Origin of the sequence: Actinomadura macrotermitis (genome assembly GCF_009604375.1) — a bacterium.
Classification (GTDB): domain Bacteria; phylum Actinomycetota; class Actinomycetes; order Streptosporangiales; family Streptosporangiaceae; genus Spirillospora; species Spirillospora macrotermitis.
Window position 1 is genome coordinate 168,867 of record NZ_WEGH01000001.1, and the last position, 57,671, is coordinate 226,537.

General features: G+C 73.7%; 38 protein-coding genes (2 of these 38 cut by a window edge). 11 read left to right on the top strand and 27 right to left on the bottom strand.

Annotated elements, in window-relative coordinates:
• Positions 1 to 515 carry the 5' portion of an MFS transporter gene (locus ACRB68_RS00745; protein WP_194293167.1) on the bottom strand. 769 nt of this gene lie to the left of the window's left edge, so the window shows 515 of its 1,284 coding nt (coding positions 1-515); its start codon is at positions 513 to 515; the stop codon falls past the left edge of the window.
• Positions 516 to 795: 280 nt separating this feature from the next.
• Between ACRB68_RS00745 and ACRB68_RS00750 the strand changes: the two genes are divergently transcribed.
• From ACRB68_RS00750 to ACRB68_RS00770, 5 genes are all read left to right on the top strand, one after another.
• Positions 796 to 1,296, top strand: coding sequence for a TspO/MBR family protein (locus tag ACRB68_RS00750; RefSeq protein ID WP_207709544.1), 501 nt, complete (start codon positions 796 to 798; stop codon positions 1,294 to 1,296).
• Positions 1,297 to 1,456: 160 nt separating this feature from the next.
• Complete coding sequence (locus tag ACRB68_RS00755; protein WP_153530404.1) at positions 1,457 to 2,155, top strand: type 1 glutamine amidotransferase domain-containing protein; 699 nt, start codon at positions 1,457 to 1,459, stop codon at positions 2,153 to 2,155.
• A gap of 82 nt (positions 2,156 to 2,237) precedes the next feature.
• A complete protein-coding gene (locus ACRB68_RS00760; RefSeq protein ID WP_153530405.1) occupies positions 2,238 to 3,194 on the top strand; it encodes an NAD(P)H-quinone oxidoreductase in 957 nt (318 codons plus the stop codon).
• 84 nt (positions 3,195 to 3,278) lie between these two features.
• Positions 3,279 to 3,860, top strand: coding sequence for a TetR/AcrR family transcriptional regulator (locus ACRB68_RS00765; protein WP_153530406.1), 582 nt, complete (start codon positions 3,279 to 3,281; stop codon positions 3,858 to 3,860).
• Positions 3,861 to 3,976: 116 nt separating this feature from the next.
• Positions 3,977 to 5,224, top strand: a complete 1,248-nt coding sequence (locus tag ACRB68_RS00770; protein WP_153530407.1) for an NADH:flavin oxidoreductase/NADH oxidase family protein — start codon at positions 3,977 to 3,979, stop codon at positions 5,222 to 5,224.
• Positions 5,225 to 5,276: 52 nt separating this feature from the next.
• Here ACRB68_RS00770 and ACRB68_RS00775 read toward each other — a convergent pair whose 3' ends face one another.
• The 4 genes from ACRB68_RS00775 to ACRB68_RS00790 all read right to left on the bottom strand — a co-directional run bounded on the left by ACRB68_RS00775 (position 5,277) and on the right by ACRB68_RS00790 (position 10,361).
• Positions 5,277 to 6,851 carry a succinic semialdehyde dehydrogenase gene (locus ACRB68_RS00775; RefSeq protein ID WP_153530408.1) on the bottom strand — a complete coding sequence of 525 codons (1,575 nt, stop codon included), beginning with the start codon at positions 6,849 to 6,851 and terminating at the stop codon, positions 5,277 to 5,279.
• 22 nt (positions 6,852 to 6,873) lie between these two features.
• The gene (locus ACRB68_RS00780; RefSeq protein WP_153530409.1) at positions 6,874 to 7,791 is read right to left on the bottom strand and encodes an acetoacetate decarboxylase family protein; all 918 of its coding nucleotides are present in this window, start codon (positions 7,789 to 7,791) and stop codon (positions 6,874 to 6,876) included.
• Between the two features lie 91 nt (positions 7,792 to 7,882).
• Entirely contained in the window at positions 7,883 to 8,857 is a 975-nt protein-coding gene (locus ACRB68_RS00785; RefSeq protein WP_153530410.1) for an alpha/beta hydrolase, read from the bottom strand.
• Positions 8,858 to 8,924: 67 nt separating this feature from the next.
• Positions 8,925 to 10,361, bottom strand: coding sequence for a hypothetical protein (locus tag ACRB68_RS00790; RefSeq protein ID WP_194293168.1), 1,437 nt, complete (start codon positions 10,359 to 10,361; stop codon positions 8,925 to 8,927).
• A gap of 149 nt (positions 10,362 to 10,510) precedes the next feature.
• On the opposite strand from ACRB68_RS00790, the gene ACRB68_RS00795 reads away from it, so the two are divergent.
• Positions 10,511 to 11,167, top strand: coding sequence for a response regulator transcription factor (locus ACRB68_RS00795; protein WP_328593565.1), 657 nt, complete (start codon positions 10,511 to 10,513; stop codon positions 11,165 to 11,167).
• A complete protein-coding gene (locus ACRB68_RS00800) occupies positions 11,164 to 12,312 on the top strand; it encodes a sensor histidine kinase (protein ID WP_153530412.1) in 1,149 nt (382 codons plus the stop codon). Before ACRB68_RS00795 ends, ACRB68_RS00800 begins: the two co-directional genes overlap by 4 nt.
• Positions 12,313 to 12,343: 31 nt before the next feature.
• Here ACRB68_RS00800 and ACRB68_RS00805 read toward each other — a convergent pair whose 3' ends face one another.
• The gene (locus ACRB68_RS00805; RefSeq protein ID WP_153530413.1) at positions 12,344 to 13,927 is read right to left on the bottom strand and encodes an MBL fold metallo-hydrolase; all 1,584 of its coding nucleotides are present in this window, start codon (positions 13,925 to 13,927) and stop codon (positions 12,344 to 12,346) included.
• Between the two features lie 118 nt (positions 13,928 to 14,045).
• Between ACRB68_RS00805 and ACRB68_RS00810 the strand changes: the two genes are divergently transcribed.
• From ACRB68_RS00810 to ACRB68_RS00820, 3 genes are all read left to right on the top strand, one after another.
• A complete protein-coding gene (locus ACRB68_RS00810; RefSeq protein WP_153530414.1) occupies positions 14,046 to 18,776 on the top strand; it encodes a non-ribosomal peptide synthetase in 4,731 nt (1,576 codons plus the stop codon).
• Positions 18,773 to 26,851 carry a non-ribosomal peptide synthetase/MFS transporter gene (locus tag ACRB68_RS00815; RefSeq protein ID WP_328593566.1) on the top strand — a complete coding sequence of 2,693 codons (8,079 nt, stop codon included), beginning with the start codon at positions 18,773 to 18,775 and terminating at the stop codon, positions 26,849 to 26,851. The genes ACRB68_RS00810 and ACRB68_RS00815 overlap by 4 nt, the downstream gene beginning before the upstream one ends.
• 67 nt (positions 26,852 to 26,918) lie before the next feature.
• On the top strand, positions 26,919 to 28,643 hold the full coding sequence (locus tag ACRB68_RS00820; protein WP_153530415.1) for an AfsR/SARP family transcriptional regulator: 1,725 nt from the start codon (positions 26,919 to 26,921) through the stop codon (positions 28,641 to 28,643).
• Between the two features lie 9 nt (positions 28,644 to 28,652).
• On the opposite strand, the gene ACRB68_RS00825 is transcribed toward ACRB68_RS00820, so the two are convergent.
• From ACRB68_RS00825 to ACRB68_RS00835, 3 genes are all read right to left on the bottom strand, one after another.
• A complete protein-coding gene (locus ACRB68_RS00825; RefSeq protein WP_328593567.1) occupies positions 28,653 to 30,533 on the bottom strand; it encodes a CASTOR/POLLUX-related putative ion channel in 1,881 nt (626 codons plus the stop codon).
• A 177-nt stretch (positions 30,534 to 30,710) separates the two neighbouring features.
• A complete protein-coding gene (locus ACRB68_RS00830; protein ID WP_153530416.1) occupies positions 30,711 to 30,902 on the bottom strand; it encodes a DUF397 domain-containing protein in 192 nt (63 codons plus the stop codon).
• Complete coding sequence (locus ACRB68_RS00835) at positions 30,899 to 31,714, bottom strand: helix-turn-helix domain-containing protein (protein WP_153530417.1); 816 nt, start codon at positions 31,712 to 31,714, stop codon at positions 30,899 to 30,901. The genes ACRB68_RS00830 and ACRB68_RS00835 overlap by 4 nt, the downstream gene beginning before the upstream one ends.
• 112 nt (positions 31,715 to 31,826) lie before the next feature.
• On the opposite strand from ACRB68_RS00835, the gene ACRB68_RS00840 reads away from it, so the two are divergent.
• Positions 31,827 to 32,258, top strand: a complete 432-nt coding sequence (locus ACRB68_RS00840; RefSeq protein WP_153530418.1) for an ATP-binding protein — start codon at positions 31,827 to 31,829, stop codon at positions 32,256 to 32,258.
• A gap of 40 nt (positions 32,259 to 32,298) precedes the next feature.
• Here the strand turns inward: ACRB68_RS00840 and ACRB68_RS00845 are convergent, their stop codons facing one another.
• The 18 genes from ACRB68_RS00845 to ACRB68_RS00930 all read right to left on the bottom strand — a co-directional run.
• Complete coding sequence (locus ACRB68_RS00845; protein WP_153530419.1) at positions 32,299 to 33,294, bottom strand: hypothetical protein; 996 nt, start codon at positions 33,292 to 33,294, stop codon at positions 32,299 to 32,301.
• A 67-nt stretch (positions 33,295 to 33,361) separates the two neighbouring features.
• A complete protein-coding gene (locus ACRB68_RS00850; RefSeq protein WP_153530420.1) occupies positions 33,362 to 34,027 on the bottom strand; it encodes a response regulator in 666 nt (221 codons plus the stop codon).
• Positions 34,024 to 35,130, bottom strand: coding sequence for a sensor histidine kinase (locus tag ACRB68_RS42325; RefSeq protein WP_207709545.1), 1,107 nt, complete (start codon positions 35,128 to 35,130; stop codon positions 34,024 to 34,026). Before ACRB68_RS42325 ends, ACRB68_RS00850 begins: the two co-directional genes overlap by 4 nt.
• A 312-nt stretch (positions 35,131 to 35,442) precedes the next feature.
• On the bottom strand, positions 35,443 to 38,787 hold the full coding sequence (locus ACRB68_RS00860; protein WP_153530421.1) for an ATP-binding protein: 3,345 nt from the start codon (positions 38,785 to 38,787) through the stop codon (positions 35,443 to 35,445).
• Complete coding sequence (locus ACRB68_RS00865; RefSeq protein WP_153530422.1) at positions 38,784 to 39,446, bottom strand: DUF4194 domain-containing protein; 663 nt, start codon at positions 39,444 to 39,446, stop codon at positions 38,784 to 38,786. Before ACRB68_RS00865 ends, ACRB68_RS00860 begins: the two co-directional genes overlap by 4 nt.
• Entirely contained in the window at positions 39,439 to 40,953 is a 1,515-nt protein-coding gene (locus ACRB68_RS00870; RefSeq protein ID WP_153530423.1) for a DUF3375 domain-containing protein, read from the bottom strand. The genes ACRB68_RS00865 and ACRB68_RS00870 overlap by 8 nt, the downstream gene beginning before the upstream one ends.
• A gap of 63 nt (positions 40,954 to 41,016) precedes the next feature.
• Positions 41,017 to 43,092 carry a right-handed parallel beta-helix repeat-containing protein gene (locus tag ACRB68_RS00875; protein ID WP_153530424.1) on the bottom strand — a complete coding sequence of 692 codons (2,076 nt, stop codon included), beginning with the start codon at positions 43,090 to 43,092 and terminating at the stop codon, positions 41,017 to 41,019.
• Positions 43,093 to 43,393: 301 nt separating this feature from the next.
• On the bottom strand, positions 43,394 to 44,914 hold the full coding sequence (locus ACRB68_RS00880) for a protein NO VEIN domain-containing protein (protein ID WP_207709547.1): 1,521 nt from the start codon (positions 44,912 to 44,914) through the stop codon (positions 43,394 to 43,396).
• Positions 44,915 to 45,093: 179 nt separating this feature from the next.
• Positions 45,094 to 46,446, bottom strand: coding sequence for a glutamine synthetase family protein (locus tag ACRB68_RS00885; RefSeq protein WP_153530426.1), 1,353 nt, complete (start codon positions 46,444 to 46,446; stop codon positions 45,094 to 45,096).
• On the bottom strand, positions 46,446 to 48,239 hold the full coding sequence (locus tag ACRB68_RS00890; protein WP_153530427.1) for an IucA/IucC family protein: 1,794 nt from the start codon (positions 48,237 to 48,239) through the stop codon (positions 46,446 to 46,448). Before ACRB68_RS00890 ends, ACRB68_RS00885 begins: the two co-directional genes overlap by 1 nt.
• Positions 48,236 to 49,495: a hypothetical protein gene (locus ACRB68_RS00895; protein ID WP_153530428.1), complete on the bottom strand. Its 1,260-nt coding sequence runs from the start codon at positions 49,493 to 49,495 to the stop codon at positions 48,236 to 48,238. The genes ACRB68_RS00890 and ACRB68_RS00895 overlap by 4 nt, the downstream gene beginning before the upstream one ends.
• Positions 49,492 to 50,868 carry a lysine N(6)-hydroxylase/L-ornithine N(5)-oxygenase family protein gene (locus ACRB68_RS00900; RefSeq protein WP_153530429.1) on the bottom strand — a complete coding sequence of 459 codons (1,377 nt, stop codon included), beginning with the start codon at positions 50,866 to 50,868 and terminating at the stop codon, positions 49,492 to 49,494. Before ACRB68_RS00900 ends, ACRB68_RS00895 begins: the two co-directional genes overlap by 4 nt.
• Positions 50,865 to 52,607 carry an IucA/IucC family protein gene (locus tag ACRB68_RS00905; RefSeq protein ID WP_153530430.1) on the bottom strand — a complete coding sequence of 581 codons (1,743 nt, stop codon included), beginning with the start codon at positions 52,605 to 52,607 and terminating at the stop codon, positions 50,865 to 50,867. The genes ACRB68_RS00900 and ACRB68_RS00905 overlap by 4 nt, the downstream gene beginning before the upstream one ends.
• A gap of 15 nt (positions 52,608 to 52,622) precedes the next feature.
• Positions 52,623 to 53,867 (bottom strand): alanine racemase, encoded by a 1,245-nt coding sequence (locus ACRB68_RS00910; RefSeq protein ID WP_328593568.1) that lies wholly within the window; start codon positions 53,865 to 53,867, stop codon positions 52,623 to 52,625.
• A 14-nt stretch (positions 53,868 to 53,881) separates the two neighbouring features.
• Positions 53,882 to 54,433, bottom strand: a complete 552-nt coding sequence (locus ACRB68_RS00915) for a GNAT family N-acetyltransferase (RefSeq protein WP_153530431.1) — start codon at positions 54,431 to 54,433, stop codon at positions 53,882 to 53,884.
• Positions 54,430 to 55,887 carry a pyridoxal phosphate-dependent decarboxylase family protein gene (locus ACRB68_RS00920; protein ID WP_207709548.1) on the bottom strand — a complete coding sequence of 486 codons (1,458 nt, stop codon included), beginning with the start codon at positions 55,885 to 55,887 and terminating at the stop codon, positions 54,430 to 54,432. The genes ACRB68_RS00915 and ACRB68_RS00920 overlap by 4 nt, the downstream gene beginning before the upstream one ends.
• Complete coding sequence (locus ACRB68_RS00925; protein WP_153530432.1) at positions 55,884 to 57,236, bottom strand: diaminobutyrate--2-oxoglutarate transaminase family protein; 1,353 nt, start codon at positions 57,234 to 57,236, stop codon at positions 55,884 to 55,886. Before ACRB68_RS00925 ends, ACRB68_RS00920 begins: the two co-directional genes overlap by 4 nt.
• Before the next feature lie 130 nt (positions 57,237 to 57,366).
• Positions 57,367 to 57,671, bottom strand: partial view of an ABC transporter ATP-binding protein gene (locus ACRB68_RS00930; RefSeq protein ID WP_153530433.1) — the 3' portion only. The gene runs 538 nt beyond the window's last position; only the last 305 of its 843 coding nucleotides appear in the window; its start codon lies off the right edge, out of view; the stop codon is at positions 57,367 to 57,369.

The window sequence follows — 57,671 nt, forward strand, 5'->3', positions numbered from 1 at the left end:
ACGACGCCGCCGAGGCCGGGCCCGACGGCCTCCGCGCCCGCCCGGCTCATCTCCAGCCTGCTGTTGCCGTCGACCAGCCGCTCCGGCGCGACGAGGCTCGGCAGGAGCGACGGCGCCGCGACCTCGAACAGTACGGTCATCGTCCCCGCGACGAGCGCGACGGCGTAGACCTGGCCGAGGGTGAGCACGCCGAGCACCGACGCCGCCGGGATCCAGGCCAGGGCCGCCGCGCGGACCAGGTCCGCCCCGATCAGCAGCGGCCGGCGCCGGGACCGGTCGGCCCAGGCGCCGGCCGGGAGGCCGAACAGCAGCCACGGCAGCCGGCCGAGGGCGGCGAGCACCCCCACCTGGAACGGCCCGGCGCCGAGCGTCATGACGGCCAGCAGCGGCAGCGCGATGAGGCTGACCTGGCTTCCGATCAGGGACACGGTCTGCCCCGCCCAGAGGAACCGGAAATCGGCGTTCCGCAGGACGCCGGGGGCCGGTTCGCCGGCCCTGGCGATCACGGCCCGCATCACGCGGACCGGACGATCGGCGGGACCGGTACCCGGCCTACCGCCCTGATCGGGTGCCGTGCCCCGGTGCCGTCGCCCGGGTGGCTCGCTTCCGCCGTCTCCATCGACCCGCCTTCCGTTCGCATCGCCGGCCGCCTTGTCCGGGCGGCTCACTGAAGAAGGCGGTCCACGCCGTTCCATCCCGCGCCGCGCCGTTCCATCCCGTGCCACTCGCCGCGTCGTGCCTGCCCGTCACGGCGATGGCGGCGTGTGCGGGGGGCGCTCGGGGAAGGGGTAGGCCATGAAGCCGATGGAGAAATCAGAGCGGCGTCCTGCGGACGGCGGATGGCGGACCTACGCGGCGACGGCCACGGCCGTGACGGCGACCGCGGCCATCGGGTCCAAGGCCGTCAAGACCAACACGGCCTGGTACCAGTCGCTGTCCAAACCGCCGTGGCAGCCACCGTCCTGGGCTTTCGGGCTGGTGTGGACGCCTTTGTACGCCTCGCTCGCGTGGGCGGGCGGACGGGCCCTGCTGCGGGCCGGGGGTCACCGCCGGGCGCTGGCCACCAGCCTGGGGATCAACCTGCTGGCGAACGCCGCCTGGAACCAGTTGTTCTTCGGCCGGCGCAGCACGAAGGCCGGCCTGGTGGGGACGTTACTGCTCGACCTGAGCAACGCCGACCTGATCCGCCGCACGGCCGCCGTCGACGCCACGGCGGCAGGCGCGCTCGTCCCGTACGCGGCATGGTGCGGGTTCGCGACCGCCCTGAACGCCAGCATCGCCCAGCGCAACCGTTAGAGCGCCGTCGCCGTCCTGTTCCTTCCAGATCGGCGCCTTGGGCAGGCACTCGTCCAGGAAGTGGGTAGGGAGGGATTGCCGGACCGGAAACGCCGATCCGCCGACGATCCGGGGCAGCCCTGAAGGGGACCGTGCCGCCATCAAGGAGGAGCGCGAGAAGATGACCCGAGTCCTGTTCGTCGTGACGGCGGCCGAGCACTGGACGCTCAACGACGGGTCCAAGCACCCGACGGGTTATTGGGGTGAGGAACTGGCCATGCCCCACAAGGCGTTCACCGAGGCCGGGTGGGAGATCGCGATCGCCACCCCGGGCGGGAGGCGGCCGCGGCTGGACGAGATCAGCATGGGCCGCACCGCGGGGCTTCCGGGAACCATCCGCGAGGTCGCCGACTACCTCTCCTCGATCCAGGACGCGCTGGACAGTCCGGCCCCACTGAGCGAGATGGATCCGGACGACTTCGACCTGGTCTTCTATCCGGGCGGGCACGGCCCCATGGAGGATCTGGCCTACGACGAGGTCTCAGGCGCGCTCCTCACCAAGCGGCTCGCCTCCGGCAGGCCGCTGGCGCTGCTGTGCCACGGACCGGCCGCACTGCTGGCGGCCAAGGGCAAGGACGGTTCGTGGCCGTTCGCCGGGTACCGGGTGACCGCGCTGTCCAACATCGAGGAGAAGCTCAACAGCTTCGGCCGCAAGGCGCCCTGGTTCCTGGAGGACCGGCTGCGCGAGTACGGCGCGGACTACGCCAAGGGCAAGATCCCGCTCCTGCCGCACATCGAGGTCGACCGCAGCCTGTACACCGGCCAGAACCCCGGCTCGGCCAAGCAGCTCGCCAAGCGCCTGGTGGCCGACCTGGCTTGAGATACCCCTCATGTTGACGCCGTATACTTCATGCGTAATATATGCAGTGTAAACATTGAGTCCGTCCACGGGGGGCAGAGACATGCGCGCGATCACGATCAAGGAGCCGGGCGGCCCGGAGGTGCTGGAGTGGACCGAGGTCGAGGACCCCGCGCCCCAGGCCGGCGAGGTGATCGTCGACGTGGCGGCCAGCGCGCTGAACGGCGCGGACGTCGCGCAGCGCCTCGGCTTCTACCCGGTGCCCGAGGGGGCATCGCCGTATCCGGGCCTGGAGGCATCGGGCCGGATCAGCGCGGTCGGCGAGGGGGTGACCGGCTGGCAGGTCGGCGACGAGGTGTGCGCGCTGCTGTCCGGCGGCGGGTACGCGCAGAAGGTCGCCGTCCCAGCGGGGCAGCTGCTCACCGTCCCGCGCGGGGTGAGCCTGGTGGAGGCGGCGGCGCTGCCCGAGGCGGCGGCGACGGTCTGGTCGAACGTCGTCATGACCGGGCATCTGGCCGAGGGCGAGACGTTCCTGATGCACGGCGGCGCCGGGGGCGTGGGCACGATGGCGATCCAGGTCGCCAAGGCGCTGGGCGCCCGGGTCGTCACCACGGTCAGCGGCGCCAAGACCGCCGACGCCCGGGAGCTGGGCGCCGATGTCACGATCGACTACAAGACCGAGGACTTCGCCGAGCACGGCCCCTATGACGTGATCCTGGACGTCATCGGCGGCGACTACCTCGAACGCAACGTCCGCTCCCTCGCCCTGGAGGGGCGCCTGGTCGTCATCGGCATGCAAAAGGGCTTCGAGGGCAAGCTCAACCTCGCCGAGCTGGTGTTCCAGCGCAAGTCGGTGTTCGGCACCACCCTGCGCTCGCGGCCCGCGGACCAGAAGGCCGCCATCGTCGCCGCCGTCCAGCGCCACGTCTGGCCCATGATCGAGTCCGGCGCGGTCCGCCCGGTGATCGACCGGACGGTGCCGATGTCCCAGGCCGCCGAGGCCCACCGGCTCATGGCCGCCGGCGGGCACATCGGCAAGATCCTGCTGGTCGACGACTGACCTGCGGTCACCGCTCCCGCTCCGCCTATCATGTGTGCGGCGCCCACTTCGTTCGGTTCGAACGGGCAGGATGCGGAGCGTGACATGGCCACACCGACCTCTACCTACCATCACGGCGATCTGCGTGCCGCGTGCCTCAGCGCTGCGCTGGAGCTGCTGGAGGAGGACGGCACCACCGGCCTGTCGCTGCGGGCGGTGGCGCGGCGGGCCGGCGTGTCGGCGATGGCCCCCTACCGCCACTACCCCAACCGCGACGCGCTCGTCTCCGCCGTGGCCGCCGAGGGGTACCGGCGGCTCGCCCAGGCCCTGGCCGCCGCGCATCCGGCGCCCGCGTCCCCCGATGACCTCGCCGAGGTCGCCATCGCCTACGTCCGGTTCGCCATCGAGCACCCGGCGCTGTTCCGGGTGATGTTCGCCGAGCCCTGCGACCCGGACGACGAGGGGCGCGTCGCCGCGATCGCCGTCATCTCGGACTACGTCCAGGGCATCGTGCGGGACGTGTTCCCCGACGCCGATCCCGAACCGCTGGCGGACGCCGTGTGGGCCTTCGTCCACGGCCTGGCCTTCCTCTACCTCGACGGCAAGTTCGACACCTCCTCCCCCGAGCAGGTCGACGGCCGCGTCCGCGCCGCCGTCCACGCGATCCTCGCCGCCACCCCGGCCTGACCCGCTCACCCCTCCCGCCCGCGACCTACGGCACATCCCCTGATGTTTACGGCGCCTACATCGTCGACTAATGTATGCGTCGCATACATTAGTCGACGCAAAAGTGAGGGAACCGGATGACCAGCGAAGTGTTCGCGCCGTTGTCCCTGCGCTCCGGGCAGGTGCTGGGCAACCGGATCGCGAAGGCGGCCATGGAGGAGAACATGGCCGGCGACGGCCAGCTGCCCGGCCGGCGGCTGGTGGAGCTGTACCGCCGCTGGTCCGCCGGCGGCACCGGGCTGCTGATCACCGGCAACGTCATGGTCCACGCCGCGGCGCTCACCGGCCCGGCCGGCGTCGTGCTCGATGGCGCCGCGCCGCTGGAGCCGTTCGCCGCGTGGGCCGAGGCCGCCAAGTCCGGCGGCGCGGCGGTGTGGATGCAGATCAGCCACCCCGGGCGGCAGATCCAGGCCGGCATGCCGGGCGTGGTGTGGGGGCCGTCCGCCGTGGGCGTCGACCTCGGCCGGCACAGCGGCCGTTTCGGCCGTCCCGTCGCCATGACCCCTGAGCAGATCGCGGCCACCGTGGACCGGTTCGCGGTCACCGCCCGGCGCGCCGAACAGGCGGGGTTCGACGGTGTGGAGATCCACGCCGCGCACGGCTACCTGCTGTCGCAGTTCCTGTCCCCGCTGGTCAACCGGCGCACCGACGCGTGGGGCGGGCCGCTGGAGAACCGGGCCCGGCTGCTGCTCGACGTCGTGCGGGCCGTCCGGGCGGCCGTCGCGCCGTCCTTCGCGGTCGCGGTGAAGCTCAACTCCGCCGACTTCCAGCGCGGCGGGTTCGACGCCGACGACGCGCGGCAGGTGATCGCGATGCTCGAACCGCTCGGCGTCGACCTGGTCGAGCTGTCGGGCGGCAGCTATGAGAGCCCGGCGATGACCGGCCGTCCCGCCGACGCGCGCACCCAGGCCCGCGAGGCCTACTTCCTGGACCTGGCCAGGGAGCTGGTCGGGACCAGCCCGCTGCCGCTGATGCTCACCGGCGGCATCACCCGGCGCGACACCGCCGAGCGGGTCCTGGACAGCGGGGTGGCGCTCGTCGGGATCGGCACCGCCCTCGCCGTCACCCCGGACCTGCCGGACCGCTGGCGGCACGGCCGGGAGGCCGGCCGGGAGATGCGGCCGGTGACCTGGTCCGACAAGGCCCTCGCCTCGGCCGCCGGCATGGCGCAGGTCCGCCACCAGCTGCGCCGCATCGCCCGCGGAAGCGCCCCCCGGCCCGGCGTCCGCCCGGCGTACGCCCTGCTCGCCGAGCTGATGCTGCAGCGGCGGGCGCTGCGCCGCTACCGCGCCTGGCTGTCCGCCACGGCGAGCGGGACCGCGTGAAACGGCCGGTGCCCCGGCGTCCCTCCTGGGCGTCGGGGCACCGGGGCGGGTCTCAGCGGACGCCGGCCTTCTTCATCGCCATGAGCGCGGCGGTCAGGAAGACCGACCAGCTCTGGGGCGAGACGCGCGCCGGCGGGTCGAATCCCCGGACGCGCTGGTGGGCGACGGTCTGGGGCTCGGTGTACTTGAGGATCCCGTCGGCGCCGTGGCGCCGGCCGAGCCCCGAGTCGCCCATGCCGCCCATCGGCGCGTCGATGCTCGCCCACGCGGCGGCGAAGGCCTCGTTGACGTTGACGGTGCCGGCGTGCAGGCGGGCGGCGACGGCCCGGCCGCGGGCCCCGTCGCGGGTCCAGACGCTGGCGTTGAGGCCGTACGGGCCGGCGTTGGCCCGGCCGACCGCGTCGTCGACGTCACGGAAGGGGTAGATCGACACGACGGGGCCGAAGGTCTCGCTGTCGTACAACGTCATGCCGGGGGTGACGCCGGCGAGGATGGTCGGCTCGTAGAACAGCGGACCGAGATCCGGGCGCGCCCTGCCGCCGGCGAGGACGGTGGCGCCCTTGGCGACGGCGTCGCCGACGTGCGCGGTGACGGTGGCGAGCTGGGACGGGGTGGTGAGGCTCCCGACGTCGGGGCCGTAGTCGTAGGAGGCGCCCAGCCGGAGCTTCTCCGCGCGGGCGACGAACGCGGCGACGAACCGGTCGTGGACGGCCTCGGCCACGTACAGGCGCTCGATGGAGACGCAGAGCTGGCCGGCCGAGGGGAAGCACGCGGCGACGGCGCCGTCCGCGGCGCGCTCCACGTCGGCGTCGTCCAGGACGAGCATGGCGTTCTTGCCGCCGAGTTCCAGGGAGGCGCCGATGAGGCGGCTGCCCGCGTCGCGCGCGATCCGGCGCCCGCTGGCGGTGGAGCCGGTGAACATCATGTAGTCGGCGCCCGCCATCAGCGCTCCCCCGATGGAGGAGGCCTGGCCGACCACCATCTGCCACACGTCGGCGGGCAGACCGGCCTCGCGCATCAGGCCGAGCGCCCACAGCGCCGTGAGCGCGGTCTGGGTGTCAGGCTTCTGGACGACGGCGTTGCCGGCCATGAGCGCTGGGATCGCGTCGCCCGCGGCCATGCTCAGGGGGTAGTTCCGCGGTGAGATGACGGTGACGACGCCCTTGGGGTGGCGCAGTTCGGTGGTATGGGTCAGCACCGGGATCGCGCCGCGGCGCCGCTGGGGCTTCAGGAGCCTGGCGGCGTTGCGCGCGTAGTACCGGGCGGTGATCGCGATGTCGGACACCTCAAGGAACGCGTCGCGGCGGGTCTTGCCGCTCTCGGCCTGCATCAGGTCCAGCGCCTCGTCCTGGCGGGCGAGGACCAGGTCGTGGAAGCGCAGCATGATCTGCTTGCGCTCGCGCAGGGGCGTGGCGGCCCAGGCGACCTGCGCGGCGCGGGCGCGCGCGAACGCGTTCTCGACGTCGGCGGGCGCCGAGACCGGCAGGTCGGCCAGCGAGGCGCCGGTGTAGGGGGCGCTGGTGGTGACCCGGGCGGCGCCCGGCGCGGCCGTGACCCGCCGGCTCAGCCGCTCGATCAGGGCCGGGGTCAGCGACGCGGGCAGGTCGAAGTCGTGGGAGGTGGGCATGGCGGGGCTCCTGCTCCTGGGGCTAGCCCCGGCCCGGGACCGAGGTGGGGACGGGCATGTGCAGGGCGAGCTGGCCGTTGGTGACGACGTCGAGCCGGAGCGTCCGGATCGGCTCGAGCGAGCGCAGGTCGTCGGCCATGCGCCCCTGCCCGACCTGGAGCGCGGCGCCGCGCGGGAGGCTCGTGCTGCCGGCCGCCAGCATGTTGGTCTGGCTCACGGTCGCGTGCCACGCGCCGTCGATCTGCGTGTAGGAGGTGAGGGTCGAGACGCGCTCACCGCTCGGGAACGGCCTCTGCGCCGGCGTGGGGGCCGAGAACGCCAGATCGGTCCCGCCGTCGTCGTTGGCCACGCGTGCCGTCGTGCGGTCGGCGCCGACGGTGACGTCCAGGTCGGTGACCCACTTGGGGAAGCCGTAGCCGTCGTGGCCGCGGACCTGGGCGATCTCGGTGCTGACCGGCAGGGACAGCACATAGGAGTCGAGGCGGTCGTTCTTCAGCCCCGCGACCAGGTCGACGAAGCCCAGGCGGCCGTGCCGGGCCGGGCGGACGGCGATGCCGACGGCGGCCTCGGTGTAGAAGTCGATGTCGCACACGTCGTAGCGGAAGAACATGACCGACACCAGGCCGAGGCCGGGCGCGGCTTCCAGGGGCGCGAGCTCTTTTGGCAGGCGGGACCGGATCGCGCGGGAGCGGGCGAGCATCGTGAGCCGCACGGTCGAGATGCGGTAGTAGAAGTTCGGGGTGAGCGTGCTGCCGATCGGCGAGTCGACCCTGGTCTTGGGCAGCCGCCGGAAGAAGTCCACGCCGCTGACCCGGGGGTCGCGGGCGACCTCGTCCAGGTCGGTGTCCATCCGGTACCGGTCGTACAGGCCGCCCTTGGGCACCGCGACCTTGCGGCCGCCCAGGTCGACCTCGACCGTCTCCTGCTGTGCCGACGTCATCGGTACCACTCCCTCACCTGGATGTTGACACTGCATACATCAAGCTATCCGGCGATGTATGCAGTGTCAACAAGGCGCCGGGCCGGGACCGTCAGCCGCCGTGCAGCGCCGTCCGCAGGGCGTCGACGGCGAGCTTGCGGGCGACGTTGGCGGCGCGGGTGTCGCGCAGGCTGTCCAGGAGCAGGAAGTCATGGACCATGCCGGCCACCCGGACCGAGGTGACGTCCACGCCGGCCTCGCGCAGCTTGTTGGCGTACTGCTCGCCCTCGTCGCGCAGCACGTCGGCCTCGTCGGTGATGACCAGGGTGGTGGGCAGCCCCCGGAGCTGGTCCAGGGAGGCCTGGAGCGGGGAGGCGTACACCTCGGCGCGCTGGGCGGGGTCGGTGGTGTAGGCGTCCCAGAACCACTTCATGCCGTCGCGGGTGAGGTAGTAGCCCTCGGCGAACTGCAGGTAGGACGGGGTGTCGAAGTCGGCGTTGGTCACCGGGTAGAGCAGGACCTGAGCCTTGAGGTCGATCCCGCCGCGCTCCTTGTTCATCAGCGCGAACACCGCCGACATGCAGCCGCCGACCGACTCCCCGGTGACGGCGATGCGGGTGGTGTCCAGGCCGTGCTCCGCGCCGTGCCGCAGGACCCACTGCCCGACGGCGTAGTTCTGCTCGACCTGGGTGGGGTACCTGGCCTCCGGTGCCCGGTCGTAGACGGGGAAGACGCCCGCGGCGTCCGCGCCGACGGTCAGTTCGCGGAACAGGCGGTCGTGGGTCTTCTCGTCGCCGAAGACCCAGCCGGCGCCATGGATGTAGAAGACCACCGGCAGCGGCCCGCTCACCCCCTTGGGGCGGATGATGCGGGTGCGGACCGTGCCCCATTGGCCGGCGTCGACCTCGACCCACTCCTCGTCGACCTCCGGGCGGGGCACGCCCTCGCCGCTCTGCAGGTCGAGCAGGATCCCCCGGCCCTGCTCCGGCGGGACCTCGTAGATCCGGGGGTGCGGGTCGGTCTGCTCGGCCAACTCCTTCGCGGCGGGTTCGAGGTAAGGGGTGATCGGCGGCGGCAGATGGGTCATGTCCACTCCATGTCACGAGCGCGTACGGGCCTGGAACGTGACATAGGACTTACCCAGAGTGACGACCTCAGTCCCTTGCCAGGGTCGCGAAATCTCGCCGCTTCCCAGGCGTCACCTCGGGAGCCGGCGGCCGGCTCCGGAAGCCGGCGATGCTCGTGGCGGCGGCCAGGCAGGCGACCGGGATGACGGGCAGGACGTAGCGGTGATCGAAGTCCAGGACGGCGACCGGGGCCACCAGGAGGAACACCGCGGCGCCCAACGGCACGTCGCCGTCCCGGCGGCGTAGTCCTGCTGCTGCGATCAGCAGCAGAGCGGCGAGCATCGGGCCGCGCAGGTAGGCCACGTACTGGTAGTGGTGCAGGAAGGTGGCGTACGGCCGGCGGGAGTAGACGGCTCGTGCTCCCGGGTCGTAGGCGTGCACGGTCTGTTCGACCCCGGGTCGCTCGGACAGCGGCCAGTGGCCTGAGTCGAACCCGAAAGCCGGGCGGATGCGCTTGGGGTGCGCGATGGGAGTCCAGGCGAAGGCCAGGGAGGTGTCGCTGAGGACCGCCTGCAGATAGTCCAGTGGCTGGGCGGCGATCGCGCGCAGGGCGAACGAGCGCGCCTTGTCGTTGTTGGCGAATCCGCCTGGCATCCGGTTGATCGGGGAGCCCGCCGCCCACACGTACTCCGAGGCGGCGTCCTGTTGAGGGCCGTCGGGGCACAGGGGTCTTTCGCGGGACGGGGGGTTGATCTCGGCGCAGTCCGCGAAGGTCATGGTGCGTGCCCACAGGGCCACTCCGTCGCCGCCGGCCACGGCGATCCTGCCGTAGTGCTGGGAGTACCAGCCCGCGTACAACGCCAATGGCAGACCGGCCGCCGCGGCCATCGCGCCGGCCCGCCGCAGGCCCGTCCTGCACACGAGCAGGTACAGCACCATCAGGACGATCATCGGGATCGCTATCGTGCGGGTCAGCGCCGCCATGGCCAGGAGCGCCCCTGAGGCGGCCGCCCGTCCCGTCGACAACTCCGGTGACCACATCAGCACGCTGACCGCGGCGACGATCAGGAAGATGAACAGCGTGTCCGACAGCACGCCGTGCTCCAACTGCAGGAACGAGGCGTCCAGCAGTATCGGTGCCGCGGCCAGGGACGCGCCCCAGCCGGGCAGCCGGCGGCGGCGCAGCACGGCATAGATCAGCACGCCGCTCGCCAGCCCGAGCAGGTGCTGCACGGCGGCCACCGTCGCCAGGCTGTGGAACGGGCGCAGCAGCCACAGCAGCGCGGGGTAACCGCTGGGCTGGAAGCCCCACAAAGGCTTCATGTGCTCGGCCGTCGCGAGATAGGCGAAAGAGTCCCCGTAATACAGCCAGGGAACGGGGTATCCGGCCATCGTCACCACCCGCAACGCCGCTGCAATGGCCAGAACGACGGCGAAGATCCGGTTCCTGCCCTTGAATCGACGTACCGCTGCAATATGGGCGGTCGTTCGGTGCGTGATCGCCGCGAACCTGCTGCTACGCATTGGCTGCTCCCCCGGCCGGTACTTCCGGCGCTGGGGGTGAAGCCCACTCGATGGCCTGTGAACCGGGCGTGATCACTTTGGTCACACCCGCTTTACACCGCGTTTGGTAAAGCAGGGTGTTGAGCCGACGGCCGGCAAAAGGGGGAACGGTGCGGATTCTGATAGCCGAGGACGTGCGGGTGCTCGCCGACTCCATCGCCGGCGGGCTGCGCGCCGAGGCGCTGGCCGTGGACGTGGTCCATGACGGCGGCGCCGCGCTGGAGCGCCTGAGCGTCCACGACTACGACGTGCTCGTCCTGGACCGGGGCCTGCCGGTGGTCCACGGCGACCAGGTGTGCCGGACCCTCGCCGACTCCGGCGCCTCCGTCCGGATCCTGATGCTCACCGCGGCCGCGGATCTGCGTTCCAGGGTGGCCGGCCTGAACCTGGGCGCCGACGACTACCTGGGCAAGCCGTTCTCCTTCGCCGAACTCCTCGCCCGGGTGCACGCGCTGGGCCGCCGGTCACGGCCGGCGGCCCCGCCCCTGCTCGAGCGGGCGGGATTACGGCTGGATCCCGCGCACCGGGAGGTCTACCGCGACGACAGGCAGATCTCCCTGGCGCGCAAGGAATTCGCGCTGCTCGCCGAGTTGTTGCGCGCCGACGGCGCCGTCGTCTCCGCGGAGGACCTCCTGGAGAAGGTGTGGGACGAGCACACCGACCCGTTCACCACCATCGTGCGCGTGACGATGATGAAGTTACGCCGCAAACTCGGCGACCCTCCGGTGATCGAGACCGTCTCCGGGGTGGGGTACAGGATTCCATGAACGTCACGATCCGTCTTCGGTTCGCCCTCCTCTACGGCGGACTGTTCCTGGTCACCGGCCTGGCCCTGCTCGCTCTCAATTACGTCCTCTTCAGGAACTACCTGCGGCACAATTCCGCTCCGACCTGGTTCAAACCGTTGCTCGTGGGCTACAACTCCGAACCGTTCCGGCGGACCGTGGACCGGCGCGCAGCCGAATACCAGGCCGACGCGCTGGGCTCCCTGCTCACCCAGGGGACGACCGCGCTGGCGCTGGTGGTCATCGCCGCGTTCGGACTGGCCTGGCTGGTGGCCGGCCGGGCGCTGCGCCCCGTCCATCAGGTCACCGAGACCGCCCGGCGCGTCGCCCACAGCAGCGACCTGTCCGAGCGCATCGCGCACCACGGCCCGGCCGACGACATCAAGGAACTCGCCGACACCTTCGACGGCATGCTCGCCCGCCTGGCCCACGCCTTCGAAAGCCAGCGGCGTTTCGTCGCCAACGCCTCCCACGAACTGCGCACACCGCTGACCATCAACCGCACCCTGATCGATGTCGCGACCAGGCGCGCCGACGCCGGCGACGACATCAAGCAACTGGGAGCGGCCCTCCTGGAGAGCAACAGGGACCTCGAACAACTCATCGAGGGACTCCTCACGCTCGCCGACAGCGAGCACTCCGTCCTCGACAAAACCCCTCTCGATCTGGCCGATGTCACCGAGCACACCCTGAAGCAGAAATCCCCGGAAGCCGATGAGGCGCGCGTGGCCTTGCACCGCACGCTGCCTCCGGCCGTGGCCGCAGCGGATCCGGTACTGCTCGAGCGGCTTGTTCAGAACCTTGTCGAGAACGCCATCCGGCACAACCGGCCGGGCGGCGAGCTGTGGGTCACCACAGAGGCGACCGGTGACCATGTGCGATTCACGATCGCCAACACCGGGCCGGTCGTCGCCGCCCACGAGACCGCTTCCCTCTTCGAGCCGTTCCACCGGCTGGCCACCGACCGCTCCGGCCACGGCCTGGGCCTGTCCATCGTCCGCGCCATCGCCCACGCCCATGACGGCACCGTCCGGGCGGAGCCCAAGGACGGCGGTGGGCTCACCGTCACCGTCGGTCTCCCGGCCGCGGAGGCCGTCCTGGCTCCTGCTCACCGCCGCCGTTCATGAGCCGGCCGGCGAAGCCGGGGCCCGGGCTACGTCACCAGCGCCATTCGCGGCGGCCGTAGAGGTGCTCGGAGCGGACGTCGTTCTCGGCGCACCAGGTCTCGAAGCGCTCGATCTGCTTGAGCTGGTAGGAGTCCTCGTTGTAGCTGGTGGCCATGACGTGGCCCAGCCAGGGTTCCTCGCCCATCGCGTAGACGTAGGCCTCGTCCGCGCCGAGTTCGGTGACGATGGCGGCGGCCTGGGCGGCGTCCGAGCCGGAGAGCCGGCGGGACAGGTCCATCTTGCGCGGGATGGGCCTGGTCAGCAGGGCCTGGTAGAGCCAGGTCAGGGGCGCCCCGTCGCACTCCATGCCGAGGAAGGCGACGTCGGCCTTGCCGAGGTGGCCGCGGATATGGCGGTAGAGCACCGGGTCGACGCCGGACGAGTCGGCGCCGACGAAGATCCGGCGGCCCGCCAGCTCGATCCAGTAGGTCGATTTGGCGCGGATGTCGAGGTCGGCGTGCTCGCCGAGGAAGGGGGTCGCGGTCACGCGGCCGCCGGGGAAGGGGACCTCGTCGAAGGACTCGACCTCCACGACCGGGAATCCCGCGCCCGCGAGGAACAGCTTGAGGGACGGGTCGGCCAGCCCGCCGCCGGAGGAGCGGGGCACGACGACCGCGCCCACCCGGCCGCGCAGTTGGAGCAGGGTCTCCAGGACGACGTGGTCCTGGTGGCCGTGGGTGAGGAGCACCAGATCGATGTGGTCGGGCAGGTCGGCGAGCGTGTAGCGGTCCCCGGCCGTGGTGTCGGCGCTGATGAACGGGTCGGTGAGGATGGCCGCCTCGGGCGTCTGCAGCAGCAGGCAGGCGTGGCCGAGGTAGCGGATCCTCCCGCCGCCGTCGATGTGCCGGTCGGCGGCCTGGGACGGTTCGCCGGTGAGGAGCCCGGAGAGCTGCGCGGCCGCCGTGTCGTCGAGTTCCAGCGCCTCGCGGAGGGATGCGAGTGTCGTCGGGCGGAGGCGGGCGCCGAACAGGGCTTCCAGGCCCGGGTGCCGGAAGGGGAGCTTCAGGTCCAGGACGTCCGGTGAGGACAGGCGCGGGGTGCTGAGGACGAAGGGCCGCTCGGTGCCCGGCTCGATCGACAGCTGGACCGACTGGCGCGCCTCGGTGTGCACCGGGCTGCGGTACACCAGCGGCTCCAGGAAGCGCAGCGAGGCCTGGCCCTCGGTGTCGTAGGCGAGCTCGACGAGCCCGGCCAGCTCGGGCGGGAGCTTGGCGTAGAGCGGGGTCAGGTCGTAGCCCGTCGCGTTGTCGCGGAGCAGGTCCTGGGCCGCGGCGACGGCCTCGGCGAAGCGCAGCATCGGGGCGCGTTCCCGGCGGATCGCCTCCAGCAACGCCCGGACGTCGCCGGCGCGCGCCTCGTCGATGCCGATGAAGTACCCACCGCGCAGGGCCGGGTTCCGGCTGGCCGCGGTGTGCGTCGACGGTGATTCCAGATACGACTCCAGAAGCGGCACCTGCAGGAACGCGAGGTTCATCGCGGCCTGGACGGGCGCCACCGAGTGGAACCACGCGGAGAACCCGTCGACCAGCGGCTCGATGATGACGTTCGGCCGGAGGAAGAGCTCTTCAGTGTTCATGGCCGCCAGAATCGCGGCCCCCGCTACAAAAGCGCTTCCGACCGTATGTACCGCCTTTATAGCGAGAATATGGTGAGCCCACTTCCGTTTTCTCGTGATCTGCTTAGAGTCGGCTGCCGTGAACATTCAGCAGGCGGTTGCGGAGCAGGCCAGGAAGAACCCCGGCCGGGTCGCCTTGGTGGTACAGGATCTGCGTGTCACCTACGCGCAGCTGGAGCAGCGGTCCAACCGGATCGCGCACATGCTGCTCGAACACGGGGTCCGGCCCGGAGAGGCCGTCGGGGTCCTCATGGACCGGGGCGCCGATCTGGTCCCCGCGCTTCTCGGGACGCTCAAGAGCGGCGCGGCCTACGTGCCCCTCGATCCCGCGTACCCGCTCGACCGGCTGGCGTACCTGGCCGCGGACAGCGGCCTGCGCCACGTCGTCACGCTTCCCTCGCTCATCGGGCGGGTTCCGGACGGCGCCACGCCCGTGCCGGTCCAGGACGGCGGCCGGGCGGACGACCCCGCGGTGCCCGTCCCGCCGGACTCGCCGGCCTACGTCATCCACACCTCGGGGTCGACGGGCAAGCCGAAGGGCGTCGTCGTCGAGCACCGCAGCGCGCTGAACCTGCTGGAGTGGGTGGGCGAGGCCTGGGGCGAGGGCGTCGGCGGCTGGCTGGCGGCCACGTCGATCGGTTTCGACCCGTCGGTGATGGAGATCTTCGGCCCGCTGGTGCACGGCGGGACGGTCGTCCTGGCCGACGACCTGCTCGCGCTGCCCGCGCTGCCGGCGGCCGGCGAGGTGCGGGCGCTCGGCGGGCCCCCGTCGGTGCTCGCCGCGCTGCTGCGGTCGGGGCCGCTGCCGCCGTCGCTGCGGCTGGTCTACTCCGGCGGCGAGGCGCTGCCCGGCGACCTGGTCGCGCGGTTCCTCGCGGCGGCGCCCGGCATCCGCTTCTTCAACTGCTACGGGCCGACCGAGTGCACCACGCAGTGCCTGGTGCACGAGGTGTCCGCCGGTGAGAACCCGGTGCCGATCGGGCTGCCGATCGCCGGCGCGGTCGTCAGCGTCCGGGACGCCTCGGGGCGCGAGGTCGCCCCCGGCGAGACGGGCGAGCTCGTGGTGGCCGGGCCGGTCGTGGCCCGCGGCTACCTCGGCTCGGACCCCGGTGGCTTCACCGGGAGCCGCACCTACCGGACGGGTGACCTGGTGCGGTTCGAGGGCGGCGTCTACTGGTTCGCGGGACGCTCCGACGCCCAGGTGAAGGTCCGCGGGCACCGGGTGGAGCCGGGCGAGATCGAGCACGCGCTGGCCGGGCACCCCGCGGTGACGGAGGCGGCCGTGGTGGCCGTGCCGGACGCCGACGGCACCCACCGGCTGATCGGCTACGCCGCGGCCACCGCGTCCGAGCGGGAACTGCTCGACCATCTGGCCGGCCGGCTGCCCGCGCCGCTCGTCCCCGACCGGATCGTGCTCCTGCCGTCGCTTCCGCTCGGCCCCGGCGGCAAGCTCGACCGGGACGCCCTGCCCTCCCCCGCCGCACCGGCCGGCCGCGCGCCCGCCACCCCGGCCGAGCAGCGGGTCGCCGCGATCGTCGCCGATGTCCTCGGCCTCCCCGAGGTGGGCGCGGACGACTCCTTCGCCTCCCTGGGCGGCCACTCCCTGGCCGCGGCCCGCGTCGTCGCCCGGGTCGCGTCCGACCTCGGCGTCCAGGTGCCGCTGCACGAGTTCCTGGCCGCGCCGACGGTGGCCGCCTTGGCGGAACTGGTCTCCGCCGCGCCCCCGGCCGTCGCCCGGCCCCGGCCGCGCAGCGGGACCCACCCCCTGACCGAGGTCCAGCGCGGCCTCTGGGCGATGCGCCAGATCGATCCCGCCACCCCGGCCACCACGATCGGCCTGCGCTTCCGGCTGACCGGCCTGGTGGACGCCGCCGCCCTCCGGTCGGCTCTCAACGGCATCGTCGAACGCCACGAGTCGCTCCGGAGCCGGGTGGAGCTCCTGGACGGGGAGCCGGTCGTCCGCGTCGCCCCGCCCGCCCCGGTGCCCGTCACCGAACACGACCTGCGGTCACTCGACCCGGCCCGGCGGGAAGAGGAGCTGTCGCGGCTGACCGCGGCCCTGAAGCCATTCGATCTGACTGTAGAAACCCCGCTCCTACGAGCAATATGTGCATGGATCGGCCCGGATGCCGCCGAAGTACTGCTGGTCACCGACCACATCGCCTTCGACGGCTGGTCGGAGCGCATCCTGCGCGAGGAGCTGGCGGCGGAGCTCGCCGGGCGCACGCCCGCCGCGCCCGCCCTGCAGTTCGGCGACCTGGCCCACGACGAGGCCGAGGACCCCTACTGGCGCGAGGAGCTCGCCGGGGCCGTGGTGCCCTACGACCTGCTCGGCGATCCGGCCTCCGTCCCGGGGCCGCGCGGGCGGCGGATCTCCAGGCGCGTCGACCCCGCGCTGCTGGACGGCGTCCGGGACCTGGCCGCGCGGCTCGGGCTCACCCCGGCGGCGGTGCAGCTCGCGGCGCTGGCCACGGTCGTCGGCGGCCTGTCGGGGCGCGCCGAGACGACCATCGGGCTGACCGCGACGGTCCGCGACCGTCCGGGGCTGGACCGCGTCATCGGCCCGCTGCTCGACGTCCTCCCCATCCGGGCCGACTTCGCCGACGACCCCGGCCTCGCCGTCCTCGCCGCGCGGGTGGGCGAGCGGATCACCCGCGCGTTCGGGCACCGGGACGGGCTGGCGGCCGCGGTCGCCGCCGCGGTCCCGCGCGCCCACGGCGCCAATCCCCTGCCGGTGGTGCTGGCGTTCCAGCCCGACGAGGAGCCTGTCACGCGGATCGGGGACGTCCGGGTCGAGCTGGTGGGCGAGCTGGACCTGGGCGGCGCCGTCACCGAGCTCACCCTTCTGATGAACACCGGGGCCGCGGGCCCGGAACTGGTCGCCGAGTACGCGACCGACCGGTACACCGAGGCGGAGGCGGCGCTCGTCGCCGACGCCTTCCTGGACGCCCTCGCCCAGACGGTCGCGGGTCCGGAGCGCGCGGTCTCCTCGCTCGCCCTGGTCTCCCCCGCCGAGGAGGACCGGCTGCGCGCCCTCGGCACCGGCTCCCCGCTGACCGGCACCGAGACGGTCATCGAGGCGATCCTGCGCGCCGACCCGGCGCGCCCGGCCGTCGCCTCGGCGAGCGGCGCGCTCACCTACGGCGAGCTGTCCGACATCTCGGCCAGGGTGGCGTCCGCGCTGGTGGCGGCCGGTATCCGGCCCGGCGAGCCGATCGGCGTGAGCCTTCCGCGCGACCACCGGATGCCCGCGATCCTGCTCGGCGTCCTGCGCGCCGGCGCGGCCTACGTCGCCATGGACGCCGACCTGCCCGCCCGCAGGCTCGCCCTGATCGCCGAGGACTGCGGCATCCGCCACGCGGTCGTGCTCGGCGAGCACGCGCTCCCCGACCTGGTCCTGCACGACGCCGAGGCCCTGATGGCGGCGCCCGCCGGGCCGCTGCCCGCGCCCGACCTCGGGCGGCCGGCCTACCTCATCTTCACCTCGGGCTCGACCGGGCGCCCCAAGGGCATCCAGATCTCGCACCGCGCGATCGCGTCCTTCGCCGAGGCGGTCCACGCCGATCCGGGGATGACCGGCGACGACGTGATCGTCGCGATGGCGCCGCTGGTGTTCGACATGTCCTCCTTCGAGTTCTGGGCGGCGCTGTCGATCGGCGCCCGCGTGTTCGTCGCCGACTCCGCCACCGCGCGGGACGGCCGGGCGCTGGCCGCCCTCCTGGACAGCGCGGAGGCGACCCTGATCATGGCGACGCCGAGCCGGCTCCGGCTGCTGGTCGCCGACGGCTGGGCGGGGCGGCCCGAGCTGCGCGTCCTGATCGGCGGCGAGATCCTGGACGAGGCGCTCGCCAAGGAACTGACGGCGCGCACGGCGGGCGCGTGGAACGTCTACGGCCCGTCGGAGGTGACCGTGGTCTCGACGGTCCACCCGGTGGCCGCTCCGCCGCACGGCCCCCAGATCGCGATCGGCCATCCGATCCCCGGCGAGCGGATGGCCGTCGTCGACCCGCTCGGGCGGCTGCTGCCGCTGGGCGTCCCGGGTGAGCTCTGGCTGGGCGGGCCCGGCGTGGCGGACGGTTACCGCGGCCGTCCCGAGCTGACCGCGGCGGCCTTCGTCCCGGCCGGGGACGGCACCATGCTGTACCGGTCGGGCGACCGGGTCCGCTGGCGGCCCGACGGCTCGGGCGGCCACGTCCTGGTCTTCCTGGGCCGCCGCGACAACCAGGTCAAACTCCGCGGATACCGGATCGAGCTGGACGAGATCGACGCCGTGCTGCGCGAACACCTCTCCGTCATCGACGTGGCGACGGTCCCCAGCCCCGGCGCCGACGCCGTCCTGCGGGCGCACGTCGTGGCCCCCGCCCGTATCCCCGACGAGGACCTGTTCCCCGCTCTGGAGGCCCACGCCCGGGACCGCCTTCCGGCCTACATGGTCCCCCGGACCTGGATCAGGCACGCCGAGCTGCCCCGCACCATCAGCGGCAAGCTGGACCGCCGCGCCCTGGACCCCGTGGCCGAGGAACCCGATGGCGCCGAGGAGCAGGACTCCGGCGGCGGGACGCTGGTGGAGCTGGTCGCGGAGATCTGGGAGGCCGCGCTGAAGACGCGCGGGCTCGGGCCCGAGGACGAGTTCTTCATGCTCGGCGGGACGTCGCTGCTGGCCACGCGGGTGACCGTGCGGCTGCGGGAGGCGCTGGGGTTCGACCTGCCGGTGTGGACGCTGTTCGACCACCCGGAACTGGGCGACTACGCCGCCGAGGTGGAACGGCTCGTCCTGGAAGGGCTCGCGGAAGAGGAGGCCGGCGCGTGACCGAGGTCTCGCAGGACCGCGTGCGGGAACTGCTCGGCCGCCGGATCGCCGCCGCGCGCCAGGCGCCGGCCGGGATCCCGCGCGGCGCGGGCGACGGGCGGCTCTCGCCGGTGCAGCGCCGGATGTGGCTGGCGGGCGCCGCGGAGCCCGACAGCCCCGCGTACAACGTCCCGGTGGTCCTGCGGCTGCGCGGCGCCCTCGACGTGCCCGCGCTGGAGGCGGCCCTCGCGGACCTGGCGGCGCGGCACGAGGTGCTGCACTCACGGATCGTCGAAGACGACGGTGAGCCGCGAGCCGTCCCGGGCGGCGCGCCGAGCGTCTCCCGCGAACGGATCGAGGCCGCCGAGCTGGACGCACGGCTGACCGCTCTCGTGGAACGGCCGTTCCGGCCGGCCGAGGAGATCCCGTTCCGCCCCACGCTGCTGGAGCTCGGCGCCGAGGACCATGTGCTGGCGCTCATCGTCCACCACCTGGCGGTCGACGCCGGCTCGCTGCCGCTCCTGGTGGCCGAGCTGGGCGCGCTCTACCGCTACCGGACCGGCGACGGCCCCGCGCTGGGCCCGCCGCCGCTCCAGTACGGCGACGCCGCCGCCTGGCTCAACGCCCGCGCCGCGTCCCCGGCGGCCGAGCGGGCGCTGGACTGGTGGAGCGAGCGGCTCGCCGGGCTCGACCCGGCTCCGGTGCTGGCGCCGGTGCCGCGCACGGGCTGGTCCGGCGCGGAACTCGACCTCGAACTGGACGCGGCGACGGTCGCGGCGGTCCGGGAGCTGGCCCGGGGCGGCTCGGTCTTCATGGTGCTGCTGGCCGCCCTACAGGTCCTGCTCGCCCGGATCGGCGATCCCGACGTGGCGGTGGGCGTCCCGGAGGCGGGCCGCCGGCATCCCGACCTCGAAGGGGTGATGGGGTGCTTCGTGGAGACCCTCGTCGTCCGGGACACCGTCGACGCCGGCGCCACCGGCCGCGAGCTGGTCCGGCGGGCCCGCACCGCGGCCCTGGACGCGGTGAGCCACGCCGAGGTCCCCTTCGACCGGGTGGCCGAGCGCGTGGCCCCGGGACGGCCCCTGTTCGGCACGCTCCTCAACGTCGTCGCGCCGCCGCCCGCCCCGGCGGGGTTCCCCGGCCTGGCCGCGGAGTTCGTCGAGGTCCCGATGACCGCGGTGAAGGCCGCACTGACCTGGACGTTCGTCGAGGACGGCCCGGACCTGCGCGGCCGCCTCGCCTACCGGACCGACCTCTACGACGACGCGACCGCACGCCGTCTGGCGGGCTGGTTCACCGCCCTGCTGACCGGCCTGGCCGCCGATCCGGACCACGCCGCCGGGGACCTCCCCCTGGAGCCCGGGGCGGACCACGTGCTCAGCGCTCCGGCAGCCGACCGGGACCCGCGCGCCGTTCACGAGCGCTTCCTCGATCAGGCCCGGCTGGTTCCCGACGCGTGCGCCGTTGTCGCGGCCGATGGTGCTCTCACCTATGCCGAGCTGGCCGATCGCGCCCGGAGCCTGGCCGGCAGGCTGCGTACGCTCGGCGTCAGCCGGGGCGACCATGTGGGCGTTCTCATGGAACGCTCCCGGGATCTCCCGGTGGCGCTGCTCGGCATCCTCATGGCGGGCGCCGCCTACGTGCCCGTGGACGAGACCGCTCCCTCTGGACGGGTGGCGCAGCTGCTCGCGGACAGCAGGTTCGCCGTCGCCTCACCCGCTCTGGCCGACCGTCTGCCGTCCGGGGTTTCTGTCGTTTCAGTGGACGATGTTCCGACGGAAACCGCGCAGGACGCGCCGCTTTCGCCCGATCCGGCGGACCCTGCGTACGCGATCTTCACCTCGGGCTCCACCGGCAGGCCCAAGAAGGTCGTCGTCGGCCACGGCAATCTCACCGCGTACCTGGACGCCGTCGCGCCCCGGGCCGGCCGCTCCTCCTCCTACGCCCTGGTCTCCACGATCGCCGCCGACCTCGGCCTGCTGAACGTCTTCGGCGCCCTCACCACGGGCGCGACGCTCCACCTGCTGGACCTGGCCGCGTCGACCGACCCGGCGCTGTTCGCCGAGCGCGTCCGCGGTGTGGAGACCTTCAAGTGCGTCCCCAGCCAGCTGGAGGGCCTGGCCGCCCACGCGCCGCTCGCCTCGCTGCTGCCGGAGCGGCTGCTCGTCCTGGCGGGCGAGGCCGTCCCGTGGTCGCTGGTGGACCGCGTCGCGCAGGTGCGTCCCGGTCTGGAGGTGCAGGTCCATTACGGCCCGACGGAGACCACCGTCTCGGTCCTCGGCTGCGTCGCGGACACGGCCGCGCGGGAGACCGCGAACGTCCCGCTGGGAACGCCGTTCCCGGGGGTGAGCTGCTTCGTCGCCGACGCCGCGGGCCGTCCGGTGCCCCATGGCGTGCCCGGTGAGCTGTGGATCGGCGGGCCGCAGGTGGCACGGGGCGGGCTGCACCGGTCGGGTGACCGGGCGCGGGTCCGTCCCGACGGGATGGTGGAGTTTCTCGGGCGGATCGACGACCGGGTGAAGGTGCGCGGCCACCGGGTCGATCCGGGCGAGGTCGCCGCCGCCTGCCGGGCGGTGCCCGGGGTCGCCGAGGCGGTCGTCCTCGGTGTTCCCGAGGGTCTCGCCGCCTGGCTGGTCGCTCCTCCCGGCCTGGACGAGGCGGCCGTGCGGCGGGCGCTGCGGCGCAGCCTGCCGGACGCCATGGTCCCCTCCTCGTTCACGTTCCTTGAGGCCCTGCCGCTGACCGTCAACGGAAAGGTCGACCGGGCCCGGCTGCCGGCTCCGGTCCGGGCCGTCCGGGAGGCCGGGGCCCCGTCCTCGGCCGCCGGGCTGCTCGTGGCCGAGGTCTGGAGCCAGGTGCTCGGCGTCTCCGGCGCCGGGCCCGAGGACGACTTCTTCGCCCTCGGCGGCGACTCCTTCTCGGCGGTCCGCGCGGCGGCACGGCTCGCCGAGCGCCTCGGCTCGGCGGTGCCGCCACGGCTGCTGTTCGACCACCCGGTCCTTGCCGATCTGGCCGGCGCGCTGGAATCCCTGTCCGGGGACGCCGAGGAGCCGATCCCCCGGCGCGCCGGGACCAGGCCCTGGCCGCTGACACCGCTGCAGCGCCGCCTGTGGCTGGCCGGCGAGCTGGATCCGGAGAGCTCGGCGTACAACGTGCCGGTCGTGCTGCGGCTGCGCGGCGACCTGGACGTCCCGGCGCTGCGCGCGGCGGTGAACGGGCTGGCGCGCCGCCACGAGATGCTCCGCACCCGGGTCGTCCTCCTGGACGGCGAGCCGCACGGGATCACCGACGACCCCGCCGAGGTCCCGCTCGCGGTGGAAGAGACGGCGAATCTCCAGGAGCGCCTGGCGGAGCTGACCGCGCGTCCCTTCGCGCTGGCCGAGGAGCCGCCGTTCCGCGCCACGCTGCTCGCCCTCGGCCCGGACGAGCACGTCCTGGCCCTGGTCCTGCACCACATCGCCAGCGATGCCCGTTCCCGGGCCGTCCTCCTGCGGGATCTGGCGGCGCTCTACTCCGGCCGCGCCCTCAGCCCGCTCGACGTCGGCTTCCCCGACATCGCCGCGTGGCAGCACGGCCGTCCCGCCTCCTCCTGGTGGACCGGGAAGCTGGCGGACCTCCCACCCGAACTCGATCTCCCGTGCGACCGCGCACGGGAGGGCGGGTCCGCCGCGGGCTTCCTCCGGCTGGAGCTCGGGGATGAGCTGACGGCAGGGGTGCGGAACCTGGCCGCCGAATCCGGGGCGACCGTCTTCATGGTGCTGCTGACGGCGTTGCAGGTGACGCTCGCCCGCGTCTCCGGGAGCGAGGACGTGGCGGTGGCCGTCCCCGAGGCGGGGCGGCGGCATCGCGACGCCGAGAACGTCCTCGGCTGCCTGCTGGACACGCTCGTCATCCGGACCCGGCTCGGCGACGACCCCACCGGCCGTGCGCTGCTGTCCCGGATCCGGGGCGAGGTGCTCGACGCGTTCGCGCATGCCGCCGAGCCGTTCGAGCCGCCGCCCTTGCAGGTCCTGCTGAACCTCTACCAGGCCCCCGGCGCCGTCACCGGGTTCACCGGCCTCGCGGCCGAGTCCCTGGAGACGCTGCCCGCGACCGCGCGGTTCGATCTGAGCTGGACGGTCCAGGACGAGGGATCCGGGCTGCGCGGCGGGCTCACCTACCGGAGCGACCTGTTCGACGAGGGCACGGCCCGCCGGATCGCGGGGTTCTTCACCTCCGTCCTCGCCCAGCTCGCCGCCACGCCGGACGGCCCGCTGGAAGCGCTCGACCTGGAGCCCGGCGCCGACCCGATCATCGCCGGGCCGCCCGCGTCCGCCTCGGACGAGCCGATCGGCCTCCACGAGCGGATCGGGCGCCAGGCCGCCCTCGCCCCGGCGGCCACCGCGGTCGTCGCCTACGACGGCGCGTACTCCTACCGCGAGCTCGACGGCCTCGCCGGCGCGCTGGCCGCGCGCCTGTCGGCCGCCGGGGCGGGCCCGGGCGACCGGGTCGCGGTGCTCCTGCCGCGCTCGCGCGACCTGCCGGTCGCCCTGCTCGGCGTCCTCAAGGCGCGGGCCGCGTTCGTCCCGCTGGACGACGCCGCCCCCGCCGACCGCATCGCCGGCATGTGCGCGACGGCCGGCGTCCGCGTCGCCGTCACGACCGCCGACCTCGCCGACCGCCTGCCCCAGCATGTGACGGCCGTCGTGCCCGCTGATTCCGCCGAGGCGGACGGGACGTCCGGAAGCGTCACCGGCGCCGACCTCGCGTATGTGATCTTCACGTCCGGGTCGACGGGCGCGCCCAAGGGCGTCGCCGTCGAGCACGGCAGCGTCGCCGCCTATCTCGACGGGGTGCTGCCGAGGGTCGGGCCGCACCGCTCCTGGGCGCTGGTCTCCACGATCGCCGCCGACCTCGGGATGCTGAACGTCTTCGGGGCGCTGACGACCGGCGGGACGCTGCACCTGTTCGACCGTGACACCGCCGCCGACCCGGAGGCGTTCGCCGCGCGGATGCAGGGCGTGGACTTCCTCAAGTGCGTGCCGAGCCATCTGGAGCTGCTGGCCTCGCACGGGGACCTGGCCTCGGTGCTGCCCGGACGGCTGCTGGTGCTGGCGGGCGAGGCGGTGCCCTGGTCGCTCGTCGACCGGATCGCCGAGGCGCGGCCGGACCTGGAGGTCCAGGTCCACTACGGGCCGACGGAGACGACGGTGGCGGTGCTGACCTGCACGGCGCGCGACGAGGCGCGGGGCGGGGCGAACGTCCCGCTCGGCCGCCCGCTGCCCGGCGTCCGGTGCCTGGTGGCCGACGCCCAGGGACGCCCGCAGCCGCACGGCCTGCCCGGCGAACTGTGGATCGGCGGCCCCCAGGTCGCCCGCGGCTACCTCCAGGGCGCCGATTTCGGGGAGTTCTACCGGTCGGGCGACCGGGTGCGCGTCCGCTCCGACGGGGCGGTCGAGTTCCTGGGGCGGATCGACGACCAGGTGAAGATCAGGGGCTACCGCGTCGAGCCCGGCGAGGTCGCGGCCGTCTGCCGGACCCTGGCCGGCGTCACCGCGGCGGCCGTCCTGGCCGTGGGGACGGGGACGGCGCGCCGCCTCGCCGCCTGGCTCGTGGCTGACGGGCTGGACGAGGCCGCGGCGCGCGGCGCCCTGCGCTCACTGCTGCCCGACTACATGGTCCCCTCGACGATCACGTTCCTGCCGGAGCTGCCGCTCAACCCCAACGGAAAGGTGGATCGCGGGCGTCTGCCCATGGACGCCCCCGAAGCCGCCTTCACCGAACCGGAATCGGAGGCGGAGCAGCGGATCGCCCGGATCTGGGCCGGTCTGCTGGGCGTCGAGCGCGTGGGAGCCGACGACGACTTCTTCGCCCTCGGCGGCGACTCGTTCCTGGCGGTCAAGGCCGTCCAGGAGATCGACCCCGGGCTGCGGGTCATCGACCTGGTCACCCATCCGACCGTCCGGGAACTGGCCGCCAAGCTCGGCACGACCGGCGAAGGCGGGCTCCTGCACCGCCTGAGCGGCCCGCGCCAGGGCACCCCGACGGCCACGATCGTCTGTGTCCCTTACGGCGGCGGGTCGGCCGCCGTCTACCGGCCGCTGGCGGAGGCGCTGCCCGACGGGACAGAGGTCCTCGCACTGGAGCTGCCGGGCCACGACCCGGCCCGCCCGGACGAGCCGATGCGCCCCCTGGAAGACGTCGTCGAACAGTGCGTGGCGGAACTGGCCGCGCGGACGACGGGCCCGATCGCGGTCTACGGCCACTGCGTGGGCTCCGCCCTGGCGACCGCCCTCGCCCTGCGCCTGGAGGGGACCGGCGTCGAGGTGACGGGCGTCCACCTCGGCGGCAGCTTCCCCACCGCCCGCCTGCCCGGACGCCTGTCGGCGTGGTTCAACCGCCGGCTCCCGGCCGACCGGTGGCTGTCCGACCGCGCCTACCGCGACGCGCTCCGCTCCATGGGCGGCCTGCCCGAGGACCTCGACGGCCCCGCCGTGGAGACCGCGGTCCGCGCCATCCGGCACGACGCCCGGCAGGCCCAGGACTGGTTCACCCGCCGCCTCGGCGACCCGCAACGGCTGCGCGCCCCGATCCAGGTCATCGTCGGCGAGAGCGATGGCGCGACCGACCTCTACCAGGAGCGCTACCGCGAATGGGAGGCGTTCTCCCCCCGCGTCTCCCTCTCCGTCGTCCCCTTGGCGGGGCACTACTTCCTGCGCCACCAGCCCGAGACCCTCGCCTCCTTCCTCACCGACCCGCCGTCCGCGCAGGCCGCGCCGACCGGGACGCCGCCCCTGGCGAAGCCGGGGCTGCGCGGGTTCCACATCGTCGCGGCGGGACAGCTGGCCTCCATGGTCGGCAGCTCGCTCAGCTCCTTCGCCCTGGGCGTCTGGACGTATCAGCGCAGCGGCCGGGTGCTGGACTTCGCCCTCGTGACGATGCTGGCGCTCCTGCCGGCGGTGCTCGCCGGGCCGCTCGGCGGCGCGATCGCCGACCGCCACGACCGGCGCACGGTGATGCTCGCCTGCGACGCGGTGAGCGGCCTCGCCATGGCGGCCACGGCGGTCCTGCTGTGGCGGGGCGGCCTGACGTTCGCGGCGGTCTGCTGCGTCGTGACCCTTCTGTCGGTCGTGTCGGCCTTCCACCGGCCCGCCTATCTGGCGGCCATCGCGCAGCTCGTCCCGAAGCCCTACCTCCCGCAGGCGAACGCGCTGGCCCAGGCCGGCCTCGGCCTCGGCACTCTGGTGGCGCCGCTCGCCGGCGGCGCCCTCATCGGCCTGGCCGGCCTCCCGACGGTCATCGCGGTCGACGTGGCCACCTTCACCGTCGCCCTGCTGACCTTGACGGCGGTCCGCTTCCCCGACCGGATGTTCCGCAGGAGGGAGGAGACGTTCCGCTCGTCGCTCGCCGGCGGCTGGCGGTTCATCACCAGGCGCCCGCCGCTGCTGGTGATGGCGGTCTACTTCATGGGCGTCAACTACTTCACCGCGCTCACCCTCGCGGTCGTGTCCCCGATGGTGCTGGCGCAGGACGGCGCCGTCGAGCTCGGCGTGGTCACGGCGGCGGGCGGGCTCGGCGCGGTGCTCGGCAGCGTGCTGATGGTCCGCTGGGGCGGGACGCGGCGGCTCGCCGACGGCATGGTCGGCTTCGTGGCCGTCGCGGGCGTGGCGACGGTGGTCACCGGGTTCGCCGGCGTGCTCTCGCTCGTCCCGCTGGTCGCCTTCGGCCTGGCGCTGCGCTGGGGCTCCACCAGCGTCATCAACGCCCACTGGCTGGCGATCATCCAGCTCAAGGTGCGCTCGGAGCTGCAGGGCCGGGTGCTGGCGACCAACCAGATGCTGGCCACGGCCATGACCCCGCTCGGCTACCTCAGCACGGCCCCGCTCGCGGCGGGCGCCGGCGCCCTCACCGGCGCGGGGCGCGGCGCGTCGCTCGGCTGGCTGCTGGCCGCGATGGGCGTCCTGCTGACGGCCTGGGGCCTCCTCGGCCTCCGGCTGCGGCGGCTGCGCCACCTGGAGGACCTGCTGCCGGACGCGCTGCCCGCGCCGGAGTCCACCCGCGACCTGGACGAGCTGCAGGAAGAGGCCGACCGGTCGCTGACCGCCGACCACCGGTGACGGCCCGGCGTTACGCGCACAGCGGAAGCGAGCGCGTTCTTGATCTTCGAGCGTACGCTCGAAGATCGTGTACGTCAGCCTGCTCGGCGAGGTCGAAGCGCAGGTCGCGGGCGGTCCCCTGCCGCTCGGCGGACCGCACCGGGTCTCGCTGCTCGCCCTGCTCGCCCTGCGGGCGGGAAGCGTCGTGCCCGTCTCGGAGCTGATCGACGCCCTCTGGGACGGGGCGCCGCCGCGCAGCGCCCTGGCCAACGTGCACGGCCATGTCAGCGCCCTGCGCAACGCGATGCGGGCCGCGGGCTCCCCGGTCGCCCCGGACCGGGTGCTGGTCACCCGTCCCCCCGGCTACCTGCTCGACCCGGCGCACTGCCGGACCGACCTCGGCCTCTTCGAGGAGCTGAGGGAGCAGGCCTGGTCGGTGCGCGCCGACCCGGCCGCGTCGGCCGGCCTGTACGCCAAGGCGCTGGCGTGCTGGCGCGGCCCCGCGCTGCTGGACGTGGGCAGCGCCTTCCTGCGCCGGCACGCCGAGCATCTGGAGCACCGGCGCCTGCAGACCGTCTGCGACATGGCGGAGGCGCAGCTGGAGCTCGGGCTGCACGACACGGTCGCGCTCGGGCTGCGCCCCCTCGTCGACGCCCACCCCTACGACGAGCGCCTGCGCGGGGTCCTGATGCTGGCCCTGTACCGCGGCAGCCGCCAGGCGGAGGCGCTGACGGTCTACCGCGAAGGACGCCGGGCCCTGGTCCAGGACCTCGGCCTGGAGCCCGGCCCCGAGCTGCGCCGGCTGGAGGCCGCGATCCTGACCCAGCAGTCGGAGCGCCCCGCGGCCGTCCCGCCCGTGCTCGCCACGCTCAGGCCCCGCCAGCTGCCGCCGGCCCCGCCCCTGCTGATCGGCCGTTCCGCGCAGATCGACGCCCTGCACACCGCCCTGGCGGCGGCGTGCCCCACCTCCCTTCCCGTCCTGGCCGTCACCGGGCCGGTCGGGTCGGGCAAGACCGCGCTGGCCCTGCACCTGGCCCACCGGCTCCAGGAGTCCCACCCCGACGGGCAGCTCTACGCCGACCTGACCGAGGAACCCGGCCGGATCCTCGCCCGCTTCCTCGGCACGCTGGGCGTGCCCCCGGACTCGGTCCCCGGCCCGCTCCCCGACCGCGCGGCCCTCTTCCGGACGCTGACCGCCGACCGCCGGCTCCTGATCCTGCTCGACGACGCCGCCGACGAGGCCCAGGTCCGCCCCCTGCTGCCCGGCGGCCCCACCTGCTCGGTCGTCGTCACGGCCCGGCGCCCGCTGACCGCCCTGGACACCACCGCCATGATCCGCCTGGCGCCCCTGCCGGACGACGAGGCCGCCGCCCTCTTCACCGCCCTGACCGGCACCGCGCCGGGCCCGGCCGTCCTCGGGCTCTGCGACGGCCTGCCCGCCGCGATCCGGGCCGCGGCCGCCCTCCTGCAGTCCCGGCCGCACTGGACCCCCGCCGACCTGGCCGCCTGGCTCGGCGACGACCACCGCCGCCTCGGCCTGCTCACCACCGGCGACCGCAGCCTCCAGGACTCCTACGCCCGGATCACCTCGGCCCTGCCCGCCCCGGCCCGCCAGGCGCTGTCCGTCCTGGCCGAGGGCCCGGCCACCCCCGCCCAGCTGTCCGGCGCCCTCTCCCTCCCCCAGTCGCACGCCGAGGAGCTCCTGGAACACCTGGTCGACCACCACCTGGCCACCCCGAGGCGCTCCGGCCCCACCTGGACCTACGCCCTGCCCGCGCTGCTGCGCCTGCACCTCACCCGGATCCCCGCCTGAAGGCGGCGGTCACCCCTCGGTCAGGACGATCACCCGGTCGGCGGCCGTGAGGGTCAGCGGGGCGCCCTTGACGGGGTTGAGGACGACGCCGTAGTCGGGGGGCTGGTGGAAGCGGGCGCCGAGCCGGTAGCCGAGGGCGGTCTCGCCGCGCCGCCGGGCCGCCTCGATGAGGGTGGTGAAGTTCGCCGTCACGCCGGGGCGCAGGTAGTCGGTGGCCGGCTTGAGGTAGATCTCGGCGCCCTGGGGCGACAGCAGCTCCATGAACACGTCGTAGAGGTGCCGGTCCTCGCTGACCTGGGCCAGGACCTGGTTGATGAGCTTGTCGCTGACCACGAAGTCGTCGGCCTTGGTCACCACCGCGATCTCGCGGTTGGCCTCGTCGTTGATCTCGCTGACGATCGAGTAGGGCGCGTCCAGTCGCTCGGCCATGTCCCGCAGGTGCAGCAGGGTGACCAGGGTGCGGGCGTCGGAGTGCTCGGCCGGCAGGTCCAGGTCGGCCAGCACGATGATGCTCTGGTAGGAGCCGGCGTCCAGGCCCTCCAGGCTGGGCCGGTCGGTGGGCGCGCACCGGGTGAAGCCGAGGGCCACGTTGGCGGGGCGGGGCAGGCCGGCGGTCGGGTCCGCCCGGTCGGCGGCCACGTGCAGCGTCGAGCCGGGGCGGGCGAAGCCGTCCAGCAACCTGATGATCTCGGGGGCGCGGTGGTTCCAGCCGATCAGCAGGGTGCGCTCGGGCGCGCCGCGGGCGGGGCCGGGCGCGGCGATGGCCTCCTCGGCGACGGGCGGCACGGGCCGGGTCGCCAGCTTGATCAGCACGTCGTCCTCGGCCAGCACGATGATCTTGTCGTCGGGGCGGGCGACGGTGTCCATCGGCGGGTTCAGCGACACCCCGCCGCCCGCGTGCCGCAGCCCGATGGGGACGCCCAGCTCGTAGGCGTCCAGCAGCCGCCCGAAGGTGCGCCCGGCCAGGGACGGCGCGGTGTGCAGGTACAGCTCGTGGCCCTCGAAGTCCAGCAGCTCGGTGAAGACCGCCGACAGGCCGGCCTCGCGGTGCGACTGCACGATGAGCCGGATCGCCAGGTCGTCGGCGTCGATCACCTGGGCGGCCGGCCCGGCCGCCAGCCGCGCGGCGGGCAGGTTGGAGGAGTCGTGCACCGCCGCGATCACGTGCGGCCGGTGACCGGGGTCCCAGGTGCGCGCGCCGAGCGCCAGCAGCACCTTGATCACATGGGTGTCGGGGGCGTCGACCGGCGGGGTCAGCACCACGATCGAGCGAGCGGTGGCGGGGCTGACCAGGTCCAGGTCGGCGACCTTGAGCGGGTCGCCGCGGCGGCAGATGACCTTCGTGCGGCCGGTGCCGCCGACCCGGGCGCGGATGGCCTCCTCCATGTCGACGCGGTCGCGGTCGGCCAGGATCGCCACGTAGGAGCTGCTCTTGCTCTTGTTGGCCTCCACCAGCTCGGCGACCACGGTGAACACGTGGTCCGACCAGCCCAGCAGGACGGTGTGGTCGTGCTCGATGATGCGCGACCGCCCCTTGCGCAGCTCGGCGATCCGGGCCTCCAGGCCGGTGGTCAGCACACCGATCAGGGCGCTGACCAGGAAGATCCCACCGACCGTCGCCACCAGCATCAGCGCCAGGTAGGGGCCGCTGCCCCGGTCGCCGCCCATCGTGCCCGGGTCCAGCGTGCGCAGCAGGCTCCGCCAGACCACGCCCGGCCAGTGGCCATTGCCCGCCGCGTCCCGCGGCGCGATCAGCACCGCCAGCGACGCCACGGTCACCACCAGCACCATCGACGCCAGCCCGAGCCAGCCGATGAGGGCGGGGGTGCCCTTGGCCATGGTGTTGTCGAACCAGTACCGCAGCCGGTCCCGCGACCTGACCCGGTTCACCGGCCGTTCCCGGCGCGCACGCCCGGCTCCCCGATCCCCATATGACGCCCCGTCTCCTCATGCGATCGGGGCGACAATCTACTGCAAACACCACATCCGGCTCGCGGCTCCTCCGGGCCCGGCTACTCGCTTGCCGGCCATCTCGGCCGCCACATGACCAGCACCCGGACCAGACGCTCAGCGCCCGGCCGGCCGACCCTTGATCGCCTGGACCAGTTCACCGAACTGCGCGGCGGTCAGGCTCAGCTGCCCGGCGGCCGGGTCCTTGGAGTCCCTGACGCCGACTCCCTGCGCAAGGTGTCCCAGCTCAATGCACTGCTCATCGTCCGCACCACCGCTGTAGGAACTCTTGCGCCACTGCACGATCATGTATATCGCTCCAGGTACTGCTTGATGAGCTCACGCGAGGCGTCCTCGGAGGCCGCCTTGCTGCCAATGCGATCGAACTTAACCGAGAGTTCGCGCACCTCGCCAGGCGTTTCGATCAAGCGGCCGCCGTTCTGCGCCCCGGAGTAGGCAACGTCCCGGGAGTCCAAGCTCAGGAGCTGGAGCGATCCATCGACCCCGAGATGCGCTCCCGCAGAGAAGGGGACGACGCGCAGGGAGAACTGGGGCAGCTCCGACAGCTTGAGAAGGTGCTCAAGCTGCGCACGCATGACCTGGGGGCCACCGACGACGCGGGCCAGCACGCTCTCGTCCAGGAGTGCCCAGACCTCGAAGTCTTCCATGCGCCCCAGGAAGTACTGCTTCCGCGCGACCCTCCTTGCCATCGACGCTTCGAAGTCCTTGGGGGTCCCCGCCCGGACACATGCCCAGGTGTAGTCATCCGTCTGTAGGGCGATCGGGATCACCTGGCCGTGGTACAGCTTGATCAGGTGGCTCTGCTCCTCGTACTTGGCGATCTGCCGCCCCCAGTCCGGATCATGAGCCATCCGGGCGAACCAGAGGAGCATCTGAAAGATCACTCCGGTCTGGTACCGCTGATCGAGCAAGCGCATGTGGTCGTCCTGCGGGCGACGACGCCCCGCCTCCATGTTGGAAACAGTGGAGCGCGCGACACCGATTACCTGCCCGCACTGGGTGAGCGACAGCCCTTCTTTTTCACGCCAGAACCGTAGGGAGTGCGCAAGGAAGTACCACATCGAGATCTTCGGGTCGAGCTCGTCACGGACGATCGGCATTTTCGCTCCCTGTTTCCAGGTTCCCCGAGTACAGACAGAGAGTAAACAACCTGAGCGACTCTTGTGAAGGAATCATGAAAACCGACCCAAGGGTGAAGCAACGGTGACGACGATGACGGACGACCTGGTCATTCCCATGCTCGGCTCGCCGGCCGCCGCCGGCCTCGCACGTACGCTCACGCAGCAACGGCTTCACAAATGGGACTGTTTCCACATTGCGGATGATGTGCAATTGATCGTCGCCGAATTGATCGCGAACGCGGCCGAGGCGACCCCGTGCAAAGAAATCCGCTTCCAGCTCAGCCGCGACGCCTACGGGGTCGTCATCGCCGTCTGGGACTCCAGCCCGGCGCTCCCCCAGCCCAAGCCGGTGGTCGAGCTGACGCTCGACGACCTCGACCTCTCCCCCGAGTCGTTCGACGACAACGGCGGCTGGGGCCTGCCGATCGTCCAGACCCTCGCCAGCCAGTGTGGCTACACGCCGGACCCGTCCGGCGGCAAGTGGATCTGGGCGCGCATGCACCTCACTCCACCGCATACATAGAGACGGCGCGCTTGTAGCGGTTCCAGTTCGCTGCCGACGCTCAGGCATCGGGCGTCCCGGTGGCGAGGTGGTGGTCCAGGCGGTGGAGCAGGAGGATCATCACCGCTCCGATGACGGCGAGGCCGGCGGTGTCGAGGGGGTCGCGGGTGTGGGAGACCAGGCCGAAGGCGGTGTGGGCGATGAGCGCCCCGGAGACGGCGGCCAGGCGGTGGCGGGGCGTCCAGCCGGTCGCTGCGCTCCAGCGGCGCAGCCTCCAGGCGGCGGCCGCGGCTACCAGAGCGGCGACGGCCATCGGCAGCGGTGCCCAGGCGCGGGGCAGGAACACCGGATGGTGCGCGCCGGCGAAGGGGAACAGCAGCGCGAGGAAGGCGAAAGCCGCGATCGCGCAGACCGCGCCGACCCGGAAACGGCCGGGAGCAGGGCGATCGGAGGAGGCCGGGCGGCGCCGATGTAGGACGAGTGCCGCCACCACCGACGCGGCCGCCAGCCCGAGGATCACCAGGGCGGCCCGGCCGGGCAGCAGGTAGCCGGGGTCCTGCGACGGGGGCACCGACACGCGCAGCAGCCCTACGCCCAGCAGTGCCGTGATGGCGGTGCCGATGAGCCCGCCGCGCCGCAGGTAGGGCGTCCGGCCGAGGTCGCGGAACATCAGCTCGACGAGCGTGACCGGCAGCAGGACGCTGAACACCGCGTGGTAGATCAGGTTCAGCTCGGCGTAGGGGGCGTTGATCCCCCACGGCCGCGGGCCCCAGCCGGCGGCGCCGTACAGGTGGGGGCTGGTGAGGCTCTGCAGCGCCAGGCCCTCCTCGACCAGCCCGTAGGCGAGGCCCATCAGCAGCAGGGCGCCCGTCCCGCCGCCCGTCCGGCGGACCACCTCGCGGATCAGCAGCACCCCGGCGCCGTAGATCGGGACATAGAGGACGACCAGCCACAGCATCCGCACCGGGACCGAGCCGAGGGTCAGCTCGGCGACGGCGGGCGCGACGAGCACCAGTGCGAGGGCGGCGCGTCGCCGCCGGTTCCGAAGAAAGGCCATGCTTCGACGGTAGGAACGGGACCCGCCCCGGCGCCTCGGGCGGCGGAGTGGTCTCCGCCCTCCGTCTTCAGGCTGAGGGGCGGGGCCGGACCACTCCGAGGTCGTAGGCGAGCACCACGGCCTGCACCCGGTCGCGCACCCCGAGCTTGCGCAGGATGGACGACACGTGCGTCTTCACCGTCGCCTCGGTGACCACCAGCCGCCGGGCGATCTCGGCGTTGGAGGCCGCGCGCGCCACCAGCGCGAGCACCTCCAGCTCCCGGTCGGTGAGCTCGCCGAGCGCCGCCGGGCGGACCGGCGGCTGCGGCGCGGTGGCGGTGAAGCGGTCCAGGAGGCGCCGGGTCGCGGTGGGGGCGAGCAGCGCCTCGCCCCGCGCGACGACCCGGACGGCCTCGGCCAGCTCCGCCGGCCGCACGTCCTTCAGCAGGAACCCGCTGGCGCCGGCCCGCAGCGCGGCGTAGAGCGGCTCGTCCAGGTCGAAGGTGGTCAGCATGATCACCCGGGGCGGGTCCGCGGCGGCGGTGAGCAGCCGGGTGGCCTCGACGCCGTCCATGCCGGGCATCCGCACGTCCATGAGGACCACGTCCGGGCGGACCCGCGCGGCCAGCGCGACGGCCTGCGCGCCGTCGGCGGCCTCGCCGACCACCGCCAGGTCGTCCCGGGCGTCGATGATCATGCAGAAGCCGGCCCGGACCAGCTCCTGGTCGTCGGCGACCAGCACCCGGATCGTCATGCGGTGTCCTCCAGCGGCAGGCGGGCGCGGACCCGGAACCCGCCCGCGGGGCCGGGCCCGGCCTCCAGTGTCCCGCCGAGCAGCGCCGCGCGCTCGCGCATCCCGGCGAGTCCCTGCCCGGCGCCCGGCGCGGCGGACCGGCCGCCGCCGGTGCCGTCGTCGCGGACCTCGACGGTCAGCAGGCCGTCCCGGGCGCGGACGGTGACCACGGCGGTGGACGCGCGGGCGTGCCGCAGCGCGTTGGTGAGCGACTCCTGGACGATTCGGTACGCCGACAGCGCCACGCCCGGCGGGACGTCGGCGTCCGCCAGGCCTTCCCGCACCACGCGGACGGCCAGGCCGGCGGCCTGCACCGTCCCGGCGAGCCGGTCCAGGTCCGCCAGGGACGGCTGCGGCTCCAGGGCGTCGTCCGCGGTCTCCTCCTCCAGCACGCGCACAGTGCGCAGGAAGCGGCGGAGCTCCACCAGGGCCTCCCGGCCCGAGGCCTCCAGCCCCCGCACCGCCTGCCGCGCCTTCTCGGGGCTGGTGTCGAAGACGTCGTCGGCGGCGGCGGCCTGCACGACCATCACCGACACCGTGTGCGCCAGGACGTCGTGCAGCTCGCGGGCGATGCGGGCCCGTTCCTCCAGCACCATCCGGCGCGCCTCGGCGTGCCGCCGCGCCGCCCACGCCCGGCCGAGCGCGCCCCAGCTCCAGGCGAGGACCACCGCGACCGGCCACAGGAGCGCCATGGCGCCGTGGCCCGCCGTCGCGGCGAAGGCGGCCGCCGCTCCGGGCACCGCCCACAGCGACGTCCGCGCGGGCCGCAGCCAGGCGAACGTGCACAGCACCACCAGCGCGATCCCCGGACCGGCCTGCGGGACCAGGAGCTGCAGGGCCGCCCCGGAGGCCACCGCGACGGCGGTGACCACGGCGGGACGCGAGCCCAGCCACCACAGCGCCGCCGCCTGGACGACGACGAGCGCCGCCACCAGCGGACGCCCGGCCGCGGCCGGCACGCCGCGGGGCGCCAGGAACAGCACTGGCGACAGCACCGCCAGCGCACCCGCCACCAGCGGCGCCTTCCACCGCACCGGCAGCGACGCCTCGAACCGGTCCCGCACACCTGCCGACGCTACCAGCGCACCCTCAGCCGTCGCCGGAACGACAGGGGCGCTGGAAGACGAGAGTGAAGATGCCCAGCCGGTCCGGACCGAGCACTCCCGCGCACTGCCACCCGCCGCGGCCCGCTCGATCGAGCTTTCGCTGGAGCTGGTCCGAGTTCACCGCGCCCAGGGCGTTACACCCCACTTGCGTGGTGCGGTACTCCCACTGGCGAGGCCGCGTCTCTTCCTGTTCGCGCATCCGCGATGCCGCCTTCCGGTCGTTTCCGGCCGGATCATCCTGTCACCGGACGCGCCCCCGGCGGCGAATGGTCATGCGTCGGGGACCGCCACGATGGGCTTCGCCCAGGAGCGGCCCTCGGCGTTCTTGAGGATCAGGTACTCGGCGTCCACGTGGGGTTCGATCGCGCTGTGCTTGTCGTTGGGGGCGCTGATGACGAGCTGGAAGCCCAGCCCGCGCCAGGCGCCGATGGCCCGGCCGGTGAAGTGCGCGTCCGCCTTGATCAGCGCCTCGTCGAGGAAGACCGGGGCGTAGCGCGGCCGCTCGGCGCCCGCGTCGCCCAGCTGGTAGCGCAGCGCCGCGCCGACGATGAACGCGACCAGCTCCTGGGACTCGCCGCCGGACTTCTCCCCGATGTGGTCGTAGACCGCGACGTGCGCGCCGGCCAGGTCGCGTTTCTCCGCGCTGATCCGGACGTGGTTGCGCACGTCGACCAGGTCGGCGAAATCGGGCGCGGTGCGGCGGATCCGGTCGATCACCCTGGCCATGCGGTGGTAGGCGCGCTCCCGGTCGGCGTCGGTGTCCGCCTTGTCGATGAGGGCCCGTACGTCGCGCAGCTCCTTGCGGAACCGGGCGCGCACCGCGGAGTGGCTCTCCTGCGGGTCGATGCGCAGCCGGTGCCCGTCGTCGGCGAACGGCAGCCCGGCGAGGATGCGGTTGACCGGGTCGATCCGGTCGCGGATCTGGCGGACCGCGGCGGCGAGCTCGCTGTCCAGGCTGGTCAGGTCGTTGCCGGAGAGCTTGAGGAGGCTGTCGCGCCACTCGGTCTCCAGCTCGTGCAGGCCGCTGGTCTCCAGGTCGGCGAGCAGGCGCTCGAAGTCGTGGTAGGAGGCGTCGGGGTCGGTGCCGAGGTTGGGGTTCGGCCAGCGCTCGACGAACATGGCGAACGTCTCCTGCAGCGCCTTGCGCGACCGGCCGATCGTCTCCTGCGCCGCCTTGCGGTCGTCGTGCATCCGCTCGGCGGCGCGCCGGTACGCGGCGTCGAACTCCGCCAGCGCCGTCGCCGGATCGGCGCCGTCGGGGGCGTCGCCGAACAGCGCCGCCAGGTACTCGCGGTGCTCGAGGACCACCTCGGTGCCGGTCGCCGCGGCGGTGTCGAGCGCCCGCTGGGCGCCGTCCACCTCGTCGACGATCGACTCCCACTCGGCGTCGAGCCGCTCCAGCTCCTTCTTCTGGCCGCCGACGCGCTCGGTCAGCTCGGTGACCCGCCGCTTGAGCTCCTCCGCCTCCCGCTGCAGCCGGTCGATCTCGGGGTTGCCCGCGCGGACCTCGGCGATGACCCGCTCCCAGCGGTCGCGTTCGGCGATGACCGCCTCGACGTCCACCTGGTCCCAGGTCAGCTCGGTCACGGTCTGGTAGGCGGTGCGCCTCTCCTCGAACGAGTTGAGGTCCCGCTCGGCCTTCTCCTCCTGCGCGACGGCGTCGTCAAGGCGTTTGCGGGCGCGCTCGATCCGGGTGTCGAGGTCGGCGAGCAGCCTGGTGTTGGTGAATCCCAGCAGGTTGGCCCGGCCGTGGCCGCCGTGCGCGCCCCGGGCGCCCTGTGACATCTGGCCGGTGATCGTGAGCGCCTTGGAGTGCTGCATCAGCAGCGCGGGCGTCTCGACGCAGACGAAGTCGAACCGGGTGGCGAGCTCGCCCTTGAGCCAGGCGGTGAACGGCGAGGGCCGGTAGTCCAGCCGGCCGGGGAGCGTCCTGTCGTCCAGCCCGACCTCGTCGCGCAGGCCGGTGCGCACGCCCTCGAACCGGATGCGCCGCGCGACCGACACCGAGTCGATCGCCTCGCGGAACGCGTTCAGCCGGCCGATGTCGATCAGCATCTGGGTGGCGAACCCGCCGAGCGCCAGGTTGAACGCCTCCCGCCACGGCTCGAACTCGGTGCGCACCTCGATCAGCTCGCCGACGAACGGCAGGTCGTCCGGGGTGAGCCCGGCGCCCTCGGCCAGCAGGTCGCGGGCGGCGTGCAGGTCGGTGGGGATGTTGCCGCGGCGGGCCTTGACCTTGCCGCGTTCGCCCTGCAGCGCCTCCAGTTCGCGTTTCGCCTCCGCGCTTTCCGCGGCCGCCGCAGCGAACCGGTTCTGGGCGGTCTTCCTGGCGTCGGCGTCGGCCAGCACCCGGTGCGCCGTGCCGACCAGCTCGGCGTAGTCCCCGGCGGTCGACACGGCGGCGCCGACGGCGGCCAGGACGCGGTCCAGCCGCTTGCGGGCGCGCTCGACGTCGGCCAGCCGCTGCTCCACCCCGCGGATCTCCCGGCGCGCGGTGTCCAGCCGGTCGCCGCCGGTCGCGCGCAGGGTGTCGAGCACCGCGTCCCGCCGGCCCTCCGCCGTCTTGATCAGTCCGGCGGTCTCCGCCGCCTCCTGCCCGGCCCGGCGGCGCCGGGCGGACAGGACCTGCTCGGCGGCGCGCAGCAGGTCGAGCCGGCGTTCGTGCCGCCACAGCGCCGCGGGGGACGCCGGGGCGGTGAACGACCCGACGGCGTCGATGACCCGCGTCCGGGCCACCGCGTCGTCGATCGCGTCCCGGTGGCCGCGGATCGGGGTCAGCGCCCGCACCTGCTGCCGGGCGGTGATCATCCGGTCCCGGGTGCCGGACAGCTCGTCGAACTGCTGCACCACCTCGTCCGCGGTGGCCAGGGTGGACGGCTCCTCCAGCACCATCGTCTTGTACAGCGCGTCGACGGTGGTGATCTGCTGGCCGGCCTGGATGCGGCCGAGCAGCGCGACCGCCTTGTGCCCGTCCCCGGCGGCGCCGATGCCGAGCGCGGTGTGCAGCCGGGCGGTGAAGTCACGGTCGGTGCCGAAGCAGGTCAGGCCCGTCGCGGTGACCGCCTCGCGGGCGAACCTGCTGCCCGCGGGGCCGTCCAGCCCGCGCAGGTCGTAGGCGTCGTCCCGGGTGGCGCGGACCACCACGACGTCGTCGAGGGCGCGCGCCGACGACGGCACGTACCAGGCCCGCAGCGCGGTGAACACCGCGCCGCTCCGGTCGGCCCAGGTCATCGCGATCGCCGACCAGGTGTCGCGGCCGTCCCCGCGCAGCACCCGCGACCTGGTCTCGCCGTCGGTCCGCGACTCGTCGAGCTTGCCCCGCGCGTAGGAGAGGATGTTGCGCTGGTCCTTGCCGCGCGGCCGGCCGACCACCCCGCCGTTGGACGCCCCGTTGAACGGCGTGGTGTGCGGCATCAGCAGCGCGATGTAGGAGTCCATCAGCGTCGACTTGCCCGACCCCGAACCGCCGCTGAACAGGGTCGCGCCGGGGGCGAACCGGACGCGGTGGTACCCGTCGTAGCCGCCCCAGTTGACCAGCTGCAGCTCCCGCGCCACCCACTGCTGCCCGCGCGAGGCCGCCGGGATCAGCCCGAACAGTGTGTCGATCATGCTCATGGCGCGACCTCGTTCCGTTCCCGCAGCCACCGGTTCAGCTCGGTGAGCTTCTCGGCGCTCAGCACGACCTCGATCAGCGGCGTGATCCGGTACCGGCCCGCGGACTCCTCCGCGAGCAGGCCCTCTGCCGCCAGCCGCTGCACCGCGTTGCGGATGTCGCGCTGGCCGCGGGCGAGGTTGTGGTCCTCGGGATCGAAGTAGGTCAGCACGGTCTGTTCCAGCTCTTCGATGTCGACCCGCGCGGACGTCTCGCCGGTGCCGCGCTCCCGCTGGAAGACGGTCCGCAGGTGGACCAGCACCAGGGTCTCGGCCCGGTTGTAGGGGTCGTCCTTCAGCAGGATCGGGACGTCCGACTCCGCCGAGCGCACCTGCTGCTTGTAGGCGATGCCCCGGTCGTGGTCGACCACCAGCCGGACGAACAGGTCGTGCAGCCGCGACTCGATGATCTGCTGGTTCTCCAGCAGCGTGCGCCACTGCGCCGGGTTCTTGTCGGCCAGCAGGAACCGGCGCTGCAGCAGCCGTACCAGCACCCGCCGCACGTCCACGTCCAGCGTGCCGGTGTCACCGGCGAACAGCTCGGCCGGGTCGCCCTCCATCGGGACCGGCTCGATGAAGCCGGCCGCCGCGCCCTCCGGCCGGTCGCCGTCCGGTTCACCCATCGTCGTTCCCCGCTCTCTCGTCGCCGGCGCGGGCCGGCGCCGGGTTCGCCGCCAGCACGCCGCCGAACGCGAACCGGCGCCGGGTCCCGTCCGGGCGCACCGCGTCGACCGTCTCGATCTCGCCCGTGTCGGTCATGCCGAGGTCGTGCACGATCTCCAGCAGGCCGAGCAGGTCCACCGGCCGCCGGATCGGCTCGGCCGCCGCGCGGAACGCGGCCGCGACGTCGACGCCGTCCGCGCCGTCCGCGAACGCCGCCAGGTGCGCGCGCAGCTCGGCGTACTGCGGGCCGCCCCAGGCGCGGGTGTCGGCGGACGGCACGTCCTCCGCCTCGTCCCATTCCCGCAGCGGCGTGGGCGGCCGCGGCGGGCGCGGATCGCTCACGGTCTGCCGCAGCTGCCCGACGTCGGCCACCGGCAGGCGGCGCAGCGGGGTGACGGCCTCGCCGCGCCGCGACGCGGGCACCCAGGCGTGGAGGCCGGACATCACGTCCCGCAGCAGCTCGTCCACCTGGCGGTCGCGCATCGGGTCGTGGTTGCGCACCTGGGTGGTGATGACGTGCGACGCCTGCCGCTGCGCCGCCAGCACCTCCTTGACGCCCTGCTCGATCCGGCGCGCGATCTCGGCGAGCTCCCGCCGCTGCGGCTCGGGCAGCAGGGCGGTGAACCGGTGCCGCAGCACGGTGCGCAGCAGGTTCCACAGGTCGTCGATCTGGGCCGGGTCGCCGATCAGGCGCAGCGCCCCGGCGAACGCGCGGCCCTCGGGCGTCGCGTCCATGATCTGCCGGCCGCGCTCGAGGTACTCGCGCAGCACCTCCCCGGTCGGCCGCACGTCCTGGCGCAGGTCGGCGACGACGTCGCGCTGCATGGCCTTGATCGACTCGGCGACGCGGGCGAAGTCGGCGGGCAGCTCGCGCGCCAGGTGCAGCACGTTCTCGGCCGCCTCCAGCAGCTGGTCGTCCTCGACGGTCTCCACGGCGCCGCCCCGTTCGAGCCGCGCCAGCTCCCGCCGGCGCTGGTCGATCTCGGTCTGCAGGCGGGCCATCCGGGCCATGACGTCGGGGTCGGCGTCCTGCGCGAGCCGCTCGACCGCCTCCAGCAGCGTGCGGACCCGCGACTGCGACACCCGGGTCCGCGTCCCGCCGACCCGGCCGGCCACCTCGAGCGCGCCGACGCCGTGCGCGGACAGCCGGTACACCTCGACGTCGTCGGAGACCTGCCGCACCAGCCAGCCCGCGTGGACCCACTGCCGGCACAGGTCCCGGGCGTTCCCCGCCGGCAGGGGCTGGTCGCCCTCGTCGCCGTAGCCCGCGGCCCGCAGCCGGGCGAGGGCGTCGGCGATCTCGGCGTGGGCGTCGGCCACCGCCACCGCCGGCCGCTCGGGCGTGAACATCATCGCCAGCACGGTCACCACGAACGGCGCGTAGGTCCGGTGGAGCAGATCGAGCATCGGGTTCTGAAACGCCTGGAGCGCTCCCCGGTACGCCCCCTCCACGCCACGTGTATCCATATCGCCGACCAGGGTAAGGCCTGCGCGCTCGACTCCACGATCCGAAGGCCGCGGCGGGCCCGGTCAGGGCTGGGCGGTGAAGGCGGCCGTCCTGGCGTAGAGCTTGTAGAGCTTGAACGGGCCGGCGGCGGGCAGGCGGCAGGCGTTGTCGAGCGTCCTGGTCGCCTTCTGCAGGGTCAGCGTCGCGCCGCGGGCGCCGGGCTGGTCGATCTGGCCGCCCATGAACACCTGCATCTTGGTCATCAGGTTGCGGCGCTGGTCGGTGTTCGCCTCTGTCCAGGAGTGGCAGGTCACCTCGGCCAGCAGCGCGTCGTCGATGCGCAGGCCCTTGCCGTGGTCGTGGGGGTGGTCGTCCTTGCCGCCGGCGACCGGCCGGGGCGCGGCGGCCGTGGAGTTCGCCGGACGCGCCGGGGACTTGAACCAAGGGCAGGGCCCGCCGGGCTTCAGGTCGGACATGCAGACGAGGAGCTCGGCCTCGTTGGCGATGTCGCCGAGGCCGACGCTCGCCCACAGCAGCCTGCCGTCGGCGCAGTTCGGCAGGAACGCGGGCGCGGTGGTCGCCTTGCCGTTGTTCCACCAGCAGTTGCCCGTGTTGGCCGGGAAGGCGTCCCACCAGAAGTCGACGCCGTTGCCGGTCATCGTGTTGCCGTGGAAGGCGTTGCGGTGCGAGGTGGACAGCTTCGCCGGGTCGCAGCCGGGCATGGGCTTGCTGTCGGGGCCGCAGACGAAGGCGTCAGGCACCGCGAACAGCATCGCCCCGCGCCGCCAGTTGTCGCTGAAGCGGTTGTCGCGGACGATGTTGTCGTTGCCGCCGGCGATCCACATCCCGGTCCCCACCGGCACCGGCACCGTGGGCACCACGTCGCTGTCCGGCAGGTAGGGGTTGAAGTTGTTGGAGTAGAAGTGGTTGTTCTCCACCAGGTCGCCCTGCTGCGGGAAGCCGGGGTGGCCTGCGGCGGTGAACACGTCGGTGGTGAAGCCGAGGCCGTTGTCATAGAAGTTGTTGTGGTGCAGCCAGGTGGCGTTGCCGTCGGTGCCGGAGTAGCCGCTGGTGTTGTGGTGGGAGTCGCAGTAGCGGATCTCCTGGCTGTAGCGCGCCTTGGGGTAGACGCGCGTGTCACGGCCCACGTTGGTCTTGGCGCCCGAGCCCGGGTAGAGGCCGGAGTCGCCGCTGCCGGCCGCCTCGCAGTTCTGCACCAGGCCGTGGTCCTCGACGAACGTCAGCAGCCCGTACTCGCCGGCGTAGAACGTCTTGAAGCGGTCCAGCAGGTATCCGTTGGACTCCAGCACGTAGATGTTGTGCTCGTTGGCGTGCCGCACGGTCACGTTCCGCAGGACGAACCCGTCGGCGCGGTCGGCGCGGATGCCCACGTCCTTCTCCGACTTGCGCGGGCCGTGGTTGCCCGAGGCGGGGTCGCCTGCGTCCACCACGACGTCGTCGGCGCTCACGCCCGACCCTTCGAGCTGCAGGTTGCAGCGCACGCACGGGCCCAGGTTGGGGACGCCGTGCCGGTCGAGGCGCGGCGGGTCGGGGTCGGCGCCCTTGCCCGGGGCGCGGCCGAGCACCGCGATCAGGTTGGCGTCGTTCGGGCACATGTACTCGCCGAGGTAGGAGTAGGCCCCGGTGGACAGCTTGTAGGGGTCGCAGGCCTTGTCGTGGGTGGGCTTGGCGCGCGCCGTCGGCTCGGTGTAGAGGCCGGGCATGACCACGACGCGGTCGTTGTTCCCCGAGGCGGTCACCGCGGGCTGGATCTCGCGGTACTTGCAGCGGGCGAACAGCGCCCGGTTGATCCGCAGCAGTTCCTGCGCCTCGGCCGCGCCGAGGCTGCGCTTGTCGTGGGGGCGGACGCTGTAGCCCGACGTGCGCGCCTTCTTGACCGAGGCCTCCAGGCGCTTCAGCGAGTCCGGCGCGCACACCACGCGGACCGTGCCGCCGGACGCCGTGGTGATCGCCGAGGCCAGGCTGCGGGCGTCCGGCACCTTCCCGCCGGCGCACGGGTTCACCGAGCAGTCGGGGCCGGGCAGCGGCCAGTACGACGGCCGTTCGATGTGCGCGTCCGCGGCCAGCGAGGCCCCGAGCACGAGCGCGGACGCCGCCGCGACCGCCGCCGTCACCCGGCGTATCCAGCGTTGACCCATCTGTCTCTCCCACGGCCGAAGGCTCACGCCCAAGCGCTTGTTCGCGGACGATAACACCGCCGCCCGGAAAACGTGAGAGACCCTCGCAACAAAGATCGCGGACGGCCGGAAGCAGCCACCCGGCACCGGCTCGGCGGCAGGTGTCCTCGTCCGGACGGCCGAGGCCCTGGACGACCCCGTCGAGGGAGACGAACATCGTGGCCGTGATCGAACGCGTCGACCTGGCCCCTCCCTGCAGTGGCCCTGCCACCCTCTGCACGAACAGACATCGACGAAATCGACACCGCCGGCTCGGCCGTCTTTATGACGAGCCGGTGTGGGCGGGCAGGCTGTAGCGGTAACGGGTGGGAGCGAGGTCGTGCTCGTCAGGACGCCATGAAGTCCAGCGGCGACAACGTCCTCCCGAGGTCTGAACAGTGCCGTCCGGCCGGCGTGTCCAGTTGATCTGATCGACGACGACCAGGTCGGTGCGGGCTTCCTTGGCGTGCTCGACCTCGTTGGCGGTCAGCTCGACCGTGTCAGCGATGCCAGTGGATCCTTTGACCTCGATGTGGAGTTCCTCGTCGCCCTTGACGGCCAACAGGTCGTAAGAGCGGGTGGCGCCGACATCCGTGATCTCGTAGTCCGGGTAGTAGTCGTAAGCGCAGCGGACGGCGTGCTCCTCAACGGCCTTGCGCAGGATCGGGTCGGCGATATAGCCGGCACCGGTCCTCGATCGAGGCCGCTCGGGAGTGGAGGCGCTGCGCCGTGCGGACCGTTCAGCTGGCGCAGGACGGGCGATGTGGGCAAGGGCCGGGATCAGGTCCAGGATCGCAGCGGGAACCTTGACCAGGTACGCCTGCGCAGTACGCAGCGGACGGCTGCCGGAGAAAACGAAAGGGTAGTACAACGGGCCGTCGACGTGCTTTTCCAGCTCTTCTTTGACTTGACGGAGCTGATCCTCCAAAGGGCGCAGGGTCTGCTGGCCGATCGGCGTAGCCAGCGGAGTGAAACTGGACAGTTCATAACGCCAGGCCGGGAGAGGGGCGGTGTTGGCGGGGCGCTGCTGGCCGTAGGTGCCGCGGGCATCCCAGAGGAGCCGGTCGTCGTAGGGGCCGTCGACGGCGGTCGAGTGACCGACGATCCCGGGTTCGACGTTGAGGCTTTTGTGCCAGTGCAGCACGATGTCACCGGGCCGAACCTGCGTGACCAGCGAATAGGACCAGAACTCCCCACCGGTGCCGTTACGTTGCAGCGCGATCAGGTTGCCGCCGAGGTCGGGCCGGTCCGTGATCTCCATCCAGAAGCGTTCGGCCGGGTCATCGTCCCACCAGCGATTGATCGAGCCTGTCGGCGCGGTGAACTCCGTGCGCGCCTCCCGCGGTAAGGCCAGGTCGGCCGCGAGCCTGGCCGCGTCCGCCAGCCCGTATCCGGGGACCTTCAGCCGCAAGCGGATCCGTTTGGTGTTGTTGCCGCCCCGGGATGCGCCGGGAGCTCGGCCGATCGTTGACTGCGCGGAGCACAGCCGCACCCGCAATGTCTCCAGATCATGCTCATCGGCGAGCCGGATCGGCGCTGCGAACAGCCTGCGCTCGGCTTCAGGGAGCGAACTCGTCACCCGTGAGTCCACCAGGCCCTCTACAAGGACGGCGTCGCGCTCTCTCAACCGCGCCAGCAACAGCTTCAGGGCAGGTCGGTAATCGACATTGAACGGCTTGCGGCCGACAGAAGGGCGGGCCCCCGAGCTGCTTTTCAGCACCAACGACAGCAGGTCCCTTCCCGCCTCGACCTCCACCGCGTATTCGGCGTCCAGTACCCGGCCGTCATCTGCTGTCGCTCGCATGGACATACCTTGGCACGAGATGCCGACATTTCTGTCATGACGGTCATAGCGACACAGTGAGACTTGCTGAGGTTGGAGCCGCTGGTCTCGCCACCCGCGGACGGAATCACCTGAAGACGTGCGGTAAGGCAGCTTTCCAGGCATTGGCGGAGAACCGCGCGACCAGCGCGCGCATAGGTTCACAATCGTTCGAAGCCCCGGACCCGCTCCCAGTCGGTGACCGCGCTCTCGAAGGCCTCCAGCTCGGTGCGCGCCGCCTGGGCGAGGTGCCCGACCACGTCGTCGCCGAAGACCTTCGCTGCGACGGGGCTGTTCTCCCAGCGGCGCAGGGCCTCGGTGAGGGTGCCGGGCAGGCGGGGCACGGACAGGTCGGCCAGGGCGTTGGAGGCGTGCGGCGCGGGCAGCGGGAGCTCGTTCTCGATGCCGTGCAGCCCGGCGGCCACGATGGCGGCCACGGCCAGGTAGGGGTTGGCGTCGCCGCCGGGCACCCGGTGCTCGATGCGCAGGGAGTGCCCGGAGCCGACGACCCGGACCGGGCAGGTGCGGTTGTCGCGGCCCCAGCCGATGCCGGTCGGGGCGAACGCGCCGGGCCGCAGCCGCTTGTAGGAGTTGACGTTGGGCGCCATCAGCAGCGCGAAGTCGGCGAGGCAGGCCAGCTGACCGGCGATGAAGTGCCGCATGAGGTCGGACATGCCGTCCTCGGCCGCCGGGTCGGCGAGGACCGCCGCGCCGTCGGTGCCGCGCAGCGACAGGTGGACGTGGCAGGAGTTGCCCTCGCCCTCGTCGAACTTGGGCATGAAGGTGACGGCGCGGCCCTCCGCCGCCGCGATCTGCTTGACGCCGTTCTTGAAGAAGACGTGGCCGTCGCAGGTGCGCATCGCCTCGTCGTAGCGGAAGACGATCTCGTACTGGCCGGGGTGGACCTCGGCGCGCGCGGTCTCCATCCGCAGCCCGGCCCGCGTCATCTCGCGGCGGATGCGGCGGGCCAGCGGCTCGATGCCGTCCAGCCCCTGCAGGGAGTAGTCGACGTTGTAGCGGGTGGCGGGCGTCAGCCCGTGGTAGCGGCGGTCCCAGGCGTCGGCGTAGGAGTCGCCGAAGACCAGGAACTCCAGCTCGGTGCCGGCGAAGGCGGTCAGGCCGAGGGCGGCGAGCCGGTCCAGCTGCTCGCGCAGGACCTGGCGGGGTGCGACGCGGACCGGCCCGCCGCCGGGCCAGTGCGCGTCGGCGAGCACCACGGCCGTGCCCGGGTCCCAGGGCGGCAGGCGGACGGTGCCCGGGTCGGGGCGCAGGACGAAGTCGCCGAAGCCGCTCTGCCAGGCGTCGATCGCGTAGCCGGGGCCGGTGTTCATCTCGGCGTCGGTGGCGAGCAGGTAGACGCAGGCGTTGAAGCCGTTCCCGGCCGCCTCCTCCAGGAAGTAGGGCGCCGACAGGCGGCTGCCCTGGAGCCGTCCTTGCAGGTCGGGGACCGCGACGACGACCTCCTCCAGGCGGCCGGCCTCGGTCTCGGCGCGCAGCTCGGCGTAGTCCGGCATCACTTCTCCTCGTTCAGGGTCGCGGTGGCGAGGGGGTTGGCGACGCGGCCGTGGACGACGTCGAAGCCCTCGTCGCGTTCGGCGCGGTCGTGGAAGCCGCCGCCGAGCAGCTGCTCGCGGTTGAGGGCGACCCGGTCGAACTCGGGGGCGAGCAACCCGTAACCGTCGAAGCGGTCGGCGAGCTCGGGGAACCGGGCGTGGTAACGCTCGATCTCGCGGCGCACCAGGCCCCAGAAGACGTCCTCGGGAACGCCGAGATGCTCGGCCGCGAGCGGGGCGAAGAAGCGGAAGTGCCCCGCGAAGACCGCGCTGAGCAGGGAGTGGGCGAGCTCGTGGGCGGGCCAGCGCAGCAGGACGCGGTCGGCGCGCTCGGGCAGGTTCGCGTATTCGGGCCGGTCGCCGGGCAGGAGGTTGACGTCCTCGGCGAAGTCCTTGACGGCGATGCCGACCGGGAGGTCGGCGGCGTCGTAGAGGACGACGGTGTTCTCGCCGTGCGGGCAGAACGCGACGCCGTACCGGTAGAGGTGGTGCAGGAGCCCGGGCAGCAGGGCCGAGAAGAAGGCCTCCAGCCATTCGCGGGCGGGCAGGCCGGAACGTGAAACGAGTTCGGTGGCGAGCGCCCGGCCGTTGGAGCCGACCTTCAGCAGCGACGCCATCGTCCGGGCCCGCGTGCCGTCGCCGAGCAGGGCGTCCACCGGCTCGCGCCAGACTGCGCCGAGCAGCTCGTGATAGCGGTACGGGGCGTCCTCGACCGATTCGTACAGGGGGTGGCCCACCGAGACGGCCGCGACCTCGCCGAGGGGGTGGAAGCGCAGTTCCTCGCTCAGGTAGGGGTCGGCCGCGCGCAGGGCATGCAGCCAGGCGCTGACGTCCGGCGCGGCGTGTGTTGGCGCGGTCGACAGGCCGCGCCACACCAGGGTGTTGCGGATGAGCAGCGGCACCTTGACGTTGCGGCGGTGCGGATGGTCCAGGTTGGCGAGGGTGCGGATCGACTGCAGCGGGCGGTAGCGGTCCGGGCTCTGGCCGAGCCGGACGATGCGGCCCTCGGCGAGGTACTGGGCGAAGAGGGTCTCCACCGCCTCGTCCCAGTGGAAGGGGTGGACGGGCATCCAGATGAAATCGGCCGCCCGGTACGGCCCGTCGGCGCAGGCCGTCTCCAGGGCGGCGGCGAACCGGTCGCGGACGTCGTCGTCCAGCTCCTCCTTCAACAACGTCTCGGCGTCCAGACCTGGGACACCCGAGTAGGCGGCGAGGCTGGAGTGGACGGCGGCCCAGATCAGGTGGACCGCCTCGGCCGTCTCAGGGGCGTAGGCCGCCGAGTCGGAGGCGGAGAAACCGAGCCGGCCCTTGTTGAGCAGCATGCAGGGGTGCCCGTCCTGGTGGGCCTCCAGGGCGAGGTGGTCCAGGTCGGCCAGGGCGGCGGCGGGCAGTGCGCGCGCCAGCGACCCGGCGTCGGCGCGGCGGGTGGCGGTCAGCTCCCGCAGCACCTCGGCGGTGGTGGGGCCGTCCCAGCCGAGGACGCCGCGGGCGTCGAGCAGGAAGCGCTCGGGGCCGGCCTCGCCGTCGGCGGGGTGCCGTACGGGCGGGGCGGCGAGGCGCCACGTGCCGAAGGTCCCGCGGGTGGCGCGGAAGGTCCAGCGGACACCGCCCGCGAAGTCCAGGCGGTAGGCGTCCGGGCCGGACTCCGCGTCGGGCTCGGGGGTCAGCAGTTCCTCGTAGGCGAACTCCTCGACGGCCTTGACCAGCAGCCGGCGTCCTGCCTCGGCCCAGGCGTCTCGGGTGGCGGGGTTCATCGGTCGTACTCCTCGGCGTGCACAGGGACGGGGACGGGGCTCGGATGGGGAAGGCCCTCAGCGGGCACGGGTGCCGGCGACTTCGGCAGGGACAGCGCGGAAACGCAGAGCAGGGCCGCGGCGGCGATTGCGAGCGGCAGCGCGAGGTCGTGGGACACGGCCGCCGCCGAGAGCAGCGGGGCCGCGATCAGCCCGGCGGACCGCACGGTCTCCACGGCGGTGAAGGCGGGGCCGGCGGTCCCGGTGGAGCGGAACATCCGCATCTCCACGGCCACCTGGGCGAGGCCGAGCCCGAGCCCGGCCAGCAGCCGGCCGCCGACCAGCGCCGGGACGCCGCCGGCCGCGTACTGCCATGCGAACCCCGCCGCGCACACCAGGGCCGCCAGCGGCAGCAGCCGGTGGCCGAACCGGTCGTGGCAGCGGCGCGCCGCCGGCAGCACCGCCAGCGCGCCCACGCTCGGCAGGAAGAACAGCACGGCGCCGCCCAGGGAGCCGCTGCCGAGTCCCTCGGCGAACTCGGTGAAGAACGGGCGCGCCACGGCGAGCGCGAAGTCGAAGGCGACGCCGATCAGCGCCGCCTGCGCCAGCAGCAGCCACCAGCGGCGGCGCGGGCCGGGGGCCCGCACGGGCGCGGCGGCCGGTCCCCCATGGCCGGCGGGCAGCCGGCGCAGCACCCGCACGATGAGGACGGCGAGCAGCACGTCCACGACCGCGAAGGCCGAGACGCCGAGACGCAGGTCGGGCAGCGCGAGCACGCCCGCCCCCACCAGGGTCGCCGCGACCGCCGCCACGTGGAACACCACGACGATGGAGCGCACCGCGGCCAGCCCGGCGTGCTCGGCGTCGCCCTGCTCCCCGGCCGCCCGGCGGGTGTGCTCGGCGACGAAGGCGGGATAGGCGAGCAGCAGCGCCGCGTTGCAGGCCACCGAGGCCGCCGACAGCGCGGTGAAGGCGGCGTAGTTCGGCGCGAAGCCGAGCATGACGTCCACCGCCGCCGCCGAGCACAGCCCCGCGACGACGCAGCGGTGCAGGGGCACGCGGCGGGCCGCCAGCCCCCACAGCGGCAGCACGACCAGCCCGACGATGCGGCAGACCCACAGGTACAGCCCCGTCGCGCCGGGGTCGTCCACGCCGTAGAGGCGGTCGAAGAGCTGGGGCAGGAAGGGCGCCAGCGCGGTCTCGGCGACGAGGTAGAGCGCGATCACCGCGATGAGGACGGCCCGCAGCGGCAGGCCCGCCGGGCGGGCCGGGGTCACCGGCGGTTCCCGACCGGGTCCGGCCGCCGCGCCGCCCGCGCCGGGACGCCGTCCCCGGGGGCGCCGAAGGTCGTCCAGGCGGCCCGCTCGGGCACCGGCAGGACGGTCCGGCCGCAGACCGTGTTGAGGATCTTGGCGGCGCGCCAGGCGCCGAGGGTGAGGTCGGGGGCGCCGACGCCGTGCGTGTGCATCTCGGCGTTCTGGACGTAGAGGGCGCCGCCGACGCGCGGGTCGAGCGCGACGCGGTACTGCTCGTCGATCCGGTAGCGGCCCCGCTCGTCCCAGTCGACCAGGTCGCCCATGGCGTCCAGGAACGCCGGGCGGGCGGCGCTGTAGCCGGTGGCCGCGACGACCGCCGAGGTGCGGAAGGTGAATTCGCCGTCCTGCGGGGCGTGGTGGCAGGTCAGCAGGTAGCCGTCGCCGTCGGCCTCGGCCGCGCGCAGCTCGACGCCGGGGTGCAGGCCGGCGCGGGGCCGGGCGCCGCCGATGGTGCGCTCGTACAGCTCGTCGTGGATGTCGGCGAGGGTGTCGGCGCTGACGCCCTTGTAGAGCTGCCACTGCTCGCGGACGAGCCGCTCGCGGTGCTCCTCGGGCAGGCCGCGGAAGTAGCGGATGTAGTCGGGCGTGAAGTGCTCCAGGCCGATCTTGGAGTACTCCATCGGGGCGAACGCGGGGGTGCGGGCCAGCCAGCGGACGAACGGGCCGCCGCGCCCCTCGCCGTCCTGGTGGCGCAGCAGGTCCAGGACGACCTCGGCGCCGGACTGCCCGGCCCCGATGACGGTCACGTCGTCGGCGGCGGCGAGGGCCGCGCGGTGGGTGCGGTAGTCGGCGCTGTGCAGGACGCGGCCGCGGTGCGCGTCGGTCAGCAGGGGGCGCAGCGGCGCGGGCACGGCCGGGTTCGTGCCGACGCCGAGGACGACCTGCCGCGCCAGCACGCGGGTCTGCGCGCCGGCCGCGTCGCGGTAGACCACCGCGAAGGCGTCGGCGGCGTCGTCCCACTCGACGGCGGTGACCTCGGCGTCGAAGCGGCAGGACGGCAGGCGCTCGGCGGCCCAGCGGCAGTAGTGGTCGTACTCGCGGCGCGGGATCAGGAACCGCTCGGAGAAGAAGAAGGGGAACATGCGGTCGTGGGTCCGCAGGTAGTTCAGGTACGACCACGGGCTGGTGGGGTCGGCCATGGTGACCAGGTCGGCGAGGAACGGTACCTGGAGGGTGGTGCCGTCCAGCAGCAGGCCGGGGTGCCAGGAGAAGGCGGGCTTGGCGTCCAGGAACAGGGCGTCCAGGCCCGGCACGCCGTCGGCCAGCGCCGCCAGGGACAGGTTGAACGGGCCGATGCCGACGCCGACGAGGTCGTAGGGGGATCGCGTGCTCAAGGCCGCACCTCCGCGAGGGGGTTGGGAAGGTCGATGTAGACGGACTGGGTGTGCACGTCGCCGACGAGTTCGTCGAGACCGTCCACGCAGGTCAGGTAGTTGGCCTTGCAGCGCAGCGCGGGCGCGTCGAGCAGCAGGTCCAGCAGACCCGCGGCGCCGGGCTCGGCGGCGCGGAGCCGCTCCAGGCGCGCGCGCAGCACCACCAGCAGGTCGTGCTCGCCCGCCAGCCGCTGGGCGCCCATGGCGCCGATGAGGCCGAGCAGGTTGCCGATGCCGAGGTAGTAGCCGACGCGCTCGTCGACGAAGGCGTCGTCGAAGACGAGCGCGACGTCGTCGGCGGCGCCGGGAAGCAGCCGCTCGACATCCACGAGGCGGGACCGGGCCAGGTAGTAGCCCTGGCTGTCGCGGTACCAGCCGGCGGCGGGCAGGCCGTCGTCGCCGAGCGCGACCAGGGTGTTCTGGTGGTGCGGTTCGAGGGCGATGCCGTAGCGGGCCTGCAGCCGGATCAGCGGGACGGCGAGGACGTCGAGATAGCGTTCCAGCCAGCAGGCGGCGGCCTGCGCGAGCGTGATCCCGTGGACGCGGGCGGCGCGGGCCACGGCGGCGGCGAGCAGGCTGCGGTGCGCCGGGGGCGTCCCGCTCCCGGTCCGCTCGGCCAGCAGGCCGGCGACGCACAGCCCTTCGCGGGCGTCGCCCCGGAACGGGTTGTCGCGAATGGCGGTCTCCAGGCCGGTCTCGGCGCCCGATGTCCCGGCGGAGATCCAGGCGAAGTCGCGCAGGATCGCGAACTCGGGGTGCTCGGCGCGCAGCCAGGCGGCCGGGCCCGCCGCGAGCAGCCGGGCGGCGCTGACGCCGAGGCGCATCTCGCCGCGCAGGTTGTTGCGGCGGGAATTGGTGATGCGCATGCCGAGGGAGAGCTTGAGCATCACCTCGGCGTCCGGGCGGTGGACCGTCCGGACCGAGGAGGTGGGGTGCCAGGGGGCGCCGCCGGGACCGAGCGGGATCAGCGATCCGTCCTCGACCAACTGCCGGACCTCCGGGCGGTGCAGCGCCTCGCGGGCCTGCCAGGGGTGCGCGGGGACGGGCACGGTGCCCGCCGGAAGGTCGACGCCGTCCGCGAGGGGGCGCAGCAGGTCCGCGACCGGGCGGCCGTCCGCGCTCTCCCCCACCACGATCTCGGGGCGGGCGGCGAACCAGTGCAGGGGGAACGATCCGCGCAGCTCGGGCGAGTAGTCGGCCAGCTCCCGCTCGGTCGCCTCGGCGCGGCTTTTGGGCGCCGGGTGGAAGGGGTGGCCGAGCAGGAGCGCCTGCTCGGCGTCCAGGAACGGGGTCGGCCCGGCGGCACCGGCGGGTTCGGCGCGGCGGGCCGCCAGGTGGGCGGCGACGCGCGCGGCGGAGTCCAGGACGCGGGCCGCGGCGTCGGCGCCCAGGTGCGCGGGGTGGCCGCGGCCGGTCGTGGACTCGCGGACGGCCGCCGCCGCGACCAGCGCCACGTCGGCGGGCGGCGGGGCGTCCCCGCCCGGCACGACCGGGACGCCGAAGCGGTGCCAGCCGGTGGCCGAGCGGTACCGGACCGGCACGCTCAGCCGCAGCCCGGACGCGGGGAAGTCCAGCAGCAGGTCGTCGCCGGCTTCGGGGACCTTGGTCGCGGTCTCGCGGACGTAGGCGCGCAGCAGCGTCTCGGTGGCGGCCGCGTCGGCGGCCCGCAGCGGGTCGGGATGGTCGAGGGGATCGGGCATGCGGGGACTCCCGGGTCAGAGCAGGACGCGGCCGGCGACGGGGTGGCCGAGGAAGGCGTGCATGGCGAACTCCCAGCCGTAGGAGCCGGCGTAGGGGAAGACGGCGATGTCGCCCGCGCGGACGCGGTCGACCCGGACGTCGCGCAGCAGCGTGTCCTCCGGCGTGCACAGCTCGCCGACGAACGTGACGCGGGTGCCGGCGGCCTCGGGGCGGGGGCAGCCCTGCGGCCACGTCTCGACGGGCAGGACCGCGACGTTGTGCACGATGTCCCAGGAGGTCGGGAGCTGGAAGTGGTTGATGCCGCCGCGCAGCGCGGCGAACGACCGCCCGTAGGAGTGCTTGACGTCGGTGACCTCGGCGGCGTACCAGCCGCAGTCGGCGACCAGGAAGCGGCCGGGCTCCAGCGCCACCGTGACGCCGGCGGGGACCTCGACGGCCGCGGCGAGCTCGCCGAAGCGCGCCACGTCGAAGGGCTTCTCCCCCTCGAACGCGACGCCGATGCCGCCGCCGACGTCGACGTGCCGCAGGTCGATGCCGTGCTCGGCGGCCGTGGCGGCGCTCCACTCCACGCACCAGCGCAGGTAGGCCGCGTGGGAGTCGGCGTCGAGGTTGTTGGAGGCGGCGTGGATGTGGAAGCCGACCAGGTCGATCCCCGGCAGCTCGCGGGCGATGCGGACCGCTTCGGCGACGTCCGGTTCGGGCACGCCGAACTGGGAGGGCTCGCCGCCCATGTGCAGGGAGCCGGTGACGGGGATCGCGGCCGGGTTGACGCGCAGCGCGACCCGGGCGGTCGTCCCGCGTTCCTGGGCGATACGGCTGATGCGGTGCAGCTCCAGCGGGCTCTCGGCGTTGATGGCCTCCACGCCGGCTTCGACCAGGCCGGTGAGGACGGGCACGGACTTGGCCGGCCCGGCCGCGACGACCGGCGCCCTGCCCGCGTCCGTCGCGGGCTTGGCGGCGGTGGCGAGGGCGAGTTCGGCCAGCGAGGCGACCTCGAAGCCGTCCACGTGCGGAGCGAGCGCCTCGATGATCCCGGGGAAGGAGTTGGCCTTGACCGCGTAGTAGACGGCCGCCCAGTCGGGCAGCGCCGCGCGCAGCTCGCGGGCGCGGGCCGCCGCTACCCGCCCGTCGTACAGGTAGGCCGACACCGGCGTCCCCGCCGCCGCGAGCTCCAGGAGCCGGCTCTGCACATGGTCGGGCAGGACGTCCTGCGGGTAGGCGGAGCGGGGCGCGGCGGACGGGGGGAGTTCTATCGACACGAGAGGACGCCTTGCTATCGGAGGGAACGCACGATCATGGTGTGGGGGCGCCAGCCGGGGTAGGGCTCCATGGCGCCGACCGGGGTGAACCCGTAGGCGGCGTAGCGGTCCAGGACGACGCCGTTGCCGTCGGCGACCAGCGCGGCGGCGCGCTCCTCGCGCCGCCCCGCCAGGAAGGACTCCAGCAGGCCGGCGCCGATGTTCCCGCGCCGCCAGCGCGCCCCGACGAGCAGTTCGCAGACGCCGACCGTGCGCCCGGGGTGCTCGCGGACGAACTCCGGGTCGGGCTCGGGGGTGAGCCCCTCCCACCACAGGGAGTCCGCGGGGAGGGTGTAGCCGTAGACGAACCCGGCGACGTCCTCCCCGTCGAAGGCGGCGACGAGCTCGAAGCCGGGCCGCCCGCAGTGGCGTTCCAGCCGCTCGGCGATCGGCGGGTCGTTGTGGTCGCTGAGGTCCAGCGCCCCGGCGTAGACGTCCTCGTAGGCGGCGGCCCAGAGCGGGAGGCGGGCCTCGGCGGCCGGGCCGTCGAACCGCTCCATGCGCAGGGCGGGGGCGATGGTGTTCATGCGTCTCTCCTGGAAAGGTGCTCGGCCCGTTCGGCGACGAGCTTCAGCAGCGCGTCGAGGTCGGCGGCGGCGGTCTGCGGGTGCAGCAGCGTCACCTTCAGCCAGAGCCGCCGCCGCCCGTCGTGGTCGGCGGCCACGGCGCGGCCGAGGACGGCGCGCCCTTCGGCGAGCAGGTCCCGGCGGATCGCGGCGACGAGTTCGTCGCCCGCCTCGCCGGGCAGCGCGTCGGCCGCCGCGGGCCGGAGCAGCACGGTGCTGATGCCCGGCTCCCCCGCGCGGCGGCGCAGCGCCGGGTGGGCGTCGACGGCCGCGGCGAACCGCACCGCGGTCTCCACGCAGTGCTCCACCGCGCGGGCCATGCCCTGGCGGCCGAGGGCGCGCAGGGTGGCCGCGATCTTCAGCACGTCCGGGCGGCGCGAGGTGCGGATGGAGCGGCCGAGCAGGTCGGGCAGGCCGGCCTCGGTGTCGTCGTCGGCGTTGAGGTAGTCCGCGGTCAGCGCCAAGGGCTCCAGCAGGAAGGCGTCCGCGACGGCGAGCACCCCGGCGGCCACCGGCTGCCAGCCCAGCTTGTGCAGGTCGTAGGTCACCGACACCGCGTGCTCGATGCCGGCCAGGCGCGGCGCCAGTTTCGCGCTGAACATCAGGGGGCCGCCGTAGGCCGCGTCGACGTGCAGTTCGGCGCCGTGCGAGCGCGCCACGGCGGCGAGCTCGGGCAGCGGGTCGATCAGGCCCTCGTCGGTGGTGCCGGCCGTGGCGACCGCCAGCGCCGGTCCCCCGCCGTTCGCGGCCAGGGCCCGGTCCAGCGCCGCCGGGCTCATCCGGCCGTCCGGGCAGTCGACGACGACCGCCTCGGGCAGGCCGAGCATCCAGGCGGCCCGGCGCACGCTGTGGTGCGCGTTGGCGCCGGCGAACACCTGCGGCGCGCGGGCGCCGGCGGCGCGGGCCCGCTCCCGGGCCAGCAGCAGGGCGACCAGGTTGGACTCGGTGCCGCCGCTGGTGACGACCGCGTCCGGGCCGGGACGGCCCGGGTAGATCAGCCGGGCGAGGACGGCGGTGACCTCCTCCTCGATGACCGCGGCTGCGGGCGCCTGGTCCCAGGAGTCCATGGAGGGGTTGAGCGCGGAGGCGGCCAGGTCCGCGGCGGCGGCGACGGCGAGCGGCGGGCAGTGCAGGTGCGCCACGCAGTGGCGGGCGGAAGGGTCGGCGGCGCCTTCGGCGGCAGCGCGGACCACGCCGTACAGCGCCTCTTCCGCGCCGAGGCCCTCCTCGGGCAGGACGGGCGAGCACAGCGCGCGGGTACGCGCCGCGACCTGCCCGGGCCCGCCGGCGGGCAGCGGGCCGCCGCGCGCGGTGGCGCCGTCGGCCAGCGCGCCGAGCGCGATGGCCGACAGCCGGCGCAGCGCGTGCGGCGAATCGGGGTCGGCGACCGCGTCGGGCCGGACGGCCTCGCTCACGCGGCACGCTCCAGCGCCACGTCCGCCAGCGCGCCCGCGATGCGCTCCAGGACCGAGCCGGCCTCCTCGTCGGTGAGGACGAGCGGCGGCAGCAGGCGCAGCACGGTGTCGCCGCGCCCGCCGAGCTCCAGGATGAGGCCGTGGTCCAGGCAGGCGGCCTGGAGGGCGCGGGCGAAGGCCGGGTCGCCGGGCCGCGAGCCGAGGGCGTCGGGCTCGGCGGCCGGGTCGACCAGCTCGGCGCCGATCATCAGGCCGCGGCCGCGCACCTGCGCGATCTGCGGGTGCTCGGCGGCCAGCTCGCGCAGCCCGGCCCGGATCCGCTCGCCCAGTTTCGCGGCGCGCTCGGCCAGGCCCTGCTCGGCGACGGTCCGCAGCGTGACCTCCCCGGCGACCATGGCCAGGGTGTTGCCGCGGAAGGTGCCGGTGTGGTCGCCCGGCCGCCAGGTGTCCAGGTCGCCGCGGTAGGCGATGAGGGCGAGCGGCAGCCCGCCGCCGACGGCCTTGGAGGTGACCAGGATGTCGGGGGTCACGCCCGCGCGCTCGCAGGCCCAGAAGTCGCCGGTGCGGCCGATGCCGGTCTGCACCTCGTCGACGATGAGCAGGACGCCGTGCTCGGCGGTGATGCGGCGGACCTCGCGCAGCCAGGCGTCCGGTCCCGGCACGACGCCGCCCTCGCCCTGGACGACCTCCAGGATGACGGCGGCGGGCACGCCGACGCCGCTGCTCGGGTCGGTGATGTAGCTCTCCATCAGCCGGGCCGACAGCTCCCCCGCCCGCTCGGCGCCGACGCCGAACGGGCAGCGGTAGCCGTAGGGGTAGGGCAGCCGGGTCACCGGCTGGGTCTCGGCCGGGCCGAGCGCGGCCGAGCCGCGGCGCATCCGGCCGGGGCCCGAGACCGAGGACGCGCCGAGCGTCATGCCGTGGTAGGCGCCGGTGAAGGCGAACACGCCCGGCCGGCCGGTGGCCTCGCGGGCCAGCTTGAGCGCGGCCTCGACGGCGTCGGTGCCGGCCGGGCTGCAGAAGTGCAGTTTGGCGTCGCCGCGCAGCGTGCCGGGCAGCCGGCTCAGCAGTTCGCCGCTGAAGGCGTCCTTCTGCGGCGTGATCATGTCGAGGGCGTGCAGCGGGGCACCCGAGCCGAGCGCGTCCTGGAGGGCGGCGACGACCTCGGGGTGGTTGTGGCCGAGGGCGAGGGTGCCCGCGCCGGAGAGGCAGTCGAGGTAGGTGCGCCCGTCGGCCCCGGTCACCCGGGAGCCGGCGGCGGCGACGGGCGCCACCGGGATGGACCGGGCGTAGGTGCGGGCGGCGGATTCACGTTGCGCTTGTCGATCGAGGAGGCGCGCACGCAGCATGGCGGGATCCTTCGGTCACGGGCGGAGCGGGCCGGGGGTGAGCGCTCACCCCTCGAACTTAGGTAAGGCTAACCTATCAAGAAGCCGCTGATCATGCCTCTCCCCGAGCCCGTTCGCCGCCCGTTGTGCGCTACGTCTCGCTGTGGCGGCTCAGCGGGATCACCAGCGGCACGCCGGTCTCCTCGTCGACCCGGACCCGGGCGCGCAGCCCGAACACCTCCGCCACCAGGGCGTCGGTCAGCACCTCGGCCGGCGCGCCCTGCGCGGCCACCCGGCCGTCCTTCATGGCCACCAGCCGGTCGGCGTAGCGGGCCGCGAGCGACAGGTCGTGCAGGACCATGACGACGGTCCGGCCCATCGTCAGGTGCAGGTCGCGGACCAGGTCGAGCACCTCGATCTGGTGCGCCAGGTCCAGGTGGTTGGTCGGCTCGTCCA

Coding starts and splice junctions, on each gene's coding strand:
- ACRB68_RS00750 (WP_207709544.1), top strand. CDS start 796: ATGAAGCCGATGGAGAAATCAGAGCGGCGTCCTGCGGACGGCGGATGG.
- ACRB68_RS00755 (WP_153530404.1), top strand. CDS start 1,457: ATGACCCGAGTCCTGTTCGTCGTGACGGCGGCCGAGCACTGGACGCTC.
- ACRB68_RS00760 (WP_153530405.1), top strand. CDS start 2,238: ATGCGCGCGATCACGATCAAGGAGCCGGGCGGCCCGGAGGTGCTGGAG.
- ACRB68_RS00765 (WP_153530406.1), top strand. CDS start 3,279: ATGGCCACACCGACCTCTACCTACCATCACGGCGATCTGCGTGCCGCG.
- ACRB68_RS00770 (WP_153530407.1), top strand. CDS start 3,977: ATGACCAGCGAAGTGTTCGCGCCGTTGTCCCTGCGCTCCGGGCAGGTG.
- ACRB68_RS00775 (WP_153530408.1), bottom strand. CDS start 6,851: ATGCCCACCTCCCACGACTTCGACCTGCCCGCGTCGCTGACCCCGGCC.
- ACRB68_RS00780 (WP_153530409.1), bottom strand. CDS start 7,791: ATGACGTCGGCACAGCAGGAGACGGTCGAGGTCGACCTGGGCGGCCGC.
- ACRB68_RS00785 (WP_153530410.1), bottom strand. CDS start 8,857: ATGACCCATCTGCCGCCGCCGATCACCCCTTACCTCGAACCCGCCGCG.
- ACRB68_RS00790 (WP_194293168.1), bottom strand. CDS start 10,361: ATGCGTAGCAGCAGGTTCGCGGCGATCACGCACCGAACGACCGCCCAT.
- ACRB68_RS00800 (WP_153530412.1), top strand. CDS start 11,164: ATGAACGTCACGATCCGTCTTCGGTTCGCCCTCCTCTACGGCGGACTG.
- ACRB68_RS00805 (WP_153530413.1), bottom strand. CDS start 13,927: ATGAACACTGAAGAGCTCTTCCTCCGGCCGAACGTCATCATCGAGCCG.
- ACRB68_RS00830 (WP_153530416.1), bottom strand. CDS start 30,902: ATGATCGTGCAGTGGCGCAAGAGTTCCTACAGCGGTGGTGCGGACGAT.
- ACRB68_RS00835 (WP_153530417.1), bottom strand. CDS start 31,714: ATGCCGATCGTCCGTGACGAGCTCGACCCGAAGATCTCGATGTGGTAC.
- ACRB68_RS00840 (WP_153530418.1), top strand. CDS start 31,827: ATGACGGACGACCTGGTCATTCCCATGCTCGGCTCGCCGGCCGCCGCC.
- ACRB68_RS00845 (WP_153530419.1), bottom strand. CDS start 33,294: ATGGCCTTTCTTCGGAACCGGCGGCGACGCGCCGCCCTCGCACTGGTG.
- ACRB68_RS00850 (WP_153530420.1), bottom strand. CDS start 34,027: ATGACGATCCGGGTGCTGGTCGCCGACGACCAGGAGCTGGTCCGGGCC.
- ACRB68_RS00860 (WP_153530421.1), bottom strand. CDS start 38,787: ATGAGCATGATCGACACACTGTTCGGGCTGATCCCGGCGGCCTCGCGC.
- ACRB68_RS00865 (WP_153530422.1), bottom strand. CDS start 39,446: ATGGGTGAACCGGACGGCGACCGGCCGGAGGGCGCGGCGGCCGGCTTC.
- ACRB68_RS00870 (WP_153530423.1), bottom strand. CDS start 40,953: ATGGATACACGTGGCGTGGAGGGGGCGTACCGGGGAGCGCTCCAGGCG.
- ACRB68_RS00875 (WP_153530424.1), bottom strand. CDS start 43,092: ATGGGTCAACGCTGGATACGCCGGGTGACGGCGGCGGTCGCGGCGGCG.
- ACRB68_RS00880 (WP_207709547.1), bottom strand. CDS start 44,914: ATGCGAGCGACAGCAGATGACGGCCGGGTACTGGACGCCGAATACGCG.
- ACRB68_RS00885 (WP_153530426.1), bottom strand. CDS start 46,446: ATGCCGGACTACGCCGAGCTGCGCGCCGAGACCGAGGCCGGCCGCCTG.
- ACRB68_RS00890 (WP_153530427.1), bottom strand. CDS start 48,239: ATGAACCCCGCCACCCGAGACGCCTGGGCCGAGGCAGGACGCCGGCTG.
- ACRB68_RS00905 (WP_153530430.1), bottom strand. CDS start 52,607: ATGCCCGATCCCCTCGACCATCCCGACCCGCTGCGGGCCGCCGACGCG.
- ACRB68_RS00915 (WP_153530431.1), bottom strand. CDS start 54,433: ATGAACACCATCGCCCCCGCCCTGCGCATGGAGCGGTTCGACGGCCCG.
- ACRB68_RS00925 (WP_153530432.1), bottom strand. CDS start 57,236: ATGCTGCGTGCGCGCCTCCTCGATCGACAAGCGCAACGTGAATCCGCC.